The sequence below is a fragment of the Streptococcus sp. SG1 genome, assembly GCF_030439935.1.
Classification (GTDB): domain Bacteria; phylum Bacillota; class Bacilli; order Lactobacillales; family Streptococcaceae; genus Streptococcus; species Streptococcus gordonii.
In genome coordinates this window covers 1-57,180 of the sequence record NZ_JAQFJC010000011.1, presented here as the reverse complement: position 1 = coordinate 57,180, position 57,180 = coordinate 1, and the positions used below count along the sequence as shown (strand labels likewise).

Annotated in this window: 59 protein-coding genes (1 of these 59 only partly in view); 45 read left to right on the top strand and 14 right to left on the bottom strand. The window is 41.3% G+C overall.

The window, feature by feature from the left end:
- Positions 1-1,088, top strand: the 3' portion of a protein-coding gene (gene purB, locus PCY06_RS09645) for an adenylosuccinate lyase (protein WP_301390552.1). Its footprint begins 208 nt before the window's first position; only the last 1,088 of its 1,296 coding nucleotides appear in the window; its start codon lies off the left edge, out of view; it ends in the stop codon at positions 1,086-1,088.
- A 45-nt stretch (positions 1,089-1,133) separates the two neighbouring features.
- Here purB and PCY06_RS09640 read toward each other — a convergent pair whose 3' ends face one another.
- From PCY06_RS09640 to PCY06_RS09620, 5 genes are all read right to left on the bottom strand, one after another.
- Positions 1,134-1,700 (bottom strand): NAD(P)H-dependent oxidoreductase, encoded by a 567-nt coding sequence (locus tag PCY06_RS09640; RefSeq protein WP_301390551.1) that lies wholly within the window; start codon positions 1,698-1,700, stop codon positions 1,134-1,136.
- Positions 1,697-2,293, bottom strand: coding sequence for a TetR/AcrR family transcriptional regulator (locus PCY06_RS09635; RefSeq protein WP_053794291.1), 597 nt, complete (start codon positions 2,291-2,293; stop codon positions 1,697-1,699). The genes PCY06_RS09640 and PCY06_RS09635 overlap by 4 nt, the downstream gene beginning before the upstream one ends.
- A gap of 251 nt (positions 2,294-2,544) precedes the next feature.
- On the bottom strand, positions 2,545-3,258 hold the full coding sequence (locus PCY06_RS09630; RefSeq protein ID WP_053794292.1) for a hypothetical protein: 714 nt from the start codon (positions 3,256-3,258) through the stop codon (positions 2,545-2,547).
- Positions 3,259-3,273: 15 nt separating this feature from the next.
- Positions 3,274-3,966, bottom strand: a complete 693-nt coding sequence (locus tag PCY06_RS09625; protein WP_301390550.1) for a hypothetical protein — start codon at positions 3,964-3,966, stop codon at positions 3,274-3,276.
- Positions 3,967-4,548: 582 nt separating this feature from the next.
- The gene (locus PCY06_RS09620; RefSeq protein WP_060554258.1) at positions 4,549-5,415 is read right to left on the bottom strand and encodes a helix-turn-helix domain-containing protein; all 867 of its coding nucleotides are present in this window, start codon (positions 5,413-5,415) and stop codon (positions 4,549-4,551) included.
- Positions 5,416-5,661: 246 nt separating this feature from the next.
- On the opposite strand from PCY06_RS09620, the gene PCY06_RS09615 reads away from it, so the two are divergent.
- Entirely contained in the window at positions 5,662-6,048 is a 387-nt protein-coding gene (locus PCY06_RS09615) for a hypothetical protein (RefSeq protein WP_096754938.1), read from the top strand.
- 217 nt (positions 6,049-6,265) lie between these two features.
- Here PCY06_RS09615 and rpmG read toward each other — a convergent pair whose 3' ends face one another.
- Entirely contained in the window at positions 6,266-6,415 is a 150-nt protein-coding gene (rpmG, locus tag PCY06_RS09610; protein WP_001265622.1) for a 50S ribosomal protein L33, read from the bottom strand.
- A 15-nt stretch (positions 6,416-6,430) separates the two neighbouring features.
- Entirely contained in the window at positions 6,431-6,613 is a 183-nt protein-coding gene (rpmF, locus tag PCY06_RS09605; protein WP_008809991.1) for a 50S ribosomal protein L32, read from the bottom strand.
- Positions 6,614-6,854: 241 nt separating this feature from the next.
- Between rpmF and ilvD the strand changes: the two genes are divergently transcribed.
- Positions 6,855-8,561 (top strand): dihydroxy-acid dehydratase, encoded by a 1,707-nt coding sequence (gene ilvD, locus PCY06_RS09600; protein ID WP_012131032.1) that lies wholly within the window; start codon positions 6,855-6,857, stop codon positions 8,559-8,561.
- 65 nt (positions 8,562-8,626) lie between these two features.
- On the opposite strand, the gene PCY06_RS09595 is transcribed toward ilvD, so the two are convergent.
- The gene (locus PCY06_RS09595) at positions 8,627-8,968 is read right to left on the bottom strand and encodes a metal-sulfur cluster assembly factor (RefSeq protein ID WP_012131031.1); all 342 of its coding nucleotides are present in this window, start codon (positions 8,966-8,968) and stop codon (positions 8,627-8,629) included.
- A 180-nt stretch (positions 8,969-9,148) separates the two neighbouring features.
- On the opposite strand from PCY06_RS09595, the gene hisS reads away from it, so the two are divergent.
- The 4 genes from hisS to PCY06_RS09575 all read left to right on the top strand — a co-directional run bounded on the left by hisS (position 9,149) and on the right by PCY06_RS09575 (position 13,536).
- Positions 9,149-10,429, top strand: coding sequence for a histidine--tRNA ligase (gene hisS, locus PCY06_RS09590; protein WP_012131030.1), 1,281 nt, complete (start codon positions 9,149-9,151; stop codon positions 10,427-10,429).
- 89 nt (positions 10,430-10,518) lie between these two features.
- Complete coding sequence (locus tag PCY06_RS09585; RefSeq protein WP_012131029.1) at positions 10,519-10,728, top strand: hypothetical protein; 210 nt, start codon at positions 10,519-10,521, stop codon at positions 10,726-10,728.
- A gap of 131 nt (positions 10,729-10,859) precedes the next feature.
- Positions 10,860-12,614: an aspartate--tRNA ligase gene (gene aspS / locus PCY06_RS09580; RefSeq protein ID WP_012131028.1), complete on the top strand. Its 1,755-nt coding sequence runs from the start codon at positions 10,860-10,862 to the stop codon at positions 12,612-12,614.
- On the top strand, positions 12,601-13,536 hold the full coding sequence (locus PCY06_RS09575) for a YitT family protein (protein ID WP_012131027.1): 936 nt from the start codon (positions 12,601-12,603) through the stop codon (positions 13,534-13,536). The genes aspS and PCY06_RS09575 overlap by 14 nt, the downstream gene beginning before the upstream one ends.
- Before the next feature lie 228 nt (positions 13,537-13,764).
- Here PCY06_RS09575 and argS read toward each other — a convergent pair whose 3' ends face one another.
- Positions 13,765-15,453 carry an arginine--tRNA ligase gene (gene argS, locus PCY06_RS09570; protein ID WP_012131026.1) on the bottom strand — a complete coding sequence of 563 codons (1,689 nt, stop codon included), beginning with the start codon at positions 15,451-15,453 and terminating at the stop codon, positions 13,765-13,767.
- A 128-nt stretch (positions 15,454-15,581) separates the two neighbouring features.
- Here argS and argR point away from each other — a divergent pair, with 128 nt between their 5' ends.
- Together argR and mutS are read left to right on the top strand one after the other, a co-directional pair.
- A complete protein-coding gene (gene argR / locus PCY06_RS09565) occupies positions 15,582-16,019 on the top strand; it encodes an arginine repressor (RefSeq protein ID WP_008809983.1) in 438 nt (145 codons plus the stop codon).
- Positions 16,020-16,197: 178 nt separating this feature from the next.
- On the top strand, positions 16,198-18,741 hold the full coding sequence (mutS, locus tag PCY06_RS09560; protein ID WP_082307327.1) for a DNA mismatch repair protein MutS: 2,544 nt from the start codon (positions 16,198-16,200) through the stop codon (positions 18,739-18,741).
- Positions 18,742-18,789: 48 nt separating this feature from the next.
- Here the strand turns inward: mutS and PCY06_RS09555 are convergent, their stop codons facing one another.
- Together PCY06_RS09555 and PCY06_RS09550 are read right to left on the bottom strand one after the other, a co-directional pair.
- Entirely contained in the window at positions 18,790-19,260 is a 471-nt protein-coding gene (locus PCY06_RS09555; RefSeq protein WP_012131024.1) for a DUF3021 domain-containing protein, read from the bottom strand.
- Positions 19,257-19,697: a LytTR family DNA-binding domain-containing protein gene (locus PCY06_RS09550; RefSeq protein WP_082307328.1), complete on the bottom strand. Its 441-nt coding sequence runs from the start codon at positions 19,695-19,697 to the stop codon at positions 19,257-19,259. Before PCY06_RS09550 ends, PCY06_RS09555 begins: the two co-directional genes overlap by 4 nt.
- 184 nt (positions 19,698-19,881) lie before the next feature.
- Here PCY06_RS09550 and mutL point away from each other — a divergent pair, with 184 nt between their 5' ends.
- The gene (mutL, locus tag PCY06_RS09545; protein ID WP_045634766.1) at positions 19,882-21,825 is read left to right on the top strand and encodes a DNA mismatch repair endonuclease MutL; all 1,944 of its coding nucleotides are present in this window, start codon (positions 19,882-19,884) and stop codon (positions 21,823-21,825) included.
- Between the two features lie 35 nt (positions 21,826-21,860).
- Here mutL and PCY06_RS09540 read toward each other — a convergent pair whose 3' ends face one another.
- Both PCY06_RS09540 and PCY06_RS09535 read right to left on the bottom strand, forming a co-directional pair.
- Positions 21,861-22,382, bottom strand: coding sequence for an RDD family protein (locus tag PCY06_RS09540; RefSeq protein WP_061596048.1), 522 nt, complete (start codon positions 22,380-22,382; stop codon positions 21,861-21,863).
- On the bottom strand, positions 22,366-22,872 hold the full coding sequence (locus tag PCY06_RS09535) for a helix-turn-helix domain-containing protein (protein ID WP_045634808.1): 507 nt from the start codon (positions 22,870-22,872) through the stop codon (positions 22,366-22,368). The genes PCY06_RS09540 and PCY06_RS09535 overlap by 17 nt, the downstream gene beginning before the upstream one ends.
- Before the next feature lie 167 nt (positions 22,873-23,039).
- On the opposite strand from PCY06_RS09535, the gene ruvA reads away from it, so the two are divergent.
- The 3 genes from ruvA to PCY06_RS09520 are packed head-to-tail and all read left to right on the top strand — an operon-like array spanning position 23,040 to position 24,861.
- Positions 23,040-23,633, top strand: a complete 594-nt coding sequence (gene ruvA / locus PCY06_RS09530; protein ID WP_045634768.1) for a Holliday junction branch migration protein RuvA — start codon at positions 23,040-23,042, stop codon at positions 23,631-23,633.
- 9 nt (positions 23,634-23,642) lie between these two features.
- Positions 23,643-24,197: a DNA-3-methyladenine glycosylase I gene (locus PCY06_RS09525; protein WP_045634769.1), complete on the top strand. Its 555-nt coding sequence runs from the start codon at positions 23,643-23,645 to the stop codon at positions 24,195-24,197.
- A 4-nt stretch (positions 24,198-24,201) separates the two neighbouring features.
- Positions 24,202-24,861 (top strand): CPBP family intramembrane glutamic endopeptidase, encoded by a 660-nt coding sequence (locus PCY06_RS09520; RefSeq protein WP_045634770.1) that lies wholly within the window; start codon positions 24,202-24,204, stop codon positions 24,859-24,861.
- Between the two features lie 50 nt (positions 24,862-24,911).
- Here PCY06_RS09520 and PCY06_RS09515 read toward each other — a convergent pair whose 3' ends face one another.
- Complete coding sequence (locus PCY06_RS09515) at positions 24,912-25,322, bottom strand: helix-turn-helix domain-containing protein (protein WP_045634771.1); 411 nt, start codon at positions 25,320-25,322, stop codon at positions 24,912-24,914.
- Between the two features lie 269 nt (positions 25,323-25,591).
- Here PCY06_RS09515 and PCY06_RS09510 point away from each other — a divergent pair, with 269 nt between their 5' ends.
- The 32 genes from PCY06_RS09510 to PCY06_RS09355 form a co-directional block, all read left to right on the top strand.
- Positions 25,592-26,848 (top strand): competence/damage-inducible protein A, encoded by a 1,257-nt coding sequence (locus PCY06_RS09510; protein WP_045634772.1) that lies wholly within the window; start codon positions 25,592-25,594, stop codon positions 26,846-26,848.
- Positions 26,849-26,906: 58 nt separating this feature from the next.
- The gene (recA, locus tag PCY06_RS09505; RefSeq protein WP_012131014.1) at positions 26,907-28,058 is read left to right on the top strand and encodes a recombinase RecA; all 1,152 of its coding nucleotides are present in this window, start codon (positions 26,907-26,909) and stop codon (positions 28,056-28,058) included.
- A gap of 86 nt (positions 28,059-28,144) precedes the next feature.
- Positions 28,145-28,543, top strand: coding sequence for a transcriptional regulator Spx (gene spx / locus PCY06_RS09500; RefSeq protein WP_008809970.1), 399 nt, complete (start codon positions 28,145-28,147; stop codon positions 28,541-28,543).
- A gap of 147 nt (positions 28,544-28,690) precedes the next feature.
- Complete coding sequence (locus tag PCY06_RS09495) at positions 28,691-29,263, top strand: SP0191 family lipoprotein (RefSeq protein ID WP_045634773.1); 573 nt, start codon at positions 28,691-28,693, stop codon at positions 29,261-29,263.
- A 111-nt stretch (positions 29,264-29,374) separates the two neighbouring features.
- On the top strand, positions 29,375-29,641 hold the full coding sequence (locus tag PCY06_RS09490) for an IreB family regulatory phosphoprotein (protein ID WP_008809968.1): 267 nt from the start codon (positions 29,375-29,377) through the stop codon (positions 29,639-29,641).
- Entirely contained in the window at positions 29,641-30,060 is a 420-nt protein-coding gene (ruvX, locus tag PCY06_RS09485; RefSeq protein ID WP_012131012.1) for a Holliday junction resolvase RuvX, read from the top strand. The genes PCY06_RS09490 and ruvX overlap by 1 nt, the downstream gene beginning before the upstream one ends.
- Positions 30,061-30,081: 21 nt before the next feature.
- Positions 30,082-30,393: a DUF1292 domain-containing protein gene (locus PCY06_RS09480; protein WP_008809966.1), complete on the top strand. Its 312-nt coding sequence runs from the start codon at positions 30,082-30,084 to the stop codon at positions 30,391-30,393.
- Between the two features lie 251 nt (positions 30,394-30,644).
- Positions 30,645-31,883 carry a folylpolyglutamate synthase/dihydrofolate synthase family protein gene (locus tag PCY06_RS09475; RefSeq protein ID WP_061598967.1) on the top strand — a complete coding sequence of 413 codons (1,239 nt, stop codon included), beginning with the start codon at positions 30,645-30,647 and terminating at the stop codon, positions 31,881-31,883.
- A 107-nt stretch (positions 31,884-31,990) separates the two neighbouring features.
- Entirely contained in the window at positions 31,991-32,470 is a 480-nt protein-coding gene (locus tag PCY06_RS09470; RefSeq protein WP_045773036.1) for an SP_0198 family lipoprotein, read from the top strand.
- A 144-nt stretch (positions 32,471-32,614) separates the two neighbouring features.
- Positions 32,615-34,120: a cardiolipin synthase gene (gene cls / locus PCY06_RS09465; RefSeq protein ID WP_045773057.1), complete on the top strand. Its 1,506-nt coding sequence runs from the start codon at positions 32,615-32,617 to the stop codon at positions 34,118-34,120.
- Between the two features lie 97 nt (positions 34,121-34,217).
- Positions 34,218-34,361, top strand: coding sequence for a hypothetical protein (locus tag PCY06_RS09460; RefSeq protein WP_155719004.1), 144 nt, complete (start codon positions 34,218-34,220; stop codon positions 34,359-34,361).
- Positions 34,362-34,450: 89 nt separating this feature from the next.
- Positions 34,451-36,019, top strand: a complete 1,569-nt coding sequence (locus PCY06_RS09455; RefSeq protein WP_052702423.1) for a heme transporter CcmD — start codon at positions 34,451-34,453, stop codon at positions 36,017-36,019.
- Positions 36,020-36,128: 109 nt separating this feature from the next.
- Positions 36,129-38,333, top strand: coding sequence for an anaerobic ribonucleoside-triphosphate reductase (gene nrdD, locus PCY06_RS09450; protein WP_045773035.1), 2,205 nt, complete (start codon positions 36,129-36,131; stop codon positions 38,331-38,333).
- 81 nt (positions 38,334-38,414) lie between these two features.
- Positions 38,415-38,558: a hypothetical protein gene (locus tag PCY06_RS09445; RefSeq protein ID WP_096754951.1), complete on the top strand. Its 144-nt coding sequence runs from the start codon at positions 38,415-38,417 to the stop codon at positions 38,556-38,558.
- A 14-nt stretch (positions 38,559-38,572) separates the two neighbouring features.
- Entirely contained in the window at positions 38,573-39,076 is a 504-nt protein-coding gene (locus PCY06_RS09440; RefSeq protein WP_082307331.1) for a GNAT family N-acetyltransferase, read from the top strand.
- A gap of 9 nt (positions 39,077-39,085) precedes the next feature.
- Positions 39,086-39,592, top strand: coding sequence for a GNAT family N-acetyltransferase (locus PCY06_RS09435; RefSeq protein WP_045504628.1), 507 nt, complete (start codon positions 39,086-39,088; stop codon positions 39,590-39,592).
- Between the two features lie 9 nt (positions 39,593-39,601).
- On the top strand, positions 39,602-40,120 hold the full coding sequence (locus PCY06_RS09430) for a GNAT family N-acetyltransferase (protein WP_008809957.1): 519 nt from the start codon (positions 39,602-39,604) through the stop codon (positions 40,118-40,120).
- Positions 40,117-40,716, top strand: coding sequence for an anaerobic ribonucleoside-triphosphate reductase activating protein (gene nrdG, locus PCY06_RS09425; protein ID WP_082307332.1), 600 nt, complete (start codon positions 40,117-40,119; stop codon positions 40,714-40,716). The genes PCY06_RS09430 and nrdG overlap by 4 nt, the downstream gene beginning before the upstream one ends.
- Positions 40,717-41,011: 295 nt before the next feature.
- Entirely contained in the window at positions 41,012-42,472 is a 1,461-nt protein-coding gene (locus PCY06_RS09420) for an LCP family protein (RefSeq protein ID WP_061596051.1), read from the top strand.
- A gap of 3 nt (positions 42,473-42,475) precedes the next feature.
- Positions 42,476-43,207: a capsular polysaccharide biosynthesis protein Cps4B gene (cps4B, locus tag PCY06_RS09415; RefSeq protein ID WP_045773032.1), complete on the top strand. Its 732-nt coding sequence runs from the start codon at positions 42,476-42,478 to the stop codon at positions 43,205-43,207.
- Between the two features lie 30 nt (positions 43,208-43,237).
- The gene (locus PCY06_RS09410; protein WP_045773031.1) at positions 43,238-43,930 is read left to right on the top strand and encodes a Wzz/FepE/Etk N-terminal domain-containing protein; all 693 of its coding nucleotides are present in this window, start codon (positions 43,238-43,240) and stop codon (positions 43,928-43,930) included.
- 12 nt (positions 43,931-43,942) lie between these two features.
- Positions 43,943-44,644: a tyrosine-protein kinase gene (locus PCY06_RS09405; protein WP_008809952.1), complete on the top strand. Its 702-nt coding sequence runs from the start codon at positions 43,943-43,945 to the stop codon at positions 44,642-44,644.
- A 19-nt stretch (positions 44,645-44,663) separates the two neighbouring features.
- Positions 44,664-46,040: a sugar transferase gene (locus PCY06_RS09400; protein WP_008809951.1), complete on the top strand. Its 1,377-nt coding sequence runs from the start codon at positions 44,664-44,666 to the stop codon at positions 46,038-46,040.
- 37 nt (positions 46,041-46,077) lie between these two features.
- A complete protein-coding gene (cps2T, locus tag PCY06_RS09395; protein ID WP_045504616.1) occupies positions 46,078-47,250 on the top strand; it encodes a beta 1-4 rhamnosyltransferase Cps2T in 1,173 nt (390 codons plus the stop codon).
- Positions 47,251-47,253: 3 nt separating this feature from the next.
- A complete protein-coding gene (locus PCY06_RS09390) occupies positions 47,254-48,411 on the top strand; it encodes a glycosyltransferase family 4 protein (RefSeq protein ID WP_045504614.1) in 1,158 nt (385 codons plus the stop codon).
- A gap of 2 nt (positions 48,412-48,413) precedes the next feature.
- The gene (locus PCY06_RS09385) at positions 48,414-49,412 is read left to right on the top strand and encodes a Stealth CR1 domain-containing protein (protein WP_061596052.1); all 999 of its coding nucleotides are present in this window, start codon (positions 48,414-48,416) and stop codon (positions 49,410-49,412) included.
- Between the two features lie 34 nt (positions 49,413-49,446).
- Positions 49,447-50,412, top strand: a complete 966-nt coding sequence (locus tag PCY06_RS09380; protein ID WP_045504610.1) for a glycosyltransferase family 2 protein — start codon at positions 49,447-49,449, stop codon at positions 50,410-50,412.
- Between the two features lie 38 nt (positions 50,413-50,450).
- Entirely contained in the window at positions 50,451-51,611 is a 1,161-nt protein-coding gene (locus PCY06_RS09375) for a hypothetical protein (RefSeq protein ID WP_045504608.1), read from the top strand.
- Entirely contained in the window at positions 51,608-53,020 is a 1,413-nt protein-coding gene (locus PCY06_RS09370) for a flippase (protein ID WP_045504606.1), read from the top strand. The genes PCY06_RS09375 and PCY06_RS09370 overlap by 4 nt, the downstream gene beginning before the upstream one ends.
- A gap of 9 nt (positions 53,021-53,029) precedes the next feature.
- Positions 53,030-54,133, top strand: coding sequence for a UDP-galactopyranose mutase (gene glf, locus PCY06_RS09365; protein ID WP_045504604.1), 1,104 nt, complete (start codon positions 53,030-53,032; stop codon positions 54,131-54,133).
- A 27-nt stretch (positions 54,134-54,160) separates the two neighbouring features.
- Positions 54,161-55,216: a sugar transferase gene (locus tag PCY06_RS09360; protein WP_045504602.1), complete on the top strand. Its 1,056-nt coding sequence runs from the start codon at positions 54,161-54,163 to the stop codon at positions 55,214-55,216.
- Between the two features lie 214 nt (positions 55,217-55,430).
- Positions 55,431-57,180 (top strand): GBS Bsp-like repeat-containing protein (locus PCY06_RS09355; RefSeq protein ID WP_301390522.1); only part of this gene is annotated, 1,750 nt, incomplete at its 3' end.

The window sequence follows — 57,180 nt, the reverse complement described above, 5'->3', positions numbered from 1 at the left end:
TGGTGGCCTTCACGCGGGCGGTTTCTGAGACACTGGGTGAGGAGCGCAAGTGGGTTCACTATGGACTTACCTCGACCGATGTGGTGGATACGGCCTACGGCTACCTCTACAAGCAGGCCAATGACATCATCCGTGAGGATCTACGTCGCTTCACTGACATCATTGCAGAGCGGGCGCGGGAGCACAAGTTTACCATCATGATGGGTCGTACCCACGGGGTGCATGCGGAGCCGACGACTTTTGGTCTCAAGCTTGCGACTTGGTACAGCGAAATGAAGCGCAATATCGAGCGTTTCGAGCTTGTGGCTGCGGGTGTGGAAGCTGGGAAAATCTCTGGTGCGGTTGGAAACTTTGCCAACATTCCGCCATTTGTGGAAAGCTATGTCTGTGAGAAATTAGGCATCCGTCCGCAGGAGATTTCGACTCAAGTCTTGCCACGTGATCTCCATGCTGAATACTTCTCTGCTTTGGCCTTGATTGCGACGTCTATCGAGCGCATGGCAACTGAAATCCGTGGTCTGCAAAAATCTGAGCAGCGCGAGGTGGAAGAGTTCTTTGCCAAGGGGCAAAAGGGTTCATCTGCTATGCCTCACAAACGCAATCCAATCGGCTCTGAAAACATGACTGGTCTGGCGCGTGTTATTCGCGGTCACATGGTGACAGCCTTTGAGAATGTCTCTCTCTGGCATGAGCGCGACATTTCCCACTCATCTGCTGAGCGGATTATCGCACCGGACACGACCATTCTCATCGACTACATGCTCAACCGCTTCGGTAATATTGTCAAGAACCTGACCGTCTTCCCAGAAAACATGAAGCGCAACATGAACTCGACCTTTGGTCTTATTTTCAGCCAGCGGGCTATGTTGACCTTGATTGAAAAAGGCATGACGCGGGAGCAAGCTTATGACTTGGTACAGCCAAAGACTGCCCAGTCTTGGGACAATCAAGTGGACTTCAAGCCTTTGCTCGAAGCGGACCCAGAAGTCACTTCCCGCCTGACTCAGGAAGAGATTGATGAAATCTTCAATCCTACTTACTACACCAAGCGCGTGGATGAAATCTTCAAGCGCGTGGGGCTGGATTAAACATAAAAAGATAGGCACTTCAAAAGAAGTGCCTGTTTCTTTGTCTTAAATCTGACTGGCCATTTGCCCGATTTTCTTGAGCATTTCTTGGCGTTGTTGGTCTGTTTTGCGTTCTACACTGTTGAGTTCAGTCAGTTTGACTGGAGAAATACCGCAAAGTTTCAGGATTTGATTTTTCAGTACCTTGCCGTAGTCTTGGACAAAAGGCAGGGCAAAACCTGGAGTATTGTGGCTGACGATAATCCAGCCGGACTTGCCTTGCAGGTGGCCTTGCATGCCGACTTTCTTATAAGAGTAGGCAAAGTCAGCGGCAAATACGCGGTCGATAAAGCCTTTGAGAATGGCCGGCATACCGCTCCACCAGATAGGGAAAATGAAAATCAGGTGGTCTGCCCAAGTAATCAAATCTCGGTATTTTGCCATTTCAGGGTCTTTGTGCAGGTCACGGCGTCTATGTTCTTGGTCAAAGCGCAAGATAGGATCAAAATTTTCAGCATACAAGTCCAAGGTTTTCACCTCGTGATTCTTAGAAAGATTGCTTTGAACTTCTTTGAGAATAGCAGCATTGAAGCCTGTTGAGCTGGGGTGGGTGTAAATAATCAAGGTTTTCATGATTGTTCTCCTTTGATATAAATGTCAAGCATGTGCTCGATCGTGCTTTGGATGTCTTGAGGATCAAGGTCTTGTCCGATAGGACTGTTGGCCAGAACAGCTAGACCTGTGATAAAGCTCCAAAAGTGAAAAAGACTTTCCGCTTCGCTATTGCTAAAATTTTCCTCCTCACGAAGCTTTAAAACAAGCTCCTTGAATTTATCAAATCCAGGCAGGTCAGACTCCAAGAGAATGGTGTCCTGGGTCACCTTCATATATTTAAAAGGGAATTTGATAAAAAGAGCTTCGAAAAAATGAGGATAGGTCTTGGCAAAAATAATGAAATTAAGACCAAGCTGGCTCAACTGATCACGCGCAGAACCTGTCGCATCAATATTTTCATTGATTTCCTGATTGAGAAAGAGCGAAAGCCGGGCCAAAACGACCTTTAGATAGCCTTCCTTGCTCTCAAAATGGCGGTATGGAGTGCCGTGAGTTACACCACAGGCCTTGGCGATAGTCCTGAGCGAGAGCTGTTCAATCCCATGTTTTCCGATTTCGTCAACCCCCGTTTGAATGAGCTGTTCTTTCAGCTGGGCAGTATTGCGTTTCATTCATCTCCTCCAAAAGTATACACTGTCTACTTATTTATCTTTAGTATACACTGTCTACTTTTTCTTGTCAAATAAAAATAGGCAAGACTATCACGCTATCCAAAATCTAAAATGAAGCTCTTGTTGCCTATCTTTTAAAAAATGAAAAGCTACTGTGATACAAGTCCATATTACTAGTAGTAAGACAAGGGAGCATAAAAAGACACCCTTTTGAGTCCTAGCTCAATGTGCTAAAGGGTGTCTTTTGATTTTTATTCTTTATCTTTAGTCTCTGGGACTTTCTTGAATTTCACTTTGAAATAGGCGGTTACATCATTTACCTCATCTCGTGATTCTAAAGTCAATGTAAGAATGTCGCCTTCAATACTATAGTTATACGTTTTTTCATTTTTAACATCTGCAATAGAAAGTACGACTAATTGCAAAATATTTGGTGTTTCAGGGAAGGTAATCGTATGATTCTTAGTATCGATTTTACCATTTCTAAGTAAAGAATGGACCGTGTAATCATTGTCGTTAGAATCATAAGTAGTGTATTTCATATGGGATTGATAAGTTGCTAAATCTGTTTTTAACTTGCGAAATCTTGCCTTTATAAAACCGTCTTTAGAAATAGTTGACGCAGAGTATTTCTTTAGGTAGTAATCGTAGAAATTGCCGAGACAAGTTCGCATAGGAGCTGTATATTCAAATTCAACCTTATTGTTAGAAATATTCAATGTAGGTGCTAGATCTTTCCAGCCGTCAGAATAGCTTAGTCGCGTAGCCTTTTCTTCATCAAAGTCTTGATAGCCTAAACTACGTTCAACCGAACTTCTAAAGTCAACAGCTTCCCATTTTCCATCAAGGGTAGAGGTTTTGGCAGTGCTAGAGCTAGAGTTAGAGTTAGAATTATTTCCGCATCCTGTGAGTACAAAGAGAGAGCAGCAAGCGATTAAGAATGCTTTCATATATTTTTTAAACATCTTTGCTTCTCCTTTCTATTTCTTCTCTTGTTTTTGAACTTGTTTGAAACGGAATTCAAAGTGAGCAGGGAGTCCTTCCTTTGTGGTGGTACCGTCTGCATAAAGATAGAGAATACCATCCTTGATCTCATAATTGTAAACGACTGGATCTAATTTATCGCCTACAGAAGCAGGGAAGGAATTAAGAATTGACAACCCTTCTTTAAATGAGATGGTTTGTTTGCTTTTATCAATATCTCCTGTTGCAGAGTATCTGAAAATGCCACTATCATTATCCATGCTTACTTTATATTGTTTGAATCCTTCAGAAAAACTTGACTCGCCTTTATAAACTTCTTTAATGAAATCAGCTTCTGTTGTTTTATCTTTATCTTTGTAAATCGAATAAAAGGCTTTTGCAAAAGGTGTGACATTGTAATCATAACTTAGGTTAACAGTATTCCCGTCAACTTTTAGTGCCATTTTAAAGTCTTTGAAAGCTTCAATGAATCTTGCAAAAGTGATGCCCTTCATACCTTTGGGAATGAACACTTTTTGAATCGATTCAAGTTCGTCTACAGATTCCCATTCTCCAGACAGGATGGCCGTTTTCTGATCAGATTGAGCGACTTTTTTGTCTGTCTTTTGGTTTTGTCCGCAGCCAGCAATCACGAAGAGTGCTAGGAGAGTGAAGAGAGTAAGAATCAATTTCTTCCATTGTCTAGACATTGTAATTCTCCTTTTTAGTTATAATTTTTTATTACTTTTTTGGACTTGACTTTACCTTATTGAACGTCATTATATTCCAAATGAGTCTGTCTTGTTTTATAAAAAATAATCTCGCCACCACATGTGCCATTATTTGGCTTCATTATAGCGTAATTCCTATAATTAAGCTAGTTAGAATCTACATTAAAAGTAGAAATTGGTGAATTTCTGTTATCTAGATAAATTCAATATTAAAGAAACTGTAGCTATTATAAAAACTTTAAATTGATTTTTCGGTTTAGAATAGATAATATAAAATGCAGATATTTTGTTAAAATCAAAAAAAGCCCTTAAAAACAAGATTTCTAGTCATATAGATGGTTTTGGGATCTAAAGTAAGTCTTGCATATTCATCATTTTACACTAATTGCCTTTCAGGAAAATAAGTCTTTTTCGGAAGGTTGGTTTTAAGTGGTATGTCTTTAAATAAAGGCATTAGTAGTAATTTAGGTATAAAAAAGCCAGCCGAAATCTCTCTGCTAGCTTTTCTATATTCGAACATATAAGAATTTTTCTCATATGAATAAATATATTAAAAAGAGTTTAATCACTATTGTAATTAATTAAGTAGTTTTTTATTTTGAGATAGAGCACATCATTTCCGTATAATTTAGCTAGCGTTTTTGCTTCAGTATAATATTGTATAATCTCTTCTTTAGATAGAAATTTTTCACAAGAATTAGCAACGAGAAGAAGTAGAGAAGGCATTTGATATGCTGTATTATTATTTTTACAAAAATCTATGGTTTCTAATGCTGTTTCTAAAGCATCCAGTAATTGACCGTTAATCGTTAAATGATGAGCAAAATTATATTTTAACCGAATATATCCTTCTATATCCTCTTTTAATTGGAAATCTTTTGTTGAATAGATTTGAAGAAGTTTCTTGTAGTTTCTTTCATATTCTTCGTTATAACCTATATTTGAGTAGAAATTTGTTAGAGTATTCAGAGCTTTTAAAAAAATATTTTTTTTATAATCGAATAAAGAGTCAATAAGATTTTTAAGCAACTCGATTGCACTATCTTTTTTATCATAGTTATAAAAGAGTATAATAGCTTCAATCCATGTTAAATAAGATTGTTCATCCTCATTAAATGAATTTGATTTACTTTTTTCAAGGTTGTAAAGATATTCTAAATCAGTGTAATTTCTATGTTCTAAAAGCTTTGAGGACATGGTAATAAACTTTCGTAAATCAGAGACAGTCTCATACGATTCATCGAAAAAGAAGTTTATATCCACTTGAAGTTTTTGTGATAACTTATAAAGAATATCAGCGGAAGGGAAATAGTTCGTTCGTTCGATTTTACTAATTAAACTTTGTTCGCAAATTCCATCAGCCAAATCTTTTTGAGAAAGTCCGAGTGACTTTCTTTTTGTTTTAATTTTATTACCTATTGATTGCATATTAAATCTCGTTTGAAATATTTTATATTGAAATTGATAAATTAATTACTAGTACATAGTATATATCATAAGAGATATATTGTCAAAAATTCAAATATATTTGTAGTTTTAGCAATCATCAAGATCTTAAACAAATCATGTTATATGAGATATTTATTAAAAAAAAACTTAAATGGAATAAAAATTATTGACTTAAAATAATCAATGGTATATAATTTAGTAAAAAGGGATGAAAGGGGTTTTAAAATGAAGGGCGATAGAAGTACATATCTTACTAAAAAATTTATAGTTTTAATGGCAGTAACATGTTTTAGTATTTTTCCATCTGTTATGATTTTTGGGAAAATAGGATTTATAATTTATGGAGTCTTGTTCTTTTGGACTGTAAAGACATCGCTTGAGATCGAGAAAATTAAAAAGCAAAACAACTTAAATATTGTATCGGATTTATTAAAGGATAAAACTACTGAAGAGTATAAAATGATAGAATCAGATGAAAGGGTAAAAAACTTTATAAGTAGTTTAAGTCAGACAAAAATAATATTATATACGGTCGTTGTTGGGGTAATAATAACTCTGTTTTCGGTTCTTATTTATTATCTTATTGCGTGCATTGGAGATATGCTGTTTTAGGTTTTGGTAACATAGTAATAGCTACTACTATTCTTGATAATTTATCTAACAAATGAAAAGACAGTAGATTGATGCTACTGTCTTTTATGTATTCAAACATCTAATTCATTTTATAAAAATCTAGTGATTCAAATGATTTATATTGTGATATATAGCATTTTCTCAAAAAGAAAAAAACCTATGAAATCAACGTTTCATAGGCTTTTCTTTATCTCAATTATTTAACCTCTGTAAACACAACGTGTTTGCGAAGTTTTGGTGAGTATTTCTTCAATTGAAGACGGTCTGGAGTGTTACGTTTGTTTTTAGAAGTAAGGTACAAGCGTTCACCAGATTCTTTGTGTTCAAGTGTAATATTTACGCGCATGGTATCTCCCTTCTATTATTCAGCTGCAGCAGCTTTAGCGATCTTACGTCCTTTGTAGTATCCTTTAAGTGATACACGGTGAGAACGTGAGTAATCTCCAGTAGTTTCGTCAAAAGTTACAGATGGAGCTGTTACTTTGTAGTGAGTACGACGTTTGTTTTTCTTCGCTTTTGAGGTGCGACGTGCAGGTACTGCCATTGTTTGTTTCTCCTTTTAGTTTATGAATTCGATTCAGTTTGATGATTTACATCAACTTTAACAGTATATCAAAACTTTTTTGTAAAGTAAAGTTACTTGACAGATTTTTTTATTTAATTTGAAAATAGCAGAGCAATTATTTTTATAAAATTCTGAAAATTTAAAAATTTCCTTCTGTTCATTTGAGGGCAAGTGTGGTATAATATAGGACACAAAGACCACTGATAGGAAGGGAATAGACATGACAGATAAGCTAGAAAACCGTCATAGAAGTAAGATTTACGATAGCATGGTTAAATCACCAAACCGTGCCATGCTTCGGGCTACAGGAATGACGGATAAAGATTTTGAAACACCTATTGTAGGGGTGATTTCGACTTGGGCGGAAAATACCCCTTGTAACATGCACTTGCACGACTTCGGTAAGCTAGCAAAAGAAGGAGTTAAATCTGCTGGTGCTTGGCCTGTACAATTTGGCACGATTACCGTTGCGGACGGGATTGCCATGGGTACGCCAGGCATGCGCTTCTCTTTGACCTCTCGTGATATCATTGCAGACTCTATCGAAGCTGCCATGGGCGGGCACAATGTGGATGCCTTTGTGGCCATTGGTGGCTGTGATAAGAACATGCCAGGCTCTATGATCGCCATTGCCAATATGGATATTCCCGCAATCTTCGCCTACGGTGGAACGATTGCACCAGGGAACCTTGATGGGAAAGATATTGACCTAGTTTCCGTATTTGAAGGAATCGGAAAATGGAACCACGGAGATATGTCCGAGGAGGACGTGAAACGTCTCGAGTGTAATGCCTGCCCTGGCCCTGGTGGCTGTGGTGGTATGTATACAGCTAATACCATGGCTACAGCCATTGAAGTTCTGGGTATGAGCTTGCCAGGCTCCTCTTCTCACCCAGCTGAATCTGCTGACAAGAAAGAGGATATCGAAGCGGCTGGACGTGCGGTTGTTAATATGCTTAAGATGGGGTTGAAACCTTCTGATATCTTGACGCGTGAAGCCTTTGAAGATGCGATCACAGTGACCATGGCTTTAGGTGGCTCTACTAATGCTACTCTGCACTTGCTAGCTATGGCTCATGCGGCTAATGTTGAGCTGACGCTTGATGACTTCAATGGCATTCAAGAGAAGGTACCGCATTTGGCTGACTTGAAACCATCTGGTCAGTACGTCTTCCAAGACCTTTATGAGGTTGGTGGGGTGCCTGCTGTGATGAAATATCTCTTGGCGAACGGCTTCCTACACGGTGATCGCATCACTTGTACTGGTAAGACAGTAGCAGAAAACTTGGCAGACTTTGCGGATCTGACACCAGGTCAAAAAGTCATCATGCCACTTGAAAATCCAAAACGTGCAGACGGTCCATTGATCATCTTGCATGGTAATCTGGCTCCAGACGGCGCTGTTGCTAAGGTTTCTGGCGTTAAAGTACGTCGCCACGTCGGACCAGCCAAGGTATTTGACTCAGAAGAAGCCGCTATTGATGCAGTGTTGGCCGATGAAGTCGTAGATGGTGATGTAGTTGTAGTTCGTTACGTTGGACCAAAAGGTGGCCCTGGTATGCCAGAAATGTTGTCACTTTCTTCTATCATTGTAGGGAAAGGTCAAGGGGACAAGGTTGCCCTTCTGACAGACGGCCGCTTCTCAGGTGGTACTTACGGTTTGGTTGTCGGACACATTGCTCCGGAAGCTCAGGATGGTGGCCCAATCGCTTATCTCCGCACAGGCGATATAGTAACCGTTGATCAAGATACCAAGGAAATTTCCATGGCTGTCTCTGATGAAGAGCTGGCGAAACGCAAGGCAGAAACAACGATTCCACCGCTTTATAGCCGCGGGGTACTTGGTAAATATGCCCATATGGTATCCTCTGCTGCTAAAGGTGCTGTGACCGACTTCTGGAAACCAGAAGAAACCGGCAAGAAATAGCCAATGTATAACAAAAGAACCCGCTAGCTTTCTAGCGGGTTCAATATTTTTATTTCAATGTTTTTCTATTTAGGACTAATCCCTAGTGCGATACGACCGAAACGGCTGATACGGGTAATTTTCCAAGCAGGTGACCAAGTAACCTCGACAGAGACACTTTCGATCTCATCAATCTTCTTCAGAGAGTCCATGATGGCGATGGGGAGGCTCTCAGCACAGTCGCAGGCTGTATCAGTAAAGGTCATGACAATCTTGCAGTGGCCACTTTCGTCTAGGTTGATCTCATAAATCAGGCCTAGGTTATATACATCTAGCTCTACATCTGGATCGTAAATGCGCTCGAGTTTTTCTACTAGTTTATCCTGAATTGCAGCTGCTCGGTCGTTGATTTTGATATCGTCTCTCATAGGTATCTCCTTCTCTCTGGCTGGAATTGTTTTTATTTTCTCACAATTCTGACATTTTTTCAAGATATTTTCCAAAATGAAAACGGATTTACTTCTTACCGCTGGAAAATGCCATTTGTACTCCTAAAAATGCTGGACTTGTGGTAAAATATAGGTACTAAAGAAGACAGAGGTGAGAAGATGAAATTACAAAAACCAAAGGGAACTCAAGATATTCTCCCACAAGAGTCTGCCAAGTGGCAATATGTAGAAGAATTTGCCCGTGAGACATTTAGGAAATACAATTATGCTGAGATTCGTACTCCTATTTTTGAGCATTATGAAGTTATCAGCCGTTCTGTTGGAGATACGACAGACATCGTGACCAAGGAAATGTATGACTTCTATGATAAGGGCGACCGCCACATCACCCTTCGTCCGGAAGGGACAGCTCCTGTCGTTCGATCTTATGTGGAAAACAAGCTCTTCGCACCGGAAGTTCAAAAGCCTGTCAAGCTCTACTATATGGGCTCTATGTTCCGCTATGAACGTCCACAAGCTGGTCGTCTGCGGGAGTTTCACCAGATTGGAGCAGAGTGCTTTGGATCTAGCAATCCTGCAACAGACGTAGAAATGATCGCCATGGCAGCCCAATTCTTTAAGGAAATTGGCATCACCAATGTCAGCTTGGAGCTAAATACACTGGGGAATCCTGAGAGCAGAGCGGCTTATCGTCAGGCTTTGATTGATTATTTGACTCCACTGAAGGCTAGTCTGTCTGCAGACAGTCAACGTCGCTTGGAAGAAAATCCCCTGCGCGTGCTGGATTCTAAAGAGCCTGAGGATAAGGTGGCCGTAGAGGGTGCGCCGTCTATTCTGGACTATCTGGATGAGGAGAGCAGTGCTTACTTTGCGGCTGTTCGCTCTATGCTAGAGACTTTACAGATACCTTATGTTATCAATACCAACATGGTCCGTGGTTTGGATTATTACAACCACACGATTTTCGAGTTTACGACTGAGGTGGCTGGCAGTCAGTTGACCATTTGTGCGGGTGGCCGTTATGATGGGCTGGTTGCTTACTTTGGTGGTCCTGAGACTCCAGGTGTCGGCTTTGGTATGGGCTTGGAACGTTTGCTTCTCGTCTTGGACAAGCAAGGTGTAGAGCTTCCGATTGAGATGGGCCTGGACGCTTATATTGCTGTTTTGGGGGCTGGTGCCAATGGCAAAGCTTTGGAATTAGTCCAGTCTCTCCGAGCACAAGGTTTTGCGGCTGAACGGGACTATTTGGACCGCAAGATCAAAGCCCAGTTTAAATCAGCGGATATCTTCCAAGCGAAGACTATTATTACCCTTGGAGAGAGCGAGCTGGAAAGTGGCGAGCTGACTGTCAAAAATAATGTTACGCGTCAAGAAGTGACAGTAGCATTCGAAGCTATTAAGACAGATTTTCAGGGTGTTTTGGCCCAAATTGGACTCTAGGCAAGTGAAAGCAACAGGTGCTGGAATTCTATTCCAGCCCTCTGTTTTAGTTGAACAATCACAAACGATCATCTACAAAGGAATATTGAATGAAAAAAATAGTCATGCTCTCCCTTATTCAGGCAGTCGCTTTATTTATCATAACGGGTCTTCTGTGTTTATTTATTAGGGGAGATTTCTTTTTCCGCTATCTAGCTCCTATATTTGGCTTGGCGGCAGGTCTTTTTCGATTTTTAACAGCTATGGTCAGCAAGGCCTTGGCACCTGCTTTATTTGAAGAGGACAAAAAGGCAGACTAGGCTTGAATCGACTCTTTTCAAGCTCTCTTATTTTGCAAAAATTGATTTTTCTAAAAAAATCTTGAGGGACAAGCTTATCCCTCTATCTTTATGGTAAAATAGAACAAGAATTAAAAGTTTGGAGAAAAATAATGAAACGTTCGATGTATGCTGGACGTGTTCGCAAGGAGCACGTAGGTCAAGAAATCACTTTGAAAGGCTGGGTTGCTCGTAGACGAGACTTGGGTGGCTTGATTTTCATTGATTTGCGAGACCGTGAAGGCATCATGCAGCTGGTTATCAATCCTGAGACTGTTTCAAAGGATGTGATGGAGACAGCAGAAAGTCTGCGCAGCGAGTTTGTTATCGAGGTGACAGGCCAGGTTGTTGCGCGTGAGCAGGCTAATGATAAATTGGCAACAGGTGCTGTAGAATTACACGTACAAAGCCTGGAGGTTCTAAACACCGCTAAAACAACTCCTTTTGAAATTAAAGATGGCATTGAAGCTAATGACGATACACGTTTGCGTTACCGCTACCTCGACCTTCGTCGTCCAGAGATGTTGGAAAATCTCAAACTTCGTGCTAAGGTGACCCACTCTATTCGCAACTACTTGGATGAGTTGGAATTTATCGATGTGGAAACACCCTTCCTTTCTAAGTCAACACCAGAAGGAGCGCGTGACTATTTGGTGCCATCTCGTGTCAATAAAGGCCATTTCTATGCTCTTCCTCAGAGTCCTCAAATCACTAAGCAATTGTTGATGAATGCTGGATTTGATCGCTATTACCAAATCGTTAAGTGTTTCCGCGATGAAGACTTGCGTGGCGACCGTCAGCCTGAGTTTACCCAGGTCGACTTGGAAACTTCCTTCCTTAGTGAGCAAGAAATCCAAGACATCACAGAGGGCTTGATTGCGCGCGTCATGAAGGAAACAAAAGGAATCGAAGTAACGCTTCCATTCCCCCGTATGAAGTACGATGATGCAATGGCCCTATATGGTTCTGACAAGCCAGATACTCGTTTTGACATGTTGCTTCAGGACCTGACAGAAGTGGTAAAAGGTGTTGATTTTAAAGTCTTTTCAGAAGCTCCGGCAGTAAAAGCAATCGTCGTCAAAGGCGCTGCAGATAACTATTCACGTAAAGACATTGACAAGATGACAGAAGTAGCCAAGCAGTATGGAGCTAAGGGCCTTGCTTGGGTTAAGGTGGTTGATGGAGAATTAAACGGACCAGTTGCCAAGTTCTTGACTGGTATCCAAGCAGACTTGATAACAGCGCTTGGTCTTGAAGATAAGGATATGGTTCTCTTTGTAGCAGATACGCTTGAGGTAGCCAATGCAACTCTTGGTGCCCTTCGTGGACGTATTGCCAAAGAGCTTGACTTGATTGATAACGATAAATTCAACTTCCTTTGGGTTGTTGACTGGCCAATGTTTGAATGGTCTGAAGAAGAAGGTCGCTACATGAGTGCCCACCATCCATTTACGCTTCCACAGGCAGAGACCGCTCACGAATTAGAAGGTGATTTGGCCAAGGTCCGCGCTATTGCTTATGATATCGTCTTAAACGGTTATGAGCTTGGTGGTGGTAGTCTTCGTATCAACCAAAAAGAACTCCAAGAACGGATGTTCAAGGCTCTTGGATTCTCAGCTGAAGAAGCTAATGATCAATTTGGTTTCCTTCTTGAAGCCATGGACTATGGTTTCCCACCACATGGTGGTTTAGCTATCGGGCTTGACCGCTTTGTGATGCTCTTAGCAGGAGAAGAAAATATCCGTGAAGTGATTGCCTTTCCTAAGAACAACAAGGCGACAGACCCAATGACACAGGCTCCGAGTCCTGTGGCTGCAAAACAGTTAGATGAACTGAGTTTACAAGTGGAAGTAAATGAAAAAGACTAAGTTTTATAAAATCCTACGTTATAGGCTTCGCCGATTGGCCTATAATTTTCGGCTCTTGAAAGTGCTACAGAGCATTTCTAAGGAGAAATATGATGAGAAAATCTCGGCTTCGATTGTCTATGGTTTTCTCTCAGCTGTTGCTGTGAATTTCTTTTTTCAGCCTGGGCATGTTTATTCTAGTGGGGCAACAGGTCTAGCTCAGATTTTTTCTGCCTTGAGTGAGAGATTTATTGGGATGACAATTCCAGTTTCCCTTACATTTTATTTAATCAACATTCCCCTGATGATTGTGGCCTGGTATCAAATTGGACATAAGTTTACAGTTTTCACCTTCATAACTGTCAGTATGAGTTCCTTTTTTATCCAGATTGTTCCAGAGGTGGTTTTAACACAGGACCCTATTATCAATGCTCTTTTTGGGGGCGTCGTGATGGGGACTGGTGTTGGCTTTGCCTTGAAAAATAATATTTCTAGTGGCGGAACGGATATTGTCAGTTTGACTGTTCGTAAGCGGACAGGCCGTAATGTCGGTAGTATTTCCTTCATGGTGAATGGGGTGATTATGCTGATTGCAGGTCTGACTTTTGGCTGGACCTATGCACTTTATTCGATGATTACCATCTTCGTATCCAGTCGGGTAACAGATGCTGTATTTACTAAGCAAAAGAAAATGCAGGCCATGATTATTACCAGTTGTCCAGATAAGGTTATTGAGAAAATCCACAACCGCTTGCATCGAGGAGCTACCATGATCAATGGTGCAGAAGGAACCTACAATCATCAGGAAAAGGCAATTCTGATCACAGTAATTACTCGGGCTGAGTACAATGAATTTAAATACATTATACGTAAAACCGATCCGCAAGCCTTTGTCTCTGTTTCAGAGAACGTCCATATCTTAGGACGTTTTGTGGAGGAATAAGCAAGTAATTGTTGCTTGGATATAACATAACAAATGCACCTTTTTAGGAGGTGCATTTGTTTTACAAATAAAAATAAGACGAATGAAGCAGTAGATTATTCTATGGTCGCTCTTTGATAATATTGTTAGAAAATGCTGTGAAAAAAATGCTAAATCAAGCTGGATCAGTTAGAATACGGCTGGTTGAAAAAATTAAAAATGCGCCCTTTAGAGCGCATTTTTAGCTTCTTACATTTTTTCTGGAGCATCAACACCAAGTAGGCGGAGAGCTTCTTTTAGGACTACGGCTGTAGAGTAGCTGAGGGCTAAACGGCTATCGCGTTCTGGGCTTTCGTCCAAGATCCGTGTGTGTGCATAGTATTTGTTGAAGGCTTGAGCCAAGCTAATAGCATACTTAGCGATCAATGATGGCTCATAGTTATCTGCAGCACGTTTTACAACACGGCTGAAGTCTTGAAGGAGCTTGATGATTTCCCAGCTTTCAGCATCGTTTAGACGATAGTCAGCATTTGCATCAGGTGTGAAATCTGCCTTACGAAGGATAGATTGGATACGAGCATAAGCGTATTGGATATAAGGGCCTGTTTCTCCTTCAAAGGATACCATGGCTTCCAAGTCAAAGTCATACCCATTGCGACGGTCTGTTTTCAAATCGTAGAATTTAACCGCACCGACACCAACTGCATGAGCAACAGCTTCTTTGTTTTCAAGTTCTGGATTCTTGTCTTCAATTTGAGATTTTGCACGGCTGATAGCTTCTTGCAAGGTTGGCTCAAGAAGAATGATATTTCCTTTACGTGTAGACAGTTTTTGGCGGTTCTTAGTAACGAGACCGAAATCTACGTGAGTCATATCATCGCTCCAGTCAAATCCCATCTTCTTAAGTACAGCTTTGAGCTGGCGGAAGTGGTTAGACTGTTCTTGTCCTACGACATAGATACTTTTGACGAAGTTGTAGGTACGAGCACGGTACATGGCAGTTGCAATATCACGAGTGATGTAAAGCGTAGCTCCGTCAGATTTTTTGATCATAGCTGGAGGAAGGTTGACATCATCAAGGTTGACAATGCTAGCACCTTTTGATTCTTCCAAAAGGCCTTTTTCTTCAAGGATTTTAATTCCTTCATCCATCTTGTCGTTGTAGAAGGCTTCCCCGTTTAAGCTGTCAAACTCAACCCCGAGAAGTTCATAGATACGGTTGAATTCCACCAAGCTTTCGTCACGGAACCATTGCCAAAGTTCAGTTGCTTCTGGATCACCATCTTCTAGCTTTTTAAACCACAAGCGTCCTTCGTCATCCAAGGCGGGGTCGTTTTCGATTTCGGCATTGATACGGACATAGAGTTGTAGCAGTTCGTCAATAGGATTGGCTTCGACAGCTTCCTTGCTTCCCCATTTTTTATAAGCGACCATGAGGAGACCGAATTGTTTACCCCAGTCACCCAAGTGGTTGATTTTGATGGTATTGTAGCCCATTTTGCGGAAGATGTTAGAAAGAGCATCTCCGATAACGGTAGAGCGTAAGTGACCAACTGAGAATGGCTTGGCAATGTTTGGACTTGAAAGGTCGATAGTAACATTTTCGCCCTTGCCTTCATTTTGTTGTCCGTAGTCAGCCCCTTCTTTAACTACTTCTTTAATCACTTGACCAGAAATCTCAGCTTTGTTTAAGAAAAAGTTGACATATGGTCCAGTTGCAACAACCTTGTCAAAGTGAGTTGTGTCAATCTTTTCGACAATATCAGCTGCAATAGCTTGAGGAGCCTTGCGTTCTACTTTGGCCAATGAGAAAGCAGGAAAGGCGATATCTCCTAAATCAGAACTTTTTGGCTGTTCGAGTAAATTTAAAATAGCGTCTTGGTCCAGGCTGTCAATCACCTTGGCCAATTCGCTGGCAATGATTTGTTTATTATCCATAGGTGCTCCTTTGAGTCTTTTAATATTACTATTTTATCACATTTTTAAAGGAATCTTCAAATTTTTTGGGTATCATAACAATTTTTTGGTATAATTTAGAGTATAAATATACAACTACCGAGGGGAAAATGAAAAAGAAAAAACGTCATGACTTAATCAAGAAAATGATTAAAGAGGAGAAGTTAGGGACACAAAAGGATATCCAGACACGTCTGGAAGAAGAGGGTATTTATGTAACTCAGACGACTTTATCCCGCGATTTGCGAGAAATTGGTCTAATTAAAGTCAAGAAAAACGGCCAGCTCTATTATGTTTTAGCGCAAGAAACGGCTCGAATTGATTTGACTGAGGTTTTGTCTTACCATCTTAGAGGGGTAGCCCGTGCGGAATTTACCTTGGTTTTGCATACACGCTTGGGAGAAGCTGCAGTGCTGGCTAACATCATTGATGAAAATAGGGATGAGAGGATTTTAGGTTCCTTAGCAGGTGCTGATACACTCCTATTAATTTGCCGTAACCAGGATACTGCCAAAGAAATCGAAGAGCAGATTTTGGCAAAGATGTAAATTGAAGAATGAAATAGGGCTGAGACAAAAGTTTCAACCTTTTTCTATTTATGGTAAAATCAGGTAAGATGATTCTTGGGTAACCATTAGAGTTCATGGTATAGCAAAAGGTGCTCAGTATTTAAGCGACTAGAGAGTTGGAGCCTACAGGCCTAACTTGTCAACGAGAGAGGAAACTATGGCAACAGAAAAAATATCGCCAGGTATGCAGCAGTACTTGGATATTAAAAAAGACTATCAGGACGCCTTCCTGCTGTTTCGTATGGGGGATTTCTATGAGTTGTTTTACGAGGATGCTGTTAATGCGGCACAGATTCTCGAGATTGCCCTAACCAGTCGGAATAAGAATTCAGAAAATCCGATTCCAATGGCGGGTGTACCTTATCATTCTGCCCAGCAATATATTGATGTTTTGATTGAGTCTGGTTATAAGGTTGCCATTGCAGAGCAGATGGAAGATCCTAAACAGGCCGTGGGGGTGGTCAAACGTGAAGTGGTCCAGGTTATTACGCCGGGTACGGTAGTGGATTCTAGTAAGCCAGCCGGAGAAAATAACTTTTTGGTTGCTTTGGATAGGCAGGAGCAAGCTTATGGCTTGGCCTATATGGATCTGGCTACGGGAGAATTTCAGGTAACCAGCCTGGCAGACTTTGACCAAGCTTGTGGAGAAATTCGAAATCTCCGAGCTCGGGAAGTAGTCGTAGGTTATTGCTTGTCAGAAGATGAGCAGCAGATTTTGTCAAAACAAATGAATTTACTCCTGTCAGAAGTCGAGGAAGCAATGGAGGACGTTCAGCTTTTAGGAGATGAGTTGTCATCTTTAGAAAAGCAGACGGCAGGGAAGCTTCTGGCCTATGTTTTTCAGACACAGATGCGGGAGCTCAGCCATCTCAAGAAGGTCCATCATTATGAGATAAAAGATTTTCTGCAGATGGATTATGCGACAAAGACCAGCCTAGACTTGACTGAAAATGCCCGTACAGGTAAGAAGCATGGTAGTCTTTTTTGGCTCATGGATGAAACAAAAACGGCCATGGGAGGACGCCTACTTCGTTCTTGGATCCAGCATCCCTTGATTGATAAGGGACGAATTATCAAGCGTCAAGATGTTGTTCAGGTCTTTCTGGATTATTTCTTTGAGCGGAGTGATTTGGCAGATAGTCTCAAGGGCGTCTATGATATTGAACGCCTGGTAAGTCGTGTGTCATTTGGCAAGACCAATCCCAAGGACCTTCTACAATTGGCTTCTACTTTAAGCCATGTTCCTCAGATCCGGTCAATTTTAGAAACGATTGAAAGCCCAGCTCTGGAGAGTTTGGTGGCAAGGCTAGATGCGATTCCTGAGCTGGAAAATCTAATCAGCTCTGCGATTGACCCAGATGCTCCACAAGTAATTACTGAGGGCAATATCATTCGAACTGGTTTTGACGAGACTTTGGACCAGTACCGTTTGGTCATGAGAGAGGGGACTAGCTGGATTGCGGACATTGAAGCCAAGGAGCGAGAGGCAAGTGGTATTACTAATCTGAAAATTGATTATAACAAGAAGGATGGCTACTATTTCCATGTAACCAATTCTCAACTCGGCAATGTCCCTAGCCATTTTTTCCGAAAAGCAACCTTGAAAAATTCTGAGCGTTTTGGTACGGAAGAGCTGGCGCGCATTGAAGGCGAGATGTTGGAGGCGCGTGAGAAGTCTGCTAATCTGGAATATGAGATCTTCATGCGCATTCGTGAAGAGGTCGGAAAATATATTCAACGGCTACAAGCCTTAGCTCAAACCCTAGCTACGGTCGATGTTTTACAGAGCTTTGCGGTTGTGGCTGAAAGTCAACACTTAGTCCGTCCAAGTTTTACAAGCAGTCGTAGTTTGCAGATTAAAAAAGGCCGTCATGCGGTTGTCGAAAAAGTCATGGGAGCCCAAAGCTACATCCCAAATAGTATCGAACTGGATCAAGAAACAGATATTCAGCTGATTACTGGACCAAATATGAGCGGGAAGTCAACCTACATGCGACAGCTGGCAATGATTGTCATCATGGCTCAAATGGGATCGTATGTACCAGCAGAAGTAGCCAGTCTTCCGATTTTCGATGCTATCTTTACACGAATAGGTGCGGCAGATGATTTGGTGTCTGGTCAATCGACCTTTATGGTGGAGATGATGGAGGCCAATCGGGCCATTCGACAAGCAAGTGAACGCTCTTTGATCCTTTTTGATGAACTGGGGCGGGGGACTGCGACTTATGATGGGATGGCTCTGGCACAAGCAATTATTGAGTATATTCATGATCGTACCAAGGCCAAGACTCTTTTTGCAACCCATTATCATGAGTTGACAGACCTGTCAAGTAGCTTGACACGATTAGAAAACGTCCATGTGGCAACTCTAGAAAAAGATGGCCAAGTGACATTTTTACATAAGATTGAAGCAGGACCTGCTGACAAGTCCTATGGGATTCATGTTGCAAAAATTGCTGGCTTACCTACGGATTTGTTAAGGCGAGCAGATGCGATTTTGACAGATTTGGAAAATCAAGAGAAAAGAGAGGCTTCTCTTCCAGCGTCTAGAACGGACTCCCAAAAAGTGTCTGAGCAGATGTCGCTTTTTGTAGAAGAAACGGAAAATCCAGTCCTGACTGAACTACGAGACTTGGACATCTACAATATGACTCCCCTGGAAGTCATGGCAGCCGTGGCCGAGCTCAAGAAGAAGTTGTGAAAACAAAGAACAGACTTGTTAATGCTTCAAGTCTGTTCTGTTTATTTCTCACGATTTGCTAGACAAGTCGCTATTGATCTTTTGAATTTTACGGTAGGTGCGGTAGTAGATAGCGCCTGAAATAAGCAGATAAATGAGAGTGAATTCCCCAACGGCAGTCAGTGTCAGGCTAAGTATTTTTTCTCGTGGGAAGAATCCAGCTAGGTTGGCCAAAAGTGCAAAGGTCAGAATCATCACGCCAAAGTGGCTAACGACGGAGCGCAGAATGCTCCAGTCTCTTTGGAAGAAGTTTCCACTCCATCTGAAAATAGCTCCCATGATAAACCAGATAAGTAGGCAGTAGAGCATGATGAGAGAAACATGGACATGCTGGCTCAAAAAGAAGTGGCCGATAGGCGAGCGAGGGTGCAGTGGTAGATAAGCTGGATTGTAAAAATAAGAAACAATCATGGAGAAGAAGAGACCGATGAAAATACCTCCAATTCCTCCGAAAAAGAGTTCTTTAAGACGAGTTTTCATAATTGCAACCTTTCTTTAATGGATTTGAGATAACGGCGGGACGAGTATGTCTGGTCGCCGTTTTTCAGAAATATTTGAATCAGACCATTTGGAGTCAGCTTGAGGTGGCTGATTTGCCGGCTGTTGATAATCTCCGACTGAGAAATCTGCAGGAAATAGTCCGGCAGGACCTGCAGCAACTGATAAAGAGCTTGTTGAGCTCGATAGCCGTCTTTTTCTGTTCGGACCTGAACCTGGCGATTTTCTGTATAGATTCGGTGGATTTCCTTAGCATCCAGCAGATAGATTTCATCTTCTTTTTTGACATGAATCTTGTCTTCTTTGCCTAGATGTTGAGCAAAGTGGACCAATTCCTGAATGCTTTCTGTCATGAGGCGAGCCTCAATGCTGACGGAGTCTTCGGTGACTTGAGAATCGATTCTTAGCTTAACTTTCATAACTTCCTCCTTTCACCTTTATTAAACCGCAACTTGGCAGCGAAAACAAGCCCCTTTGTCTATGTGGCAGCTATTTGTGTCTATCTGGTTTGTCTTGTGAGCAGAGTGGTTGAGAAAAGGCTGCCTTCTGATAGAAAGAGCCCAATGTGTTATAATAGATAGCAGAACAAATACGGAGAAAATGATGTCAAAAATTATCGAACTTCCAGAAATTCTAGCCAATCAGATTGCGGCCGGTGAGGTCATTGAGCGACCTAGCAGCGTGGTCAAGGAGCTGGTGGAAAATTCACTTGATGCGGGTGCTAGCCAAATTACCATCGAAATCGAGGAGGCCGGACTCAAGACTATCCAGGTGACGGATAATGGCGAGGGCATAGATCACGAAGATGTCCCTCTGGCCCTTCGCCGCCATGCTACCAGTAAAATCAAGAAACAGGCGGATCTCTTTCGGATTCGGACACTGGGTTTTCGCGGCGAGGCCATTCCTTCCATTGCTTCTGTCTCGCGTTTTACCATTGAGACTGCAACAGAAAATGGCCAGCACGGGACTTTGCTAGTTGCCCAAGGCGGTGAGATAGAAGAGCACGAGCCTACCAGCAGTCCAGTGGGAACGAAAATCAAGATAGAAGATCTTTTCTTCAATACTCCCGCCCGGCTCAAGTATATGAAGAGCCAGCAGGCTGAGCTATCCCATATCGTTGATGTGATTAATCGGCTTAGTCTGGCCCATCCAGAAGTGGCTTTCACCCTTATCAGCGACGGCCGAGAAATGACACGGACTGCCGGCAGTGGTAATCTGCGTCAGGCTATTGCAGGCATCTATGGTCTGGCAACAGCTAAGAAAATGGTGGAAATCTCTGCTTCAGACTTGGACTTTGAGGTGAGCGGCTATGTCAGTCTGCCTGAGCTGACTCGTGCAAATCGGAATTATATTACGATTCTCATCAACGGTCGCTATATTAAGAACTTTCTGCTCAATCGTGCTATTCTGGACGGCTACGGCAGCAAGCTTATGGTAGGTCGCTTTCCACTCGCGGTCATCAATATTCAGATTGACCCCTATCTGGCCGATGTCAATGTCCATCCGACCAAGCAAGAGGTGCGAATTTCTAAAGAGCGGGAACTCATGGCCTTGATTTCGCAAGCCATTGCGGCTAGTCTCAAGGAGCAGGATCTTATCCCGGATGCTTTGGAAAATCTAGCCAAATCAACTGTTAAGCGTGCGACTAAGCCCGAACAGACCAGTCTTCCGCTGAAAGAAAATCGCCTCTACTACGATAAGGAGCAGAATGACTTTTTCCTCAAGCCACAGGTGGCCGAGCAGCAGCTATCCTTTGAAGAATCAGCAGGGCCTGTTCATGAAGCGACAAATGAAAAAGCAGAGCCACAACCAACTTCAGTCAAATTTGCAGAGAGAAAGTCAGTTAGCTATGACCAACTAGACCATCCAGAGCTAGACCAGGCCAGTCTGGAGCGGGCTGTGGATAAGTTGGAACAGGAAGAGAAATCAAGCTTCCCAGAGTTAGAATATTTCGGTCAGATGCATGGTACCTATCTCTTTGCTCAGGGCAAGGGCGGTCTTTACATTATTGACCAGCATGCTGCCCAGGAGCGGGTCAAGTATGAGTATTATCGGGAGAAGATAGGGGATGTGGACAATAGCCAGCAGCAGCTCTTGGTGCCCTATATCTTTGAATTTCCAGCGGACGATATGTTGCGAATCAAGCAGCGGATGGAGCTGTTAGAAGATGCAGGCATCTTTTTAGAAGAGTACGGAGCCAACCAGTTTATCCTCCGCGAGCATCCCATTTGGTTCAAGGAAGAGGAGATTGAGGCCGGAATCTATGAAATGTGTGATATGCTTCTCCTGACCAAGGAAGTTTCCATCAAGAAATATCGAGCAGAGCTAGCCATTATGATGAGCTGCAAACGCTCCATCAAGGCCAATCACAGTCTGGATGACTACTCTGCGCGTGACTTGCTCTTTCAGCTGTCCCAGTGTGACAATCCTTATAACTGCCCACACGGCCGGCCGGTCTTGGTTAACTTTACCAAGTCGGATATGGAAAAAATGTTCCGCCGCATTCAGGAAAATCATACTAGCCTGCGGGAGTTAGGGAAATACTAAACTTTATAGAAAATCAAACAGCCCTAGTTATAGAACTAGAGCTGTTTTGAATTTTTAAGCTGAACTTGTGTTCCAGTAAGTAAATCAGCTGGATGGCGTTTGTCCTTGCGAAGTAGTCCCATTAGCAGAAAGGCCAAGAAGAGAATCCCTGCTGAAGTTGACAAGAAAATTGACAGGGCATCTGCTTGATAAGCACTACGGATAGCTCCCAGATGTCCCAGCTGCCAAGGGAAAAACTTGATAGCAGATCGCAAAAGGCTGTGGGAAAGGTTCCTGTGCTTGTAAACCAACTGTAAACCTGCCCAACGCTTGCCAAAACTTCCTTTTCGATAGTCTAGCCAAGCAAAGATGATAGTTAGAGGCAGGACGGAGCTAGAAAAAGCCAGAAGCTGGCTCTGGGCTTCAGTGAATGCAGGAATGCCTCCTAGAACTAGATTGTAAAAGCCCATAGCTAGTAAAAATAAAGAAATGAGGTAGCCTGAGATGAAGAGCCAGTCGCCAAAGAGTTCTTTCAGACGAGTTTTGACAGGTATGGGATTGTCAGTTTTTAGTTTCATCTTTAGCACCTTCTTTCTTAGAATCCTCATCAAGGCCTATAACCTTGTCCAGATACTTTTTCTTAATCTTTAGCGCCTTGTTAATAGCTATTGCGGATGCGATTAAGAGGAAAAAGCTCAACCAGACCAGGGCAGTGAATTTTGCTGGAAAACTAGAACCTGCAAAGAAGAGAAAGATAGCTAGGGCTGATACAAAAATATACAGAACCTGCCAGAAGCCATAAGATTTTACTTGCTTATAGTAGCGATCTTTTTCGTCTTCTGAGAGGACGGGTTTTATTTCCGGCTTGTCGCTGTCTTCTAAAAGCAGATAATCTGTCGTCACCTGGAAAATCTTGCTCAGCTCTACAATTTTTTCCAGCTCTGGCAGTGCTTGGCCAGACTCCCACTTGGAAATGCTTTGGCGAGAGACATTGATTTGTTCTGCCAGCTTTTCTTGTGACCAGCCTTTTTCTTTTCTTAGTTCAAATAATTTATCAGCGAGTTTCATCATCACAGCCTCCTTTTTTTCTATCTCTATCCTAACAGCTTTTATTTATCTTGAGAATACAGCTTTCTGTACATTTTGTCAACCAATGGTTGCACTTCTGTTTGCAGTTTCCAGACAGAAAATATGGTATACTAGATAGGCAAAATGATACAAAAAGAAGGAAGATTATGTACGAATATTTTAAAGGAATCATCAGTAAAATTACAGCCAAGTACATCGTATTGGAAGTCAACTCTATTGGCTATATTCTTCATGTGGCCAACCCTTATGCATACTCAGGGCGTCTTCATCAGGAAGCTAAGGTCTATGTGCACCAGGTGGTGAGAGAAGATGCAGAGCTCCTGTACGGTTTTGCGACCGAGGAGGAGAAGCAACTCTTTCTCAGCTTGATTTCAGTCTCAGGTATTGGCCCAGTGTCTGCCCTGGCTATCATTGCTGCAGATGATAATGCTGGCTTGGTACAAGCTATTGAGCAAAAAAACATCACCTACCTAACCAAGTTTCCTAAGATTGGTAAGAAAACAGCCCAGCAGATGGTGCTAGACTTGGAAGGTAAGGTGGTAATAGCTGGTGACGATCTTTCTGCCAAGGCTGTAGTGCAAGCTAGCAATGAAAACCAAGAACTGGAAGAAGCCATGGAAGCCATGCTGGCTTTGGGCTATAAGGCTGCTGAGCTTAAGAAAATCAAGAAATTCTTTGAAGGAACGACGGATACAGCAGAAAACTATATCAAGTCTGCTCTTAAGATGTTGGTGAAATAGGAGGAAGATATGACCAAACGCTGCGGCTGGGTAAAAATGAACAACCCCTTATATGTGGCCTATCATGATGAGGAGTGGGGCAAACCTCTCCATAATGATCAGAAATTATTTGAATTGCTCTGCATGGAGACCTATCAGGCTGGACTTTCTTGGGAGACCATTCTGAATAAACGTCAGGCTTTTCGGGAAGCTTTTCATTTCTATGATGCCCAGAAAATTGCTCAGATGACGGATGCGGATCTGGATGGTTTGTTGGACAATGCCGATATCATCCGTAACAAGATGAAAATTTATGCAACTAGGGCTAATGCCCAAGCTTTTTTGGCTGTTCAAAAGCAGTTTGGCTCTTTTAATGACTATATCTGGTCCTTTGTAGATTTCAAAACGATTGACAATCAAATTACGAACTACGAGGAAGCCCCAACTAAGACCGAGCTTTCAGAAACTATGTCCAAGGCGCTGAAAAAGCAAGGCTTCAAATTTGTCGGTCCAGTTTGTGTCTATTCATTCTTAGAAGCAGCTGGCCTTATCAATGACCATGAAAATAATTGTGATTGGAAGTAGAACAATGAAAACAAGAAAATTCCTCCTTATTTTTATCACCCTCTATACAATCTTCTTTTTAGGTAGAGGCTTGGAACTGCTTGGGATAAATTGGTTGATTTACCCAGTTTATTTCCTTTTATTTATTTTGGGAATCTTAGCTTATCGGGAAGAATTAAAGGAGCAGCTAGCCTTGATTCTGACTAAGAAGAAGGAATTTCTAAAAACGATTTCCTTGTATATGGTCTTTGTTTTCCTCCTGTCCATTGCCTGCAACTTTCTTTCAGCCTTCATCAAGTATAGTCTGGGCCTGCCACTGCAGGGGCAGAATGATGCCAATATTCAAGGTGCCTTGTTGAAAAATCCCTTTCTAATCTTGGTTTTCGGTTCCTTTATCGGGCCGTTCGTTGAAGAGTTTTTCTTCCGCCGCTTTTTCCTAGGCACTTTCTTGGCAAAATTCTCTGACTGGCTAGGTATTGTGTTGACAACCATTCTATTTGCCACTCTTCATATGCACAGCTGGGCCTTATCAGAGTGGGTGACAGCTATTTCCTATATTGCCGCAGGTCTTCTTTTCTCGCTCTTGTATCTGAGAAAGGACAAAAATATCTGGTATCCAATTGCCCTTCATTGTTGCAACAATATCATTGCTTTCATCATTACCTTATTGTCTATAAATAAATGAAAACCTAGACGTCTGGAACTTCTAGGTTTTTTGTTGTTCTCTATATCTCCTCATTCTTCCTTCTGCATCCAAATCTTTTCCTTGATAAAGATGCGCAGTTCATAGAATAGCATAAAGAGGGTGGAGATGAGGAAGCCAGCCATAAAGATATGGTGGAAGTAGGCAAAGACACCAATATAAACCAAGATGGAAAAAAGGTAGAGGATAACTAAATAATGCCATTTCTTGGCCTTGCTGTCTTCGATGACCTTTTTCTCCAAACGCCCGTCCTCCTTGATGAGTGTGTCCAGGCTGATATCAAATTCCCGACTGATAGCGATGAGATTTCCAATTTCAGGGATACCTTTTTTGCTTTCCCAGCGAGCAATGGCAGAGCGGGAAACCTTGAGCCTTTCCGCCAAGGCCTCCTGAGTGAGTTGATTTTGTTGACGAATATCTTTGAGTACTTGTGAAATTTTCATGATGATCTCCTTTCTTCAAATAAAATTATTTAGCTGATTTCCTTTTTTCATCTTTATTATAAAAATAATGAAACCATTTGCCAATAGCATTTCCCTAACAATCCAGTTATTCTCCATAACAGATAACTTTCCAAAAGTTTTCCACAACATGTTGACAAGTCTGTCAAGCAAGTTGACAAACTATTTAACTTCTTAAAATGAAAATCAACTTTTTTGCTTGTTTTTGTGATAAAATAAAGCCAATTCCGAATAGTAAGGTAGGAGGTTCTATGAAAGCAGAAATTATTGCTGTGGGCACCGAGATTCTGACAGGTCAGATTGTCAATACCAATGCCCAATTTTTATCTGAGAAACTGGCTAGTCTGGGGATTGATGTCTATTTTCAGACAGCTGTAGGGGACAATGAAAATCGTCTCCTCTCTATCCTAGAGATTGCAAAAGGACGTAGTAATCTAATTATCTTGACAGGAGGCTTGGGGCCAACAGAGGATGATTTGACCAAGCAGACCTTGGCTAAGTTTTTAGGTCGAGAGTTGAGTTTCGACCCTGATGCTGTGGAAAAGTTGGATCGTTTTTTTGCCAGCCGACCAGATTATGCTCGAACGCCCAACAATGAGCGTCAGGCCCAGCTAGTCGAAGGATCAACTCCTTTACCAAATGCGACTGGTTTAGCTGTTGGCGGTTTAGTAGAAGATAATGGGGTGACTTATGTAGTTCTGCCTGGTCCGCCTAGCGAGCTCAAACCTATGGTCAATAACGAGTTGGTTCCCATCTTATCCACAGGTCAAAAGTTGTACTCACGAGTGTTGCGCTTCTTTGGTATCGGCGAGAGTCAGCTAGTGACTATTTTGTCAGAGATGATTGATCAGCAAAGTGACCCCACCATTGCTCCTTATGCAAAGACAGGGGAAGTTACCCTACGACTGTCCACCAAGGCCTTGAGTCAGGCAGAAGCCGACACCAAGTTTGATGCTGTGGAAAAGGAAATTTTGTCACATAAGACTTTTGAAGACCAGTCTCTGTCAGAGATTTTCTATGGTTATGGGGATGACAATTCCTTGGCTCAGGTGGCTTTTGACTTGCTCAAGAGTCAAGGAAAGACGATTTCAGCAGCAGAGAGTCTGACAGCAGGTCTCTTCCAAGCGACTTTGGCAGATTTTGCTGGAGCTTCAGCTATTTTTTCAGGTGGCTTCGTCACCTATAGCATGGAGGAAAAGAGCCGGATGCTGGACATTCCGCTGGGAGAGCTGGAGGAACATGGGGTTGTTTCAGCTTTTACGGCTGGGGAAATGGCAGAGCAGGCTAGAAAGCTGACCGAAAGCGACTTGGCTGTCAGTCTGACAGGCGTGGCTGGACCAGATTCACTGGAAGGCCATCCAGCAGGGACCGTTTTTATCGGTTTAGCTAGTGCTGCAGGAACGGAAACTATTAAGGTCAATATTGCTGGACGTAGCCGGCGAGATGTACGAAAAATCGCTGTTCTGCACGCCTTTAACCTAGTGCGAAAGACTTTATTAAATAGTTAATTTTTGATATAATTATAAGATAGCCAAAAGATATTTTTAGAAAAAATAGGAGAAATTAATGGCAAAGAAACAAAAGAATCTAGATGATATTACAAAAAAATTCGGAGACGAACGCCAAAAGGCTTTGGACAACGCCCTGAAGAACATTGAAAAGGACTTCGGTAAGGGAGCGATTATGCGCCTGGGCGAGCGAGCAGAACAAAAGGTTCAAGTCATGAGCTCAGGATCTTTGGCCTTGGATATCGCCCTTGGTGCCGGTGGTTATCCTAAGGGACGTATCATTGAAATCTACGGTCCAGAGTCTTCTGGTAAGACGACTGTTGCCCTTCATGCTGTTGCTCAAGCGCAAAAAGAGGGTGGTATTGCAGCCTTTATTGATGCAGAGCATGCTTTGGATCCATCTTACGCGGCTGCTCTAGGTGTAAATATTGATGAGCTGTTGCTATCTCAACCAGATTCTGGTGAGCAAGGTTTGGAAATTGCAGGGAAATTGATTGACTCTGGTGCAGTTGATTTAGTTGTCATTGACTCGGTTGCAGCTCTTGTACCACGTGCGGAAATCGATGGAGATATCGGTGATAGCCACGTTGGTTTGCAAGCTCGGATGATGAGTCAGGCCATGCGTAAACTGTCTGCTTCTATCAACAAAACAAAAACAATTGCCATCTTTATCAACCAACTTCGCGAAAAAGTTGGGGTTATGTTCGGAAATCCTGAAACAACACCAGGTGGCCGTGCCTTGAAATTCTATGCTTCTGTCCGTTTGGATGTTCGTGGAAATACTCAAATTAAAGGAACTGGTGACGCTAAGGATACAAACGTTGGTAAGGAAACCAAGATTAAGGTCGTGAAAAACAAGGTAGCTCCGCCATTTAAAGAAGCCTTCGTGGAAATCATGTACGGAGAAGGAATTTCTAAAACTGGTGAACTTATCAAGATTGCAACAGACTTGAATATCATCAAAAAAGCAGGTGCTTGGTATTCTTATAATGATGAGAAGATTGGTCAAGGTTCTGAAAATGCCAAGAAATATTTGGCTGATCACCCAGAAGTCTTTGACGAAATCGACCGTCAAGTCCGTGTCCGTTTTGGCTTGATTGAAGATGATCAAGAAGGGGAAGCAACTGCGGCTGAAACAACAGGGAAAATCACTGAAAACATTGAAGAAGTAACACTTGAACTAGACGATGCTATAGAGATCGAGGAATAATTTTTCCAAAATAGGTCGCAAGACCGATGGTTTTTATGGTATAATAGACTACGATAGTAGTATCGGGTAGTGAAAGGAGTCCTTACATGATTACAATTTACACAGTTTCAAGTTGTACAAGCTGTAAGAAAGCAAAGACCTGGCTTAATGCCCATCAATTAACTTATAAAGAACAAAACCTCGGTAAAGAGGGAATCACAAAAGAAGAAATTTTAGATATTTTGACCAAAACTGAAAATGGCGTTGCAAGCATTGTCTCTTCTAAAAATCGCTATGCAAAAGGTCTTGGTGTTGATATTGAAGATTTAAGTGTGAGTGAAGTGATTGATATTATCATGGAAACCCCACGTATCTTGAAAAGCCCTATCTTGGTTGACGATAAACGCCTCCAAGTTGGCTATAAAGAAGATGACATTCGTGCCTTTCTTCCACGTTCTGTTCGTAACGTTGAAAATGCAGAGGCGCGTTTGAGAGCAGCTCTATAAAATAGCCCATTATAAAGAAAAAAGGAGTCTGAACAAGCCGATTTGCTAGTGGTAGTGAATGGGCGAGTTTTCAGACCCTTTTTACTTTACGAATCTAGCGTTGACAGGAGTTATGAGTGTGGTAAAATAGGCGTAGGAGGCTAAAAAATGAAAAAGATAGTGCTATTGTTAGGCCTTGTTTTACTTGCACTGACGGCCTGTGGTCAGAAAAAATCACATACTGCTTCGTCCGCTTCAACTTCTGAAGATAAGTTGGATACAACCTTGCCGATTATTTCAAATGCGGAAAAGAACACAGTAGTAACAAAGACCTTGGTCTTTCCAAAAACTGAGAATGGCTCACAGCAAAAGCAGGTAGTGACTTATAAAGACGAGCAATTTTTAAGTTTAAGTATAGAGCAGGTTAGTCCAAATGCAGATGATTTAAAGCAAGCGATAAAGGAATATGGTGTAGAAGAAGCTCAAGCAGTACTCAATAGATCCTTGGAAGCAGATGAACATTATCAACAAGTAAAGGATTTGCCGGGTTTCTCTATGTCCTTACAGATTTTAAATGAAAATGAGCTCAAGCGTGTGACTAATCTGGATTTTCAAACCTTGGATGTAGATAAGGCTGCAGAAACAGAATATTTAAAAGCTTTAAAACTAAAAGAACTGCTGAAGATGAATCCAGCTCAGTATGTTGAAAATCAACTTTTGAATGGCGCAAAAGAAGAATAGTAGAAGACCGTCATTTTTGCTTATTTTATGGGCTGATATTGATTTGTAACATTTGTGAAAAGATCTGAAATATGGTATAATGATAATATTCTAACGAAAGAGGGTGTAATTGTGGGATTTACAGATGAAACAGTACGTTTTAATCTCGACGATTCAAATAAAAAAGAGATTAGCGAAACGTTGACGGATGTTTATACATCGCTGAATGAAAAAGGCTACAATCCAATCAACCAAATCGTTGGGTATGTTCTCAGTGGGGATCCTGCGTACGTACCTCGTTATAACAATGCTCGCAATCAGATTCGCAAATATGAACGCGATGAGATTGTTGAAGAATTGGTTCGTTATTATTTGAAAGGGCAGGGCATCGATCTTTAATGAGAATTATGGGATTGGATGTGGGCTCTAAAACAGTGGGAGTGGCTATTAGTGACCCTCTTGGGTTTACAGCTCAGGGTTTGGAAATTATTCAGATCAATGAAGATCAGGAAGAGTTTGGCTTTGAGCGTCTTGGTGAGCTTGTTGCCGAATACAAGGTTGATAAGTTTGTCATCGGTCTTCCTAAAAATATGAATAATACTAGTGGTCCCCGTGTGGAAGCCAGTCAGGCTTACGGTGCTAAGGTGACAGAGTTGTTTGGCTTGCCGGTTGAGTATCAAGATGAGCGCTTAACAACAGTGGCAGCTGAGCGAATGCTAATTGAGCAAGCAGATGTTAGTCGGAACAAACGCAAAAAAGTGATTGACAAATTAGCGGCCCAGCTGATTTTACAGAATTATTTAGATAGAAATTATTAGAAAGATTGAGGGATGATGAATATGGCACATGATCATAACCATGACCACGAACATGAAGAGCGCGAATTGATTACTTTGGTGGATGAGCAAGGGAACGAAACCTTGTTTGAAATTCTCTTGACCATTGACGGTATGGAAGAATTCGGGAAAAATTATGTCCTTCTTGTACCAGCTAATGCTGAAGAAGATGAAAATGGTGAAGTTGAAATTCAAGCATACTCATTCACAGAAAATGAAGATGGAACTGAAGGTGACCTTCAGCCTATTCCAGAAGACGCTGAAGAAGAATGGAATATGATTGAAGAAGTTTTCAACAGCTTCATGGAAGAGTAAGTGTATTTCTGCCTTTGTTAACTAAAAAAAGCAAGGCAAATCTAGAGACTGCCTCAGTTCGCTCAATGAGCGAGGCTGGTATAGATGTCCTGGATATATTTATTTCGTTCTGGTTAAAAGGAACGAATACCTAAATTTGTTAAACAGATAGTTTATTGTTAACTCGGAGTCTCAAACGTAAGCTATATGATTAATTGAAAAAAGAGAGCTGGTTGATCATTCACTCGGCTCTCTTTTTACTAGGAGTAAAGATGGAGAAGATAGAAAACTGGCTGGACAGCCGAATCGGACTAAATTTTCGGACTGGACTTGGGAGAATGGAGCAGGCAATCCGTTTGCTTGGTCATCCAGAAAAAGCCTACCCAACCATTCATGTAACTGGAACAAATGGTAAGGGATCGACAGTAGCCTTTTTGCAAAACTTATTTGACCAACATCAAAAGAAAGTTGGGACTTTTACCTCACCTCATATGGAAACTGTTCATGATCGGATTTGCTTAAATGGGCAGCCAATTTCGGAGAGCGATTTCTCTAGGTTGGGTGATCAAGTTCGTAAGATGGAGCGAAACGCACTGTTGCCCCAGGATCAACTTTCTTATTTTGAAATCCTCAGTTTAATAGCCTTTTTGTATTTTGCAGAGCAAGAGGTGGATGTAGCCTTGATTGAGGTGGGAATAGGTGGTTTGTTAGATACAACGAATGTCATCACAGGAAGTGTCTCAGTCATTACATCGATTGGCCTTGATCATCAGGAGACCTTGGGAACGACACTTGAGGAGATTGCAGAGCAAAAAGCAGGGATTTTTAAAGTGGGCAGTCCTGCTGTTATCGGTCCTTTGCCAGAAGTTGCACGACAAGTTTGTCGAGAGCGGGCAAAGGAGTTGAATATCGACTTATATGAGTATGGCCAAGATTTTTCTCTCGAAAACAAGGAACTTCGGGCTCGTGACTTCTCCTGGCTAGATGTAGAACTGGGCTTGTCGGGGACCTACCAAGAGGAAAATGCGGCTGTGGCTGTGGAAGCTTTTCTTTTATTTATGGAGCGTCAGTCATGGAATCTAGATCTGAGTTTAGTAAAAAAAGCTTTAGCTCAAACTAGCTGGGCAGGCCGTTTGGAAAAAGTCTGCGATGGCATTTATTTAGATGGAGCCCATAATCTTCCTGCAGTTGAGCGCTTGGTCGAGTTTATTAAGCAAGAAAAGGACAAAGAAGTTTTGATCTTGTTTGGGGCTTTAAAGCGAAAAGATTATTCGGAAATGCTCCATTATTTGCAAGAGGAACTACCTCAGGCAAGTTTGTCGCTGACTAGTTTTTCATATGGCGAAACGATAGGCGAGCAAGAAGCAGGACAGCTCCCTTTTATCAGGGATTACCAAGCTTTTCTAAAAGACTACCAGCAGGATGATAATTCTCATCGTTTATTGTTTGTAACTGGGTCTCTCTATTTCATTGCGGAGGTACGTCAGTTTTTAAAAGGAGAGATAAATTGACGGTTGGAAAAGGTCTTTGTTATAATGAGGATGGAACTAGCAAAAAGTAGGCAAAACATATTTCTGTGCCAGCTCTAAAACCCCCTATGATTAAAGGAGGAAGGATTATGACTTTTTCAAAAAAAGCGATGATTTTATCCCTAACAACTATAGCAGTTCTTGCTTTGGCAGCTTGTAGCAATGGCAATAGCCAAACTCAGCCCTCTCAAGCCAGTCAAGCTAACTCTTCGGTGTCTTCAAGTTCGACGTCAACTTCAACTTCTGCTTCAAGTTCAAGTAGTGCAACGACTTCGACCTCTTCTTCGTCAGCAACAACCGCTACAAGTACAGAATTGGACGGAACCTATACAGCTACGCATGAAGGCGATCAATTGACCTTGACGATTTCATCTGGTAAAGGAACCTTAACTACCTTGGAGAGAGATGGTGAGAAAGAAATCGAACAAGTCGAAATTGATAGCACAAATCAGCGAATGATTATTGGAGACGATGTTCATCGCTACTATATCAATGGCAATCAACTGACTGTGGAAGATATTGATCAAGAGCAGGATCAAGATGACACAATTGTCTTTACTAAACAATAAGACTTCACAAGACTGGGGACTCCAGTCTTTTTTTAATTTCTATCAGAAGGTCAATCTGTTTTTGCTTGATTTATTGAGAAGGCCCCGCTATACTTAAATATAAGAAAATTGAGGAGTAGGTGTGTGAGAAAGTTTCGCTTATTGATGTCAAAATATGGTTTCAGCATCATTGTCATGCTACTGGAACTCTTCTTTATATTTTGGCTTTTCTTTTATTTAGGTGAAATTAATAAGGATTTATGGATTCTTGTAGTCACCTTATTAACAGTTGGTACGATTTTTTCGATTGTCAATCGTTCTATGACACCTGAAAGCAAAGTAACCTGGCTTTTGGTTACTTTTATCCCAGTTGTAGGGCCTCTGATTTATCTCATGTTTGGAGAACGCAGGCTGTCTCGGAAAGAAATGAAGCAGTTGCGCAGCATGGATTCCATGAAGTTTCGTGAGGACAATAGCTATGAGCTGAGATTGGACCTGAAAAAGAAAAATAAATCAGCTTTTGGGATAGTTAAGTCCTTGCTTAGTATGGACCATAATGCGGATGTTTATGATGGGACTGCGTCTCAGTATTTTGCCTTGGGAGAAGAGATGTATGTTGCTATTTTAGAAGACCTGAAATCAGCAGAAAAATTCATCTTTCTGGAATACTATATTATCGAAGAAGGTAAGATGTGGAATAGTATTCTGGAGATTTTGAAGGAAAAGGCTGCTCAAGGAGTAGAAATCAAGCTCCTCTATGATGACATTGGCTGTATGGCGACTTTACCAGGAGATTATACGGAAACTTTGCGTTCCTTTGGGATTAATGCACATAAGTTCAATAAGGTGATTCCGCGTATGACGGTGGCCTACAACAACCGAGATCATCGTAAAATTCTTGTGATTGATGGTCAGATTGGCTACACGGGTGGTATCAATATGGCTGACGAATACATTAATCATATTGTCCGCTTCGGCCATTGGAAAGATGGCGGGATTCGCTTAGATGGTCGGGCCGTTAAGGCGCTGACCAGGCTTTTTCTAATGAATTGGTACATCAACCGAGGTGAAATTACGGATTTTGATAAGTATCATTTAGAAAACAAAGCGGTAGAAGGCGAGGGGCTCTATATTCCATATGGGAGCGGTCCTAAGCCTATGTACCGAACACAGGTCGGGAAAAATGTTTACCAGAATATTATCAGTCAGGCAACGGACTATGTCTATATCACCAGTCCTTATTTGATCATCGACTATGATTTAACCGAAAATATAAAAAACGCTGCCATGAGGGGAGTGGATGTTCGGATTGTCACGCCTTATATTACAGATAAAAAGCTTATTCAACCGATTACCCGAGGATCTTATCGTGAGCTTTTAGAGGCCGGTGTTCGTATTTACGAATACACACCAGGCTTTGTCCACAGTAAAAATGTGATTGCAGACGATGAACTAGCAGTAGTAGGCACCATAAACTTTGATTATCGTAGCTTGGTCCATCACTATGAGAATGCTGTGCTTTTATATAAAGTACCTGCTTTAGCAGACATAAAAGCCGATTTTGAAAGTATCTTTGAGGTGTCAACAGAGGTTCATGACGGTGTCTTTAAATCTACTTGGTACCAAAATCTTCTGAAAGAGATCGTTCAGCTTTTTGCGCCAATGCTTTGATCATGATAAACCTAATGAGAAGGATTTGTTTTACTCTATTGAGGGTACAAATTTCCTTCTCATTTTTTTACGAATAAAAAAGTAAAAGGAATTTTTCATGAAATTAGAGTTTGTTCAAAGAAAGACAAAAAGGCCGTTTTCAAAAATCTACCTAAGATTTCGGGAATTAGAAACCTTGGCAAAGTCTAAAGCGACCAAAGACAAGCAGGTCTTAAAGCTAGAAGCAGATTCTGCCAAGTAGGCTAATCTTTTGAGAGGTGTGTAAAAGGAAAACTGACAGACAGAAGACTTTTTGATATACTAGTAAAGACTATATTGAGGAGAGTTATTATGTTTGATGAATTCGACAATCAAGAGGCAGAAGTGCAACTTGAAGCGAAAATAGAAGAAAAAAAAGAACAAGAAATTCAGCCAGAAGATGAGAAAGCAGGACTACAACTTCAAGAAGAAAGCTTGAAGCCTGCGAGCATTCCTTTTGGGCATTTGCTACTCTGGAGTTTCATAGCTAGCTTCTTCAGCGTGGCTAATCCCTTATTTACCTCATTGGCGACAAATCTACAGACGCAAAATCTGTATGCAGGCTGGGCAATGACCCAGGGTCAAGTAGCTTACGGTCAATTTTATGGCACGAGTGGCATGCTGTATTATGTGATAGCGTGGTTGGGAAACCTCTTTATGGGAAGTCTTCTTTTTGCTGTACTGCAATTTTTAGCGCTTTTTATAGCTGGGATTTTCCTTTTTCAGTTTATCTATCAAATGACTGGAAAAAAGGTTCTAGCGCAGCAACTGCTTCCGCTTTTTTATCTCTTGGTCATAACTCTTGGTTTTGGTGGCCTGTATGCAAGTATTTTTGTTCTTCCTTTTATCATGTGGAGTCTAAATTTCTTAGCTCGCTATGTCAATGATCGAGTGGGGGATAATGGTTTCATCTTGCTGGGAGCTATTGGAGCCTTGGCTTTCATGGTGGATCCATTCACTAGTATTGTCTTCTATGGTTTGGTTTTCCTTGTTTGGACCATTTTTCATATTGCCCGTAAACGCTTGGCCCGAGGATTTTATCAATTTTTAGCTAGTTTACTTGGTTTTTCACTGGTCTTTTATCCGCTGGGATATTACACTGTTTGGAAGGGAACTTTTGGTGTAGCAATTAGCCAAGTGACGTACAGCTTTGAAAGTTTAGGATTACAAGTATCCGATCTTCCTACTTTACTCATAATGGGCGGCCTGTTTGTTTGTCTTGGTTTCTTAACAGCCTTGGTTATGGGAATGGTATCTTTGGTAGAGAAAAATGCAAAACCTTTCCGATATTTGGGGGGGTTAGGAATTTTAACTCTGCTCCTAGTCAATATCTTTCTGCCAAGTCAGGGGAATTTCCAGTTGTTGCCTATGATTCCTTTTGTGATGATTCTCTTGGCGATTTGGTTTAACAAGAATTTTTCAGAGGGACGTCATACGAGAAAAAGACGGACTCCTTCTATTTGGAAAAATTATTTTGTTGGAAATTTATTTTTACCTGTGTTAGCGATGGCCTTTTTAGTCGCATCACCAGTTGTTCAACGCTATCTATTAGCTGGTGAAGAAGCAGAACGTGCTGTGGTTAGCAAGTATATCCGTGAGGAGTCAGCTAAGGACGATAAAATCTATGCTTGGGACAGCACAGCTAGCCTCTACCAATCAACTGGCCGTCTGTCTGCGGCAACCATCTTAAGTCCTAAGTTATACTTAGATACCGAAGAGAATAAGATTTTATTAGGAAATCAGTTAGATGCAAATCTGCCACGCTATATTGTAGTTAACAAAAAAGTCCCTCTACTAGGGAAAGTAAAAAAAATAATATCTTCAAATTATAAGAAAATTGGCCTAGATACTAGCCAGTTCAAGCTTTACGAGCTCAAATAATATTATCAATATCTTGTGTTTTAATTAAAAAAATTAAAAATATTACACAAGATATTGATTTTTTATTTTATAGTGTTATAATGAGTCATGTACGAACGGAGGATAGGAAATGATTACTTTAAGAGAAGAAACAGTGACCTGTATTCCTAATATTTATGTAGTTAAACGCGATGGACGGCGCGTGAATTTTGACGTTGACAAGATTTATAAAGCCTTGGTCAAGGCTGCTTGTGAAGTAACTTCTATGTCTCCTTTGCTTGAAGCCAAGCTTGAGGGCATTACGGAGAAGATTGTTGCTGAAATCACTCATCGTTTTTCTCAGGATGTGAAGATTTATGAAATCCAAAACATCGTTGAGCATGAGCTTTTGAACGCCAATGAATATGCTATTGCCAAGGCCTATATCTCGTATCGAACTCAGCGTGACTTTGATCGTTCTCAGGCAACCGATATTAATTTTACTATTGACAAATTGCTCAATAAAGACCAAACAGTGGTCAATGAAAATGCCAACAAAGACAGTGATGTCTTTAACACCCAACGGGATTTAACTGCTGGGATTGTTGGTAAGTCCATCGGTCTTAAGATGTTACCTCCTCACGTAGCCAATGCCCATCAAAAGGGTGATATTCACTACCATGATTTGGATTATAGCCCTTATACACCAATGACCAACTGCTGCTTGATTGATTTTAAGGGCATGCTGAAAAATGGCTTCAAGATTGGGAATGCAGAAGTAGAGAGTCCTAAGTCTATTCAGACTGCGACAGCTCAAATCTCGCAGATTATTGCCAATGTGGCTTCTAGTCAGTATGGAGGCTGTTCAGCTGACCGAATCGATGAAGTCTTAGCTCCTTACGCAGAACTCAATTACGAGAAGCATTTACGAGATGCCAAGGACTGGGTGCTAGCTGATAAAAGAGCTGATTACGCTTGGGAAAAAACAAAAAAAGATATCTATGATGCTATGCAGTCCTTAGAGTATGAGATTAACACGCTTTTTACCTCTAATGGACAAACCCCCTTCACTTCTTTAGGATTTGGTTTGGGAACCAATCGCTTTGAACGCGAGATTCAAAAATCAATTCTTAACATCCGTATCAAGGGCTTGGGAAGTGAACATCGGACAGCTATCTTTCCTAAGCTGATTTTCACTCTTAAGCGTGGCCTTAATTTAGAGCCAGGAAGTCCTAACTACGATATCAAACAGCTGGCGCTGGAATGTGCGACGAAACGGATGTATCCGGATGTCCTATCTTATGATAAAATCATTGAATTGACTGGCTCTTTCAAGGTACCGATGGGTTGCCGTTCCTTCCTCCAAGGTTGGAAGGATGAGAATGGCCAAGAAGTCAATTCTGGCCGTATGAATCTGGGAGTTGTGACTGTCAACCTACCTCGGATTGCACTGGAAGCTGAAGGAGATAAGGATAAATTCTGGTCCTTATTCGCTGAGCGAATGGCTATTGCTAAGGATGCTTTGGTCTATCGGGTAGAGCGGACTAAGGAAGCAACGCCAGCAAATGCTCCAATCTTGTATCAATACGGTGCTTTTGGCAAACGCCTGGGCAAATATGATCAAGTTGACCAGCTCTTTACTCACCGCAGAGCAACAGTTTCACTTGGTTATATCGGTCTTTACGAAGTTGCAACTGCTTTTTATGGTGGAGAATGGGAAGACAATCCAGAAGCCAAAGAATTTACAGTGGATATTGTCAAAGAGATGAAGCGTTTGGTTGGTGAATGGTCAGATGAATATGACTATCATTTCTCTGTTTATTCGACTCCATCCGAAAGTCTGACCGACCGTTTCTGCCGTTTGGATACTGAGAAGTTTGGCCTTGTTCCGGATATTACAGACAAGGAATACTATACCAACTCCTTCCACTACGATGTGCGTAAAAATCCAACACCTTTTGAAAAATTGGACTTTGAGAAGATTTACCCAGAAGTGGGAGCCTCAGGTGGCTTTATCCACTACTGTGAATACCCTGTTCTGCAGCAAAATCCAAAAGCTTTGGAAGCTGTCTGGGACTATGCTTATGACCGGGTTGGTTACTTAGGAACAAATACGCCAATTGACCGCTGTTACAAGTGCGACTTTGAGGGAGACTTCACACCGACTGAGCGTGGTTTCACCTGTCCAAACTGTGGCAATAGTGATCCTAAAACTGTTGATGTAGTTAAGCGGACCTGTGGTTATCTAGGAAATCCGCAAGCTCGTCCGATGGTTAACGGTCGTCACAAGGAGATTTCTGCTCGGGTTAAGCATATGAATGGCTCGACTATTAAATTTTCAGGAAACGAAAACTGATTGAAACTAAATAAGAAGCGGGAGTGATACAGAACATCCGTGTGATGTATCGCTCTTTTTCATTAATCATTAGGAGAAAAAATGGGAAAATATCAACTAGACGATAAAGGTAAGGCTCAAGTAAGACGTTTTCATGAAAAACATTCTACAGGAGCTAGCAATAAAAAGGCGCGGGTGACTAGCCTGCGGGAGCAATTTCTGGCAAAGGCTAGCAATAAGAAGTAAAGTATGGTAGAAAAATGGATGTAGAATTAAGGAAACCAAGACTAGAGGATAAGACCACTATTTTGGAAATGTTAGCAGATTTTGAAGCGACTGGTAGCCGGCATGACGGCTTCTTTGGCGGAGCTGATTTTGCCTACGAGGATTGGCTGGAAACCATTCAGCTGGCAGAAGCCGGGCTGGGTTTGCCAGAAGGTTTTGTACCATACATTCAGCTTGTGGCTTTTACTGCGGATGGTCAGGCTGTGGGCTTTCTTAATTTGCGTTTGCTACTCAATGACCATCTGCTCCAAGAAGGTGGGCACATTGGTTACAGTATTCGTCCGTCTGCGCGTGGCAAAGGACTGGCAAAAGAGCAACTGAGACAAGGCTTGCAAGTAGCCAAAAGTAAAAATATAAAACGGGCTCTAGTGACCTGCGATAGGGATAATGCTGCCAGCAGAGGTGTGATTCTTGCTAACGGTGGAGTATTAGAGGATATTCGAGGTGGGAAAGAGCGTTATTGGATTGATATTGATTGAGGAAAGCCTATGAAGTTACGACGACCAACTTTGGAAGATAAAGACGCTATTTTAGAGATGATTGCTGAATTTGATGCTGCGAATTCTTATATGCATGGTGGCATGGGCTCCGCTTGGAAGCGAGCAAAGGATTATGAGGATTGGTTAAAGATTGTAGAACAGCAGGAGGATGCGGCCAATTTGCCAGCAGGCTGGGTTCCCGCAATCAAATTTTTATCCTTTGATGAGACCGGCTTGCCTCTGGGTTTTTTAGCTCTGCGCTTGTCCTTAAATGACAAATTATTTGTGGAGGGTGGACATATTGGCTATTCTATCCGCCCCAGTCAACGCAGAAAGGGCTTGGCCAAGTTGCAACTAGAGTTAGGGCTGGCAGAGGCTAGAAAGCAAGGATTAGAACGAGTGCTGATTACCTGCGATGAAGACAACGAAGCCAGCCGACGCACGATTCTCTCTGCTGGCGGTGTTTACGAAAATACAATCGACAGAAGTCAGCGTTATTGGATTGATATAGATTGAGGAAAGCCTATGAAGTTACGACGACCAACTTTGGAAGATAAAGATGCGATTTTAGAGATGATTGCTGAATTTGATGCTGCGAATTCTTATATGCATGGTGGTGTGGGCTCCACTTGGAAGCGGGCCAAGGATTATGAGGATTGGTTAAAGATTGTAGAACAGCAGGAGGATGCTGAAAATCTGCCAGAAGGATGGGTACCAGCAATTCAGTTTATCTCGGTTGACGAGGAAAACCACCCACTGGGCTTCCTAGCATTGCGTCTCTTGTTAAATGAAAAACTCTTTGTTGAGGGTGGGCATATTGGCTATTCAATTCGGCCGGGGGAGCGAGGCAGGGGCTATGGGCAGGAGCAACTGCATCTGGGCCTTATAGAGGCGAAGAGAGCTGGTTTGGACTTTGCTCTGATTACCTGCGATGAAGAAAACGAAGCTAGCCGGCGAACGATTCTTGCTAATGGTGGCGTCTATGACAATACCATTCAAGGAAGCGAGCGCTACTGGATAGAGCTAGATGGAGAAGTGGCATGAACAATCCCAAACCCCAAGAATGGAAAAGCGAGGAGCTGAGTAAGGGGCGAATCATTGACTATAAGGCTTTTAACTTTGTGGATGGCGAAGGTGTCCGCAACTCCCTCTATGTCAGTGGCTGTATGTTTCACTGTGAGGGCTGCTATAATGCAGCAACCTGGTCCTTCAACGCTGGTATTCCCTATACCCAAGAGCTGGAGGAGCAAATCATGAAGGACTTGGCGGAACCCTATGTGCAGGGGCTGACCCTTCTAGGCGGCGAGCCTTTTCTCAACACAGGCATTCTCCTGCCCTTGGTCAAGCGGATTCGGAGAGAGCTTCCAGACAAGGATATCTGGTCCTGGACGGGCTATACTTGGGAGGAGATGATGCTGGAAACGGAGGATAAGCTGGAGTTGCTGAGTCTGATTGACATCCTAGTAGACGGCCGTTTTGACCTTACCAAGAAGAATCTTATGTTACAGTTTCGTGGCTCTTCCAATCAGCGCATTATAGATGTGCAGAAGTCCCTTCAGTCTGGACAAGTAGTCATCTGGGATAAGCTGAATGATGGGAAAGAACGTTTTGAACAAGTTGATCGGGATGGCCTCATCTGATCATGGTCAACTAGATCAAAGATGCCCTATGATATAATTTTAAAAATGGTTCCTGTTATAAGGGACCATTTTTTGTAAACAAACCCTTGAGACCTCTATAAAATACTCTATATTTATGCATTTTGATTTGTTTATGACGTATTTGCTTTCTTTTTCTTAAGTTAATCAAAGATGAAGAGAAAATGGTTTGGCTCTTTACTATGATTTCTTAAAAATTTCTTAAAAATAAGGCAGAATCTAAATATTTTTGTGATATAATAAGATGGAGTAATTATGTATAGGAAGTGTTTTTAGCATGTCTCGTAGAAAAAGCAATGGAACTACCGCTAAATCAAGACGTTTTAAAATCTTAAATGTTAGTTTATTCATCATCTATGTTTTATTAATCTCTGTCTTGATAGTTTATATATTCAAGTATAATATTTTAGCTTTTCGTTATTTGAATATTATTTCAACCTTTGTGATGATACTAGTAGCAGTTCTAGCTGCTCTTTTCATTTGGTTTAATAAGGCTCGGATTTTTACAACGGTATTGTTGGTTCTGTCCTTGCTGATTGGGTCAGTAACCATGTACGCTGTCAAGGAAATGGTGGACCTGTATACTGGTTTGAATTCCACCTCTAACTATTCTGAGTACGAAATGAGCGTTGTAGTAGCAGCAGATAGCGACATTAAAGATATAAAAAAAGTAACCAATGTTTTAGCTCCAACCAATAATGATGGTGAAAACATTGCGGCTTTAACAGATGAACTGGCTAAGACCAAGAAAGTCCAATTGACAGTGGACTCAGCGAGCTCTTATCTAGCGGCTTATAAGTCCCTGCTTGCTGGAGAGACAAAAGCTATTGTTATCAATAGTGTATTTGAGGATACCTTACGAAGCGAAGATCCTGACTATGCTTCCAAAGTTAAAAAGTTGTATTCTTACAAATTAACGAAAAAGGTTGAGACTGCAGCTAAGAAGCATGATGTTAACGCAGATGTCTTTAATATCTATGTCAGCGGGATTGATACCTATGGTGGCATCTCATCTGTCTCTCGTTCGGATGTGAACATCATTATGACAGTTAACCGTAAGACCAAGCGCGTGCTTTTGACAACTACACCGCGTGACGCCTATGTACCTATTGCGGATGGTGGTGCGGATCAGCCTGATAAACTGACCCATGCGGGTATTTATGGTATAGATGCTTCGGTTCATACTCTAGAGAAACTTTATGGTATCGATATTCAGTATTATGTACGTTTGAATTTCACTTCCTTCCTCAAATTGATTGACCTTTTGGGTGGTGTTGATGTGTATAACGATCAAGAATTCACAAGTCTTCATGGGAATTACCACTTCAAGGTTGGAAATGTTCATCTCAATTCTGAGCAAGCACTGGGCTTTGTCAGGGAACGGTATTCATTGACGGGTGGTGATAACGACCGCGGAAAGAATCAGGAAAAAGTCATCGCTGCTGTTATTAAAAAGCTGACCTCAACAGATGCTCTGAAGAATTACAATAGTATTATTTCAGGCTTACAAGATTCTGTTCAGACAAATATGAGCTTAGAAACCATGATGAATCTTGTGAATACCCAGTTGGAAACAGGTGGGAACTATACAGTTACGTCACAAGCTTTGACTGGAAATGGAAAAACTGGTCTGCCTTCATATGCTATGCCAGAAGCTGCCCTTTATATGCTGGAAGTTGATCCAGCTAGCCTGGCTCAAATGAAGTCTGAAATTCAGACTGTTATGGAAGGGAAGTAAGCCATGATTGATATTCATTCACATATCGTTTTTGAAGTTGATGATGGTCCAAAGACAATAGAAGATAGCAGGGCCTTGCTGGAGGAAAGCTACCGCCAAGGGGTGCGAACGATCATTTCAACTTCTCATCGTCGGAAAGGGATGTTTGAGACTCCAGAAGCAAAAATTGAAGAAAACTTCAAACAAGTCCAGGAACTGGCTAAAGAAATTGCGGATGATTTGACTGTTCTCTACGGGGCTGAAATATATTATACAAGTGATATTTTGGATAAGCTGGAGCAAGGAAAGATTCCACGCTTGGCAGATAGTCAGTATGCTTTAATTGAATTCAGTATGATCACGCCTTACAAGGAAATTCATACAGCTCTGAGCAACGTTTTACGCTTGGGCGTTACACCTGTCGTCGCTCATATTGAACGCTATCATTGCTTGGAAAATGATGAAAAGAAGGTGCGCGACTTGATTAATATGGGTTGTTACACCCAGATTAATAGTTCGAGTGTTTTAAAACCAAAGCTGTTTGGAGACACTTATAAATTCATGAAAAAAAGGGCCCAGTTCTTTCTGGAGAAAGATCTGGTTCATTTCGTGGCCAGTGATATGCACAATTTGGATCCACGACCGCCTTATATGCAAGAGGCCTACCAAATCATCTCCAAGAAGTATGGGGAATCTCATGCAGAGCAGTTGTTTAGAAAAAATCAGGAATTATTGCTAAGAAGTGAATACATATAGGCTTCGCTCTTAGTATAGAGGAAAAGGAACATGAATAAAGAAAATCAACTAGTCGAAATTGACGTACTGTCTCTAATCAAGACGGTATGGAAAAGAAAGTTTATCATTCTGTTGATAGCGTTAGTGGCAGCTGTCTTAGCTTTGGGTTACAGCCTTTTTATTGCTAAGCCCTCTTATCAAAGTACGACACGGATTTACGTTGTCAACCGTCAGCAGACAGATAATAACACTCTGACCAACCAAGACCTACAAGCAGGATCTTACTTGGTTAAGGACTATAAGGAAATCATTTTATCACAGGATGTATTGTCTACGGTTATTTCAGAATTAAAATTACCTGGGACAACAGCTGAATTAAGCAAGTCTGTAAGTGTTTCGGTGCCTACAGATACGCGGATTGTGTCCATTACTGTCAAAAATAGTGATCCTAACCAAGCTAGCCGAATCGCCAACACCTTGCGCGAAGTGGCAGCTGAAAAAATCATTGCTGTTACCAAGGTTTCAGATGTAACAACCTTAGAAGAGGCAGAAGTTCCAAAATCACCCTCTTCTCCAAATATTCGCCGGAATGTCATCCTAGGCTTCTTGGCAGGAGCCATGGTGATGATTGTTATTGTCTTGATTGTAGAGATTTTAGATGATCGAGTGAAAAAGCCAGAAGACATCGAAGATGTGATGGGAGCTACACTACTAGGTGTTATTCCAAACCTAAAGAAATTGTAAGAAAGGGACCTCATGGCAACGTTAGAAATTATTAAAAATAAATTGGCGGAGATGCATCAGGCGGAAGAATACTTTAATGCATTGAGTACAAATATCCAGTTGAGTGGTTCTGATATTAAGGTTGTAGCGGTTTCTTCTGTTCAGCCAAATGAAGGAAAGTCAACTATTTCCATCAACTTAAGCTTGGCCTTCGCGCGGGCAGGTTATCGAACACTCTTGATTGATGCTGATATTCGAAACTCCGTTATGACAGGGGTTTTCAAGAGCCAAAGAAAAGTAGAAGGTTTGACAGAGGTCTTGTCTGGTAATGCTGATATTAGCCGAGCTTTGGCGGACACTGATTATCCAAACCTAGATGTTTTCTTGTCAGGACAGGTATCTCCAAACCCAACAGGGCTCTTACAAGGGAAAAATTTTGAAGTCATTATGGGTGTATTGAGAGAACATTATGATTATATTGTTGTCGATACACCACCAATCGGGATGGTTATTGATGCAGCGATTATTGCTCAGCGTTGTGACGGCAGCTTCTTAGTATCAGCTTCAGGCGCAGTTAGTCGCAAAGCTGTACAAAAAGCTAAAGAGCAGTTGGAACAAACAGGAACTCCATTCCTTGGAGTTGTTCTAAATAAATTCGATGTTAAATCAGAAAAATATGGTTCCTATGGAAATTATGGTAATTACGGGAACTATGGTAATTATGGAAAAAAATAGATCATAAGGAAGGTTACTAATGGGAGAGGAGAGAAGAGAATTTGAAAATTTCAAAATTGTTATTTTTCAAAGTCTAGCCGTTTTATTTTCAGCTTATATAGTTAGTCTTTTCAAAGAAGCAGAATATACTTCTCAGACCATTGCTATTTTATATCTTCTGCATTTCATTGTTTTTTATATCAGTAATTTCTCTTTTAAATTTTACACAAGGGGTTATTTAGAAGAATTACTGCAGACTATAAAATATAACCTGGTATTTTCAATTGCAATTACCTTTACTTCTTTTATGTTGAAGGAACCTTTTTCTATCTCAAGAAGAGGAATGGTCTACTTCTTTTTGATAAATTCACTAGCTATTTATCTGATGGACTCTATCATCAAAAAATATAAACAGTCCATTTACTCAAGATTTAAAAATCGGAAAAAATTGTTTTTGATTACAGCAACCAGTCGATTGGAAAAGGCTTATGAACGTCTAACTTCATCTAAATACTCTACCCGGGAATTGGTAGGCGTGACCATTATGGATGATACGACATTTAGCCAAGCCCAGGTGGCCATCGTTGCTCCTCAAGATATGGTAGACTTTGTAACACAAGAGGTTGTCGATGAGGTCTTCATTAATCTGCCGAGTGAAGATTATGATATCGGAGATTTAGTTTCTCGTTTTGAAAGTATGGGAATAGATGTTTCGGTCAATCTAAATGCATTCGACTTTTTATCTCTAGGTGAAAAGCGGATTCAAGAAGTTGCTGGAATGAGTGTGGTAACATTTTCGACAAACTTTTATAAGCAAACCCATGTTATAGCTAAACGGTGCTTGGATATTGTTGGTGCCCTGTTTGGTCTTTTGGTTTGTGGTTTGGTTAGTATCGTTCTAGTCCCAATCATTCGTAAGGATGGAGGCCCAGCCTTCTTTGTTCAAAAACGAGTTGGGAAAAATGGCCGTTTCTTTAAATTCTATAAGTTCCGTTCTATGAGAGTGGATGCCGAGGAAATAAAAAAAGAATTAATGGAACATAACACCATGACTGGCGGTATGTTCAAGATGGATAATGATCCTCGAGTAACACCGATTGGACGTTTTATCAGAAAGACGAGTTTGGACGAGCTCCCTCAATTTTATAATGTTTTGATTGGAGATATGAGCTTAGTCGGTACTCGTCCGCCTACTGTAGATGAATATCGAAACTATACGCCTGAGCAAAAAAGACGTTTGAGCTTCAAGCCTGGGATTACAGGTCTTTGGCAGGTCAGTGGTCGTAGCGCTATCACAGATTTTGATGAGGTTGTAAAGCTGGACCTTGCTTATATGGACGGTTGGACCATTTGGCGGGACATTAAGATTTTGCTCAAAACCATAAAAGTTGTATTTAGGAAGGAAGGTGCTAAGTAGAAGCGCCTTCCTCTGATTATATATATTTGAGGAATAAATGAAGAAAGCTGTATATATTATAGGTTCAAAAGGAATCCCAGCCAAGTATGGTGGCTTTGAAACCTTTGTTGAAAAGTTGACGGCTTGTCAGCAAAGTCAGCATATCCAGTATTATGTCGCCTGTATGCGGGAAAATTCAGCAAAGTCAGGCATTGCAGAGGATGTATTTGAGCACAATGGTGCTATTTGTTATAATGTGGATGTGCCAAACATTGGACCAGCTAGGGCGATTTTTTATGATATAGCTGCGCTCAATCGAGCGATTGAAATGGCTAAAGAACAAAAAGACAAGGAGCCGATTTTCTATGTATTGGCTTGTCGAATCGGCCCTTTCATAGCAGGGATTAAAAAGAAAATCAAGGCTATTGGTGGCACCCTCATAGTCAACCCGGATGGCCATGAATGGCTACGTGCTAAATGGAGCCTTCCGGTTCGTAAGTACTGGAAATTTTCTGAGCAACTGATGGTCAAGCATGCGGATCTTTTGGTATGTGACAGCAAAAATATTGAATCCTATATCCAAAAGGATTATGCCAAGTATCAGCCCAAAACGACCTATATTGCTTATGGGACAGATACCAGTAAGTCCGTCTTACGCCAGGAGGATGAGAAGGTTCGGACCTGGTTTAATGAAAAGCAAGTTTCAGAAGGCAATTACTACCTAGTGGTTGGACGATTCGTTCCAGAGAATAACTATGAAGCTATGATTCGTGGTTTTATGCAGTCTAGCTCCCAGAAAGATTTCGTCCTCATCACAAATGTGGAGCAGAATAAATTTTACGACCAGTTGTTACGGGATACTGGTTTTGACAAAGATCCTAGGGTCAAATTTGTCGGTACTGTCTATGACCAAGAGTTGCTTAAGTACATCCGTGAAAATACCTTTGCCTATTTCCATGGGCATGAGGTTGGAGGGACCAACCCTTCTCTACTGGAAGCTCTAGCATCTACAAAACTGAATTTGTTGCTAGATGTTGGTTTTAACCGTGAGGTTGGTGAAGACGGGGCTATTTATTGGAAAAAAGATGAGTTGGCACGCGTCATTGAGGAAGTAGAGGGATTTGATCAGGTAGTGATAGCTGACTTGGATTTCAAGTCAAGCCAAAGAATTATCTCAGCTTTCACATGGGAAAAGATTGTGTCAGATTATGAAGAAGTGTTTAAAGGGTAAAGAATGAAACGGATTTTATACTTGCATGCTGGTGCAGAAATGTATGGAGCAGATAAGGTTTTACTGGAATTGATCAAAGGATTAGATCGCCAAGAATTTGAAGCTCACGTCATCCTACCAAATGATGGTGTTTTAGTCGAGGCCTTGCGTCAAGTTGGAGCTCAGGTTAGCGTGCTGGATTATCCGATTTTACGAAGGAAGTATTTTAATCCCAAAGGCATTGCCGACTATATTCGCTCTTATATTTTCTATGCTAAGCAAATCGCCCTCTATGCTCGAGAACACAGTATAGAAATGGTTCACAATAATACAGCGGCTGTTTTGGAGGGCATCTATTTGAAACGCAAGCTCAAGCTGCCTTTGATTTGGCATGTTCATGAGATTATCGTCAAACCCAAAGCTATTTCTGACTTTATCAATATGCTCATGGGACGATATGCAGACAAGATTGTGACGGTGTCCCAAGCGGTCGCTAATCATATCAAGCAGTCTCCCTTTATCAAAGATAGCCAAGTGGAAGTGATTTACAACGGTGTTGATAATGCTGTCTATTATCCAATGGATGCGTCTTCTATTCGTGAAAAATTTGACATTGCGCAAGATGCACTTGTGATTGGCATGATTGGTCGGGTCAATGCTATCAAAGGACAAAATGATTTCATAGAAGCAGTCGAGCCACTTTTGGAAAAGAATGAGCAAGCGGTAGCTTTCCTAGCTGGAGGTGTTTTTCCTGGTGAAGAATGGCGCTTAGAAGAACTAGATAAGAGAATAGCTTCTTCATCTGTTGTGTCACAAATTCATCGTATTGATTACTACGATAAGACTTCTGAACTTTATAATATGTTTGATATCTTTGTCTTACCAAGTATAAAACCTGATTCCCTACCTACAGTAGTCCTAGAAGCCATGGCTTGTTCAAAACCAGTTGTTGGTTATAACAATGGGGGAATAGCTGAAATGGTAGTAGATGACAAAAGTGGTTGCTTAGTCAAACCAAATCGTCCTCAAGAACTTTCTAATGCCATTTCTCTCTTACTAGATAGTTCTGAAAAAAGAGAAAAATTTGGGCGAGTAGGATATCAGAGACAAAAAGAGCTGTTTTCTTTGGAGAGTTACATCAAGAACTTTTCGGAGTTATATAAAACAGATAGAAAAGATTAGTTATGAATAAAATAGATTTTGTTGTGACTTGGGTTGATGGGAATGATCCTGTGTGGCAAGAAAAAAAATCAAGCTATGATGGCTCGGTTAATACTTCTAAACAGAGTATGAATTCAGTCAAGGCTTACCGAGAATGGGGGACCTTTAAATATTGGTTTAGAGGAGTTGAAAAATTTGCTCCTTGGGTCAATAAGATCTACCTCGTGACCGACCAGCAAAAGCCAAGCTGGTTAGATATAAATAGTGAAAAATTGGTGTTGGTAGATCATACAGAGATTATCTGTAATGACTACCTACCAGTTTTTTCTGCCAATCCTATCGAAAGTAACATCCATCGAATCCCTGGTCTCTCAGAGCATTTTGTTTTTTTTAATGACGATATGTATTTGACAGCTCCAGTCGAGCCGACAGATTTTTTCTCAGAGGATGGTTTACCCAAATATAATACGGCTCTTTCACCGATTATTCCTGAGCGATATGGAACGGGGAATTTTCAGATAAATGACATGGAGATTGTCACTAGCTATTTCAGTCGAAATGAAATTTTGAAGAATGGCCAATTCTTTGATCCAAAGCAGGGATTAAAAAGTATCGTTAAGTCGCTACTATACAGAAATAGTCAGTTTATCTGTGGTTTCTGGGAGAGTCATCTGCCCTATCCTCTACTAAGATCAACGATGAACTTGGTATGGGAAAAGGAAAAAGCTGTCTTGGAGAGAACCTCGGCTAGTCGCTTTAGAAATCCTTCTGATACCAATGTTTGGCTCTTTAAGTATTGGCAGATTGCCAGTGGTCAATACGCTGTCGGAAATCCTAAGTTGGGGGGACTCTTTTCTTTGGATAATGCCGGACCAGATTTTTGGAAGATACTAAATTCTGGTAAATACCAAATTATGTGTATCAATGATGGATTTAACATTCAAGACGAGGAGCAGGTGATGACAGACTTTATCAAGGCTATGGATCAACTGCTTCCAGATAGAAGCTCATTTGAGATTTAAACTGTAAAACTAAGTAAGAGAAAGAAAAGAAAATATGATTTCGGTAATTGTGCCTGTTTATAATGTGGAGGACTACCTTCATTATGCCATGGAGAGTTTGGAACATCAGACTTACAAGGATATGGAAGTCCTCTTGATTGATGACGGCTCGAGTGATGGCTCAGGACACTTGTGTGACCAGTATGCCCAGCAATATGATTGGGTGACTAGCTACCATAAGGTCAACGGTGGCTTGTCTGATGCTCGGAACTATGGGGTCTTGAAAGCCAAGGGCGACTGGATTACTTTCCTAGATCCAGACGACTATCTGGAACCCTGCGCCTTGGAACTGCTAGCAGAGCTACAAAGTCGTACCCAAGCAGATATGGTGAGTGGCAAAGTAGAGCCAACAGCTCACTATCATCGTTTTCAAAATTTTCACTTGGATCAGCTTGATTTAGACCAAGTTAAGGTCTATGACAAGGCAAAGGCTCTGACTGAGATGCTTTATGGAGACCTTGTCACGGTCTCTGCTTGTGGGAAACTCTATCGGAAAGAACTTCTTGAGAAAGCTCCCTTCCCCAAGGGGCGCATCTACGAAGACCTCTATGTTATCAGTGAGCATCTCAACCAAGCCCAATCCGTGGCCTTGTACCATCTTCCGATTTACCATTATTACCATAGACCTGGTAGCATTACTGCCTCGGCTTTCACGCCAAAACAATACGAGTTTTACGAAGCAATTGATCATTTAAAAGAGGTTGTGAATGCAACCTATCCTGAGAGTTCAGAACTCCAAGAAGCCATCATTTCACGCTTCTTTACAGGAAGTCTTCTTATCTTTACGATGATTAAGGATGGGGATTCGGTAGAATTCAAGAGACTTCAGGAGAAAACCAGGCCTTATTTGCCACTTGTTTTGAAGAATTCTAGAGTTAGCAAGAAACGTAGGATCCTCTATGTTTTAATTACTAAGTATCCGCGGCTCTATTATCAATTTAAAAAGTTAAAAAAATCCTAAGTAAGAGTTAGGGATGAAAGAAGAAAAGGAAAAAGAAAATGTTAAAGTTAGAACGTGATAAATTGCTAATTGCAGCAGTTTTAATAGTGGTTGTCTCCATAGATATGATCAATACGTCTATGTTAGCTCCTGTTTTACCTAATATTCCTAATGTAGTTCCTTTTTTTGCGGTCCTGTTACTTGCTATGCGATTTGCTTATATTCATCACTACTCTATAAGCTATCTCATCTTTGCACCAATTCTTCTTTTTGCCGGGGGGATGGTTTACTATAAGACTGGGAATCTTAATGCATTGATGTATATGTTTCTGCTTGTCTTTCTTTACAAGGCTGAGATGGAAAGTGTACTTAAAATATACTCTGTTGTAGCCTTGTTTTTTCTTGTATTGATAGTGCTCTTGGCCGTGATTGGTGCTATTCCAAACTTGCAATTTGTCCAATCACGATCTGCGGGAGTCGTTGTTCGAAATTCATTTGGCTTTATTTATCCAACTGATTTTGCTTCTCACTGTTTTTATCTATATACAGCTATATCGTATATCTTTAGAAAGAAATTCATTGTTTTACGGACTGCCTTAGGATTTGGTCTGGCTTATTTCATTATTCGATATTGCGATGCGAGGCTTAATGCCGCTTCTATTACTGTAATGGCGCTCATCTTTCTGTACTTTTATTTCCGAAATGATAAACAGCGACGGCTTTTTGCTTTACTTCCTTTATCGGCTGGTATAGCGTCTTCAGTAATGATTTATCTCTCTTCTAAATTTACCTGGTCTCATCCAATGTATGTGGCTCTAAACAATTTTTTTAGTATGAGATTACACCTAGGACATGAGGCACTAAAAAAATATGCAGTGCAGTGGTTTGGGACTCGGGGCATATCATTTGTCGGTTATGGGGGGCGTACAGAATCCGTTTTGAGCTACGACTATGTAGACTCTTCCTACGTTCAGATGCTCTTTACCTATGGGATGATTCCAGTTCTCTTATTGGTCGTGTTATACATAGTTAGGTCTTGGTCACTTTATCGCAAAAAGAATTATTTGCTATTGACGGCCTTATCCTTAATAGCAGTCAACTGTATGTTTGAGGCCTTCTGGGTTCGCCCGTCTTATAATATTTTTATGTTTACTCTGTTTGCAACCTTGCCAGTTATTGAATTTGAATCGAAGAAATCTACAACGAGGAACTCCTTGTGAAAGTATTAAAAAATTATTTATATAATCTTTCTTATCAGCTGTTAGTAATCGTTTTACCAGTCATTACTACACCCTATATTACTCGGGTTTTCTCATCCAATGACTTAGGTTCCTATGGGTACTACAACTCAATAGTAACTTACTTTATACTCTTAGCGACACTTGGGGTGGCCAATTATGGGACCAAGGAGATTTCAGGACATCGAAACAATGTTCAGAAAACCTTCTGGGGTATCTATAGTTTACAGGTTTTAGCAACCTGTTTGGCCATTGTTCTCTATGTTATTGTGTGCTTCCTTATTCCATCTATGAATAATCTGATTGCCTATATTTTAGGATTCAGTTTGTTGTCTAGAGGGCTAGATATTTCCTGGCTCTTTCAGGGGATGGAAGATTTTAAAAAGATTACTGTTCGAAATACAATGGTTAAACTTCTGGGTGTTGCTTCTATCTTTCTGTTTGTAAAGAAACCATCCGACTTATATCTGTATATCATTCTTCTGGTTGGCTATGATTTGCTGGGACAGCTAAGTATGTGGCTCCCTGCTCGCGAACACATTGGAAAACCTCACTTAGATTTAGTTTATGCTAAACAACATATCAAACCAGTGGTTCTCCTGTTTTTACCGCAGATTGCCATTTCGCTCTACATCACACTAGATCGGACTATGTTAGGTGCCTTGTCTTCGACAAAGGATGTTGGGATTTATGATCAAGCCTTGAAATTATTGAATATTTTATTGACCTTGGTAACGTCACTTGGTAGTGTTATGTTGCCTCGGGTCTCCAATCTTCTTTCATCAGGTAATCAAAAGGCTGTTAACAAGTTACATGAAATGTCTTTCTTAGTGTATAACTTGGTCATCTTCCCGATGATTGCGGGGATTTTGATTGTTAACAAAGATTTTGTCAATTTTTTCTTGGGACAAGATTTCCAAGATGCTCGCTATGCGATTGCTATTATGGTCTTTAGAATGTTCTTTATTGGCTGGACAAATATCATGGGAATTCAAATATTGATTCCTCACAATAAGAATCGTGAATTTATGCTATCAACAACTATTCCAGCTATTTTCAGTGTGGGTTTGAATATACTCTTAATCCCGCCTTTGGGTTATATTGGAGCTTCGATTGTGTCTGTTGCGACAGAAGGTTTAGTGTGGGTAATTCAACTCTACTTTACACGTTCTTATCTAAAAGAGGTTAAGATCCTTCCATCTATGCTAAAAATATTTTTAGCTGCTCTCTTGATGTATGGCGCCTTGTATTCTGTACAAGCTTTTATCAATTTCTCATCCGTTGTGAATGTCTTGATCTATGCTGTGCTTGGCTTCTTTGTGTATGGTGGCTTAGTTTTAGTCTTATGTGTCTTGGATTTTCAAGAACTAAAAAGTGTTTTAAAGAAATAAGGAGATTTTATGTACGATTATTTGATTGTCGGTGCTGGCTTGTCAGGTGCGATCTTTGCCTACGAAGCTAACAAACGTGGCAAGAAGGTGAAGGTGATTGATAAACGTGACCACATCGGTGGAAATATCTACTGTGAAAATGTTGAGGGCATCAATGTCCACAAGTATGGGGCTCATATCTTCCATACATCCAATAAAAAGGTCTGGGACTATGTCAATCAGTTTGCAGAGTTTAACAATTACATCAATTCACCAATTGCAAACTATCAGGGGCATCTCTATAATCTGCCTTTCAATATGAACACTTTCTATGCTTTGTGGGGGACAAAGACACCTCAAGAAGTCAAGGACAAGATTGCTGAGCAGACGACACACATGCAAGATGTTGAGCCTAAAAACTTAGAGGAACAAGCCATTAAGTTGATTGGTACGGATGTTTATGAAAAGCTAATCAAGGGCTACACCGAAAAGCAATGGGGGCGTTCTGCTACTGAACTACCACCCTTTATCATCAAGCGTTTACCTGTTCGATTGACCTATGATAACAATTATTTCAATGACCGTTACCAAGGAATTCCGATTGGTGGTTACAATGTCATCATCGAAAAGTTGTTGGAAGGAATCGAAGTGGAGCTCAATACAGATTTCTTTGCAGATCGTGAGAACATGGAGGCTTCAGCAACTAAGATTGTCTTCACAGGGATGATTGATCAGTTCTTTGACTATCAGTTTGGTGAACTAGAGTATCGTAGTCTCCGTTTTGAGCATGAGATTCTGGACCAAGAAAATTATCAAGGAAATGCTGTAGTCAACTATACTGAGCGAGATATTCCCTATACGCGTATCATCGAACACAAACATTTTGAGTTTGGGACTCAGGACAAGACGGTTATTACTCGAGAATATCCAGCAGATTGGAAAAGAGGAGATGAACCTTACTATCCAATCAATGATGCCAAAAACAATGCAATCTATGAGCAGTATCTAGCAGAAGCTGAGAGAAATGGACGCGTTATCTTCTGTGGCCGCTTGGCAGATTACAAATACTATGATATGCATGTAACTGTTGAACGTGCATTAGATGTGGTAGAAGAAGAACTAGGGAGTATCTAAGAACATCACAGATAAAGGGGAGAAAAGGTGAAATATTATCTGAAGGATTCATTTCTGCATAATGAACACGAAAAGAATGCAGGGAGTAAGGCACGAAATGACGTGGAAGCTATTCTAATCTCAGAGGGTTATGAAGGATTGGAACTCAAGGTTGAGAATTGGTATAAGATGAATTTCTTTAAAGCTCAGCAACACAAATATCGTGCGACCAAGTCTGTGTTTGATCAGTTGGGAGCTGGAGATGAATTGGTCATTCAGTTCCCGATTATCCACCATACATTTTTCATTTCAAGGCTAATCAAGCAGGCGCAAAAAAGAGGAGCAAAATTCTATCTCCTCATCCACGACGTTGAAACCTTACGCCATGCAGCAGGTTCGGAAGTAAAATTTCGTCATAAAGTGCGCAATTACTTCCAAGAAAAGAAAGCTTTGATGTCGGTAGATGGTATTATCGTTCATAACGATATCATGAAGAAAGTTCTGGTAAGTCAAGGAGTGCCCGCAGATAAAATGGTTAGCTTGGAGATTTTTGACTATCTGATTCCAAACTTTGAGGAAAAAACAGCTCCTCAAAAAGACCAGCCTATTATCGTAGCTGGGAATTTGAATCCTACAAAATCAGGCTATCTCTATAACTTACCAGAACAACCAGCCTATAACTTGTATGGGGTGGGTTACGATGAAAGTCGTGCGTTGAAAAACACTAGCTACTTTGGTTCCTTTATGCCGGATAATCTCCCAACTGCTCTTGAAGGTAGTTTTGGTTTGGTCTGGGACGGAGACAGCTCAGAAACCTGCCAGGGTTCTTACGGAAACTACCTACGTTTTAACAATTCACATAAGGCTTCTCTTTATTTGGCTTCGGGCTTTCCTGTCGTAGTTTGGAAAGAGTCGGCGTTGGCTCATTTCATATTAGAGAAGAGTTGTGGTATAGCGGTGGCTTCTCTGCATGATTTAGAAGCAGCTTTGGAAAATCTAACTGAAAAAGAGTATGCAGACTTGTCAGAAAATGCCAGGAGAATTGGAAAGGACTTAAGGGAAGGTTATTACCTAAGGTCTGCCTTAAAAAAGTTGAATGATTAATTTTTGTATTAAAGATATGCATTACAAAGATCCTATGAAGAAAGGGATTGCTGAGATGTAATTTTTGTAGAAATAGAGTCATTAGAGTCCGCGATTAGTGGGCTTTTTTTGATTATAGAAACCTTAGGTGAATTGTTAGTAATTTCCCTTTTCAGCTCAAGTTTCTTGTGCTACAATGGAGGTATACTGAAATTCGTGTTAAAGAGGGAGTTACATGAAAAAGAAGGATTTTATTTATTATGCTAGTGCAGCATTGCTACTAGCTGTTTCAGTTCGGCCTGCCTATGCAGATGAACAAGAGTCCGCTGTACAGCCTATCCAGGTAAAAGCTGAACAGGCTCAAGATACAGTGGCAAAGACAGCTTCAGACGCTTCAGAAAAGGTCGAGTCAAAGGGAGAGGCCAGAACAGATCGTCAGGAAGAGCAAGAAAACTCACAAGCTGAACAAAATACTGAAAGTAGTCAGTCAGTACCAGCTTCTCTTCCAAAACAGTCGCAAACTAAGGTTGAGAACCAGTCGGCTAGTATTGAGGAAACTGCCCAAAGAGAAGAAGCTAGCAAGGTTGATGAGGTCGCATCGAAAAAGGGAGCTGTTGGGAACACAACCTTCTATAGCGCTGGACATGCTGGGCCGGCTAGTCGTTCAAGTGATGTGGCTGTTCAACCTAAAACATTTGTCGATGTCAGCAGTCATAACGGAAGCATAAGCGTCAATGACTATCGCACTCTTGCCAACAAGGGAGTTGGTGGGGTTGTCGTGAAACTGACAGAAGGCACCACCTATAGGAACCCTTACGCAGGAGAACAAGCTCGCAATGCCCAGTCGGCTGGTTTGCAAGTGTCTGCCTATGCTTTTTCACATTATACTAGTGAAGAGCAGGCAAGAGCAGAAGCTCGCCACTTTATCTCAGAAGCTAGAAATCTTAATCTTCCAAAGAATACGGTCATGGTTAATGACATGGAAGATGCCAAAATGAAGGATAACATCAACCGTAATACCCTTGCATGGGCTGATGAAATGCGTAAGAACGGCTATACAAATCTTATGTATTATACCAGTGCTAGCTGGATTGATGAAAATAATCTAAGAGGGAAAGGACCTGTCAAGACAGCCCAGTTTGGTTTGGAAAATTTCTGGGTCGCTCAATACCCAACAGCTAAACTTTCAGCTAACGATGCGAAGACTCTCCGCTATAATGGGCGGGCAGGGGCTTGGCAGTTTACCTCCCAGGCTGAATTGTTGCCAGGTAAGCATGTTTTTGACCATAGTGTAGACTACACTGGCCGTTTCACTTCTCAAGCTAAACCAGTGCCAGAAGTAGCCAAAGGACCTCTGAGCGGGAAGATTAGCATTGAAAATAACGATTCTCTTGCAGGTCGTTTTGATGTTGTCATTTCAAATGTCTTGGCTCCTCAAGGTGTAGCCAGTGTTTCTGTACCAGTTTGGTCGGATGATAAAGGCCAGGATGATTTGATTTGGCATCATGCCACGCGTCAGCAAGATGGTCGCTATCGCGTAACGGTGAAAGCTAGTGACCATAATAATTCTACAGGTAAGTATCACGTTCATCTCTACTATACTCAACTAAATGGTGAGCAGATAGGAGTAACTGCAACAACTACTGAAGTTTCTATTGGAAAGACAGTAAATAAGGGGAAACCTAGTGGAAGAGTCACGATTGAAAATAATAACTCTACCACAGGCACTTTTGATGCGGTTATTCGCGATGTCGTTTCTCCAAATGGACTTAAGGAAGTACTAGTTCCAACCTGGTCAGAAGTCAATGGTCAGGATGACCTAGTTTGGCACAAGGCAGTGAAGCAGGCAGACGGTAGTTACCGAGCCACCATCAAGTCGAGCGAGCACAAGAATAGTCAAGGCAAGTACCAAGTGCATGTCCATTATATTGATGGCTCGGGCCAGCGTAGATATGTGACTGAGACGGTGACGGAGGTTCATCAGT

Coding starts and splice junctions, on each gene's coding strand:
- PCY06_RS09640 (WP_301390551.1), bottom strand. CDS start 1,700: ATGAAAACCTTGATTATTTACACCCACCCCAGCTCAACAGGCTTCAAT.
- PCY06_RS09635 (WP_053794291.1), bottom strand. CDS start 2,293: ATGAAACGCAATACTGCCCAGCTGAAAGAACAGCTCATTCAAACGGGG.
- PCY06_RS09630 (WP_053794292.1), bottom strand. CDS start 3,258: ATGTTTAAAAAATATATGAAAGCATTCTTAATCGCTTGCTGCTCTCTC.
- PCY06_RS09625 (WP_301390550.1), bottom strand. CDS start 3,966: ATGTCTAGACAATGGAAGAAATTGATTCTTACTCTCTTCACTCTCCTA.
- PCY06_RS09620 (WP_060554258.1), bottom strand. CDS start 5,415: ATGCAATCAATAGGTAATAAAATTAAAACAAAAAGAAAGTCACTCGGA.
- PCY06_RS09615 (WP_096754938.1), top strand. CDS start 5,662: ATGAAGGGCGATAGAAGTACATATCTTACTAAAAAATTTATAGTTTTA.
- rpmG (WP_001265622.1), bottom strand. CDS start 6,415: ATGCGCGTAAATATTACACTTGAACACAAAGAATCTGGTGAACGCTTG.
- rpmF (WP_008809991.1), bottom strand. CDS start 6,613: ATGGCAGTACCTGCACGTCGCACCTCAAAAGCGAAGAAAAACAAACGT.
- ilvD (WP_012131032.1), top strand. CDS start 6,855: ATGACAGATAAGCTAGAAAACCGTCATAGAAGTAAGATTTACGATAGC.
- PCY06_RS09595 (WP_012131031.1), bottom strand. CDS start 8,968: ATGAGAGACGATATCAAAATCAACGACCGAGCAGCTGCAATTCAGGAT.
- hisS (WP_012131030.1), top strand. CDS start 9,149: ATGAAATTACAAAAACCAAAGGGAACTCAAGATATTCTCCCACAAGAG.
- PCY06_RS09585 (WP_012131029.1), top strand. CDS start 10,519: ATGAAAAAAATAGTCATGCTCTCCCTTATTCAGGCAGTCGCTTTATTT.
- aspS (WP_012131028.1), top strand. CDS start 10,860: ATGAAACGTTCGATGTATGCTGGACGTGTTCGCAAGGAGCACGTAGGT.
- PCY06_RS09575 (WP_012131027.1), top strand. CDS start 12,601: ATGAAAAAGACTAAGTTTTATAAAATCCTACGTTATAGGCTTCGCCGA.
- argS (WP_012131026.1), bottom strand. CDS start 15,453: ATGGATAATAAACAAATCATTGCCAGCGAATTGGCCAAGGTGATTGAC.
- argR (WP_008809983.1), top strand. CDS start 15,582: ATGAAAAAGAAAAAACGTCATGACTTAATCAAGAAAATGATTAAAGAG.
- mutS (WP_082307327.1), top strand. CDS start 16,198: ATGGCAACAGAAAAAATATCGCCAGGTATGCAGCAGTACTTGGATATT.
- PCY06_RS09555 (WP_012131024.1), bottom strand. CDS start 19,260: ATGAAAACTCGTCTTAAAGAACTCTTTTTCGGAGGAATTGGAGGTATT.
- PCY06_RS09550 (WP_082307328.1), bottom strand. CDS start 19,697: ATGAAAGTTAAGCTAAGAATCGATTCTCAAGTCACCGAAGACTCCGTC.
- mutL (WP_045634766.1), top strand. CDS start 19,882: ATGTCAAAAATTATCGAACTTCCAGAAATTCTAGCCAATCAGATTGCG.
- PCY06_RS09540 (WP_061596048.1), bottom strand. CDS start 22,382: ATGAAACTAAAAACTGACAATCCCATACCTGTCAAAACTCGTCTGAAA.
- PCY06_RS09535 (WP_045634808.1), bottom strand. CDS start 22,872: ATGAAACTCGCTGATAAATTATTTGAACTAAGAAAAGAAAAAGGCTGG.
- ruvA (WP_045634768.1), top strand. CDS start 23,040: ATGTACGAATATTTTAAAGGAATCATCAGTAAAATTACAGCCAAGTAC.
- PCY06_RS09525 (WP_045634769.1), top strand. CDS start 23,643: ATGACCAAACGCTGCGGCTGGGTAAAAATGAACAACCCCTTATATGTG.
- PCY06_RS09520 (WP_045634770.1), top strand. CDS start 24,202: ATGAAAACAAGAAAATTCCTCCTTATTTTTATCACCCTCTATACAATC.
- PCY06_RS09515 (WP_045634771.1), bottom strand. CDS start 25,322: ATGAAAATTTCACAAGTACTCAAAGATATTCGTCAACAAAATCAACTC.
- PCY06_RS09510 (WP_045634772.1), top strand. CDS start 25,592: ATGAAAGCAGAAATTATTGCTGTGGGCACCGAGATTCTGACAGGTCAG.
- recA (WP_012131014.1), top strand. CDS start 26,907: ATGGCAAAGAAACAAAAGAATCTAGATGATATTACAAAAAAATTCGGA.
- spx (WP_008809970.1), top strand. CDS start 28,145: ATGATTACAATTTACACAGTTTCAAGTTGTACAAGCTGTAAGAAAGCA.
- PCY06_RS09495 (WP_045634773.1), top strand. CDS start 28,691: ATGAAAAAGATAGTGCTATTGTTAGGCCTTGTTTTACTTGCACTGACG.
- ruvX (WP_012131012.1), top strand. CDS start 29,641: ATGAGAATTATGGGATTGGATGTGGGCTCTAAAACAGTGGGAGTGGCT.
- PCY06_RS09480 (WP_008809966.1), top strand. CDS start 30,082: ATGGCACATGATCATAACCATGACCACGAACATGAAGAGCGCGAATTG.
- PCY06_RS09475 (WP_061598967.1), top strand. CDS start 30,645: ATGGAGAAGATAGAAAACTGGCTGGACAGCCGAATCGGACTAAATTTT.
- PCY06_RS09470 (WP_045773036.1), top strand. CDS start 31,991: ATGACTTTTTCAAAAAAAGCGATGATTTTATCCCTAACAACTATAGCA.
- cls (WP_045773057.1), top strand. CDS start 32,615: ATGTCAAAATATGGTTTCAGCATCATTGTCATGCTACTGGAACTCTTC.
- PCY06_RS09460 (WP_155719004.1), top strand. CDS start 34,218: ATGAAATTAGAGTTTGTTCAAAGAAAGACAAAAAGGCCGTTTTCAAAA.
- PCY06_RS09455 (WP_052702423.1), top strand. CDS start 34,451: ATGTTTGATGAATTCGACAATCAAGAGGCAGAAGTGCAACTTGAAGCG.
- nrdD (WP_045773035.1), top strand. CDS start 36,129: ATGATTACTTTAAGAGAAGAAACAGTGACCTGTATTCCTAATATTTAT.
- PCY06_RS09445 (WP_096754951.1), top strand. CDS start 38,415: ATGGGAAAATATCAACTAGACGATAAAGGTAAGGCTCAAGTAAGACGT.
- PCY06_RS09440 (WP_082307331.1), top strand. CDS start 38,573: ATGGATGTAGAATTAAGGAAACCAAGACTAGAGGATAAGACCACTATT.
- PCY06_RS09435 (WP_045504628.1), top strand. CDS start 39,086: ATGAAGTTACGACGACCAACTTTGGAAGATAAAGACGCTATTTTAGAG.
- PCY06_RS09430 (WP_008809957.1), top strand. CDS start 39,602: ATGAAGTTACGACGACCAACTTTGGAAGATAAAGATGCGATTTTAGAG.
- nrdG (WP_082307332.1), top strand. CDS start 40,117: ATGAACAATCCCAAACCCCAAGAATGGAAAAGCGAGGAGCTGAGTAAG.
- PCY06_RS09420 (WP_061596051.1), top strand. CDS start 41,012: ATGTCTCGTAGAAAAAGCAATGGAACTACCGCTAAATCAAGACGTTTT.
- cps4B (WP_045773032.1), top strand. CDS start 42,476: ATGATTGATATTCATTCACATATCGTTTTTGAAGTTGATGATGGTCCA.
- PCY06_RS09410 (WP_045773031.1), top strand. CDS start 43,238: ATGAATAAAGAAAATCAACTAGTCGAAATTGACGTACTGTCTCTAATC.
- PCY06_RS09405 (WP_008809952.1), top strand. CDS start 43,943: ATGGCAACGTTAGAAATTATTAAAAATAAATTGGCGGAGATGCATCAG.
- PCY06_RS09400 (WP_008809951.1), top strand. CDS start 44,664: ATGGGAGAGGAGAGAAGAGAATTTGAAAATTTCAAAATTGTTATTTTT.
- cps2T (WP_045504616.1), top strand. CDS start 46,078: ATGAAGAAAGCTGTATATATTATAGGTTCAAAAGGAATCCCAGCCAAG.
- PCY06_RS09390 (WP_045504614.1), top strand. CDS start 47,254: ATGAAACGGATTTTATACTTGCATGCTGGTGCAGAAATGTATGGAGCA.
- PCY06_RS09385 (WP_061596052.1), top strand. CDS start 48,414: ATGAATAAAATAGATTTTGTTGTGACTTGGGTTGATGGGAATGATCCT.
- PCY06_RS09380 (WP_045504610.1), top strand. CDS start 49,447: ATGATTTCGGTAATTGTGCCTGTTTATAATGTGGAGGACTACCTTCAT.
- PCY06_RS09375 (WP_045504608.1), top strand. CDS start 50,451: ATGTTAAAGTTAGAACGTGATAAATTGCTAATTGCAGCAGTTTTAATA.
- glf (WP_045504604.1), top strand. CDS start 53,030: ATGTACGATTATTTGATTGTCGGTGCTGGCTTGTCAGGTGCGATCTTT.